We start from the raw sequence: 56,774 nt of genomic DNA, 5'->3' as shown, positions 1-56,774 counted from the left end.
GAAGGTCAGGACGACCACCCCGATGAGCACCGGGACGAGCTGGAGCAGCCGTCCGAGGAGGAACCGGAGGATGCGCACGGACTACCCGGCGACGCTCAGGTGGCGCAGCCGGGCCAGGCCGTCCATCGGCTGGACCCAGCCCGCCACCGCCTCCCTGACGGGGAGGTTGAAGTCGGGCTGGCAGACGACGACCCAGGGCACGTCCCCGGCCAGGATCTCCTGCACGCGCAGCCAGAGCTTGGCGCGCTCGGCCTCGTCGACGACGGTGTGGGAGTCCTCGAAGATCTTCTCGATCTCGTCGTTGACGTAGTTGGAGTAGTTGAGGCCGGCGCCCTTGGTGAAGCTGGTCCCGAGCATGTACTCCACGTCGTTGACCCAGAGCTGGCCCACGGTGATCTGCAGCGGGATGTTCTTCTTCTCCCGGCGCCCGGCGAGCGTGGCGGGGTCCAGCGGGGTGAGCTTGAGCTCGATGCCCGCCTTCCTGGCCTCGCTCTGCACCAGGACGGCGATCTGCTGCTGTTCCTCGCTGTCGGTCTGGAAGACCAGCTCGGAGGCGACCGAGGTCCTGCCCGCCCCGGCCAGCGTCTCCTTGGCCCTGGCGACGTCGTGGGTGTAGGGATAGCCGGTCTCGGAGTAGCCGGGCATGTCCAGCGGGACGACGCTCCTGGCGGGCCGCGCGTCGCCGCCGTAGACGTTGGCGATGATCTGCTCGTACGGGACGGCGTGGGCGAGCGCCTTGCGGACGGCGGGGTCGTCGAAGGGCACGGTGGTCACCGACATCTGGATGGCGACCTGGCTGTTGCTCGGCGCGGAGATGACCTTGATGCCCGGGGTGGTCCTGAGGTCCTTGATGTCGCGCCGGCCGATCCCGAAGGCGATGTCGATGTCGCCGTTCTGCAGCTGGAGGCGCTGGTTGGCGGCGGCGGGCACCACGGTGAGCCTGACCTCGGGGCTCTTGGCGCCGTCGGGGCCGGGGTAGCCGGTGTTGGCGGTGAGCAGGATCTCCTGGCCCTGGACCGCCTTGGCGACGTTGAAGTAGCCGCCGCTCGGGGGGTTCTTGGCGAACCACTCCTTGGCCCAGGGATCGTCGTCGGTGGCGTGCTTCCTGGCCTCCTCGGAGTCGAAGACGTACAGCGAGATGGCCTGGATCTGCCGGGTGAGGGCGCTGGGGAACGCCTGGGTGAACGTCACGGTGTGGTCGTCGACCACCTGGACCTGGTCGGCCTCGGTGAGCCCGATCAGCCGGTAGATCCCGGCGACGTTGGCCTTCGCGGCGAAGGCGCGGTCCTTGGACCACTTGACGTCCCTGGCGGTCATCTCGTTGCCGCTGGCGAACTTCACGCCCTTGCGCAGCCTGAGGGTCCAGACCTTGTTGTCGGCGTCGGGCTCGAAGGACTCGGCGAAGGCCGGGACGACGGCCTCGGTGTCGAGGATCCGGCCGCCGCCGACCGAGGTGACCCCGTAGTCGACCATGTAGGGGAAGACGTTCTTGTAGAGCATCAGCGCGGTCAGGTCGAACCCGACGAAGTCCTGGTCCCAGCTGCTCAGGTAGCTGCCCACCGCGATCCGCAGCGCCGAGGCGGCCGGGGCGCCGCTCCCGCCGGGGGCCGCGCTCGCCGCCGGGGTGTCCGAGCCACCCGCCTTGGTGCCCGCGGCGCACCCGGCCGCGAAGAGGAGGGCGGCCCCGCCCCCGAGTCGCAGGATCGAGCGACGGGGCAGCGCGGGGGACACCGGGCCGTGGGGGTGAGGCAAACCGGGCATCGCAGTCCTCCAGGGGCCATGGGGGATAGGCCGCGAGGTGGGCGGATCGCGGCACTGACGGCCCACCCGACCTACATGTGCCGTTTGTTCTATCAGACCTGAGTTTAGTGAACAAAGGTACCGGTTTATGTTCACAAACAAAACCAATGCTCAGCACGGGAATTACGAATATAAGAGATCGCGCCAAATGATCGTGTTCACTGAATTTCACACGAACGACACCCGGATGTGACCAGCGCCTCCCGCCCCTTCGGCAGGGCCGGGCGCACCGGCGCCCCGCCCCGTCCCGCCCCGGACGGCCGGACGGCGAACCGCGCGGGTGGCGGGTGAAACGGGTACCGAGCCGACCGTGCGCGGACGGGCAAGCATCGTGCGCTGACGGGCAACCGCGGCCCATACCCGTCTGCCATAGTTTCGGCAAAAGCACCGTGCAGTTTCGGTAAAAGAACCACGCGCTTTCGCGCCGGCTCCGCCCCTCGGGCGGGAGAGGAAGAAACGGAAAGGGAAGCCGAGGCGGGGAACCCATCTTTCCGAGTCCGTTCGTCGGTGCTCCTCCACCCAGGGGGTGGGTGAGGAGCGGGGCCGTCTGCGGACACCGGGCCGGACGGGGTGCCGGACACCGGGTCATGGGCGGACTCGCCGGAGGGCCGGCCGGTGTTCGAGGACCGGGATCTCCGGGGGGATGCGGGCCCGACGCCGGTCCGTGAACGGGCCGGGCGGGGCGGGGCGGGCGTCGGCGGGTGGCGAGGAAACGGTTGACAGGGGATTTCATGATCCGTCACGACCGTGCGGTCCCGGACCGCACGATGTCGGCGGCTCATGAGGAACACCGCGTCCAGGCTCCATCCGCCGCTCTCCGCGGACCGATCGAGTCCGTTCCCCCGCCCCGCCCGGCCGCCGGTCGCGGCACGCCCGGTTCGTGCTCACCACGCCCAGGACCGGCGGGACGCGCCGGGGCCGTCGGGACGATTACCGGCTCGCCCGGTTCGTACTCACCGCGCCCAGGATGGGCCCGGACGTATCAGGACGAGTACGGATCCGATCGATTCATGATTACCGCGCTCAGGATGGGCAGGACATACCGGGGTGAGTACCGGTTCGACCCGAACCGGTACTCGACCACAGTGCCGCCGGAACCCCGGCGACGCCCCCTGCGGGAGTGAGCCGATGTTCTCCGTACCTGTACTGCTCGTCGTCGCCGCCACAGCGGTGATCGCGACACTGGCCTGCGCGCTCGCCCTGGTGGCCGGGTCTCCCTGGCCGCTCTCCCTGCTCAGCGGCGTCGCGGCGGGCGCGGCCACCCTCAGCGTGCTCTCCCGCCTGCTGGACGACGGCCACCGGATCCGCCCGTAGCGCTCCGGCGTGCACGCCGGCACCGCCCTTCCCGCCGCGTGCCTGCCCGCCGTGCGCGACGAGCCACGTACGGCAGGCCACGCACGACGAGCCGTGCACGGCGAACCGCGTACGGCGGGCCCTGCTACGACACGTCCTCCGGCGCCCCTCCGAGCGGCAGGGCATTGGAGACCGGCGGGAACGGACGGCGGACGGGCGTGGTCCGGCGGATCAGAAACCGCGCGCCAGGTGGTAGTAGGCCTGGTTCCAGCGGATCTCCTTGGCGAACTGGCGGGCGGTGGTGTCCGCGTCGATGACCAGGAGCTCGACACCGAGCATCTCGGAGAGGTCGGTGAGCTCCTCGGCGGTCAGGGCCGACGACAGGACGGTGTGGTGCGGGCCTCCGGCGGTCAGCCACGCCTCGGCGGAGGTGCTCAGGTTCGGGCGGGGCCTCCACACCGCGCGGGCGACGGGCAGGCTGGGCAGCGGCTCGGCGGGGGCGACCACGTCGATCTCGTTGGCCACCAGCCTGAACCGGTCCCCCATGTCGGACAGGCCGACCACCACGGCGGGGCCCGGCTCCGCGTCGAAGACCAGCCGGACGGGGTCCTCGCGCCCGCCGATGCTCAGCGGGTGGATCTCGCACGAGGGCACCCCGGCGGAGATCGTCGGGCAGACCTCCAGCATGTGCGCGCCCAGGATGACCTCCTGGCCGGGGGTGAGGTGGTAGGTGTAGTCCTCCATGAAGGAGGTGCCGCCCTCCAGCCCCTGCGACATCACCTTCAGGGTGCGCACCAGCACCGAGGTCTTCCAGTCCCCCTCGCCGCCGAAGCCGTAGCCGTCGGCCATCAGCCGCTGCACCGCCAACCCCGGCAGCTGCCGCAGCCCGCCGAGGTCCTCGAAGTTGGTGGTGAACGCGCCGAAGCCGCCCTCGGTGAGGAAGTGGCGCAGCCCCAGCTCGATGCGGGCGGCGTAGCGCAGCGAGTCGTGGCGCTCGCCTCCGGCGCGCAGCTCGGGGGCGACCTTGTAGGTGTCCTCGTACTCGGAGATCAGACCGTCCACGTCGGCGTCGGCCGCGGCGTCGACGGCGGCGACCAGGTCGTTGACGCCGTAGGTGTTGACCGAGACACCGAAGCGCAGCTGCGCCTCCACCTTGTCGCCCTCGGTGACCGCCACGTCGCGCATGTTGTCGCCGAAACGGGCCAGCCGCAGCGAGCCCAGCTCGGCGCGCCCGGCCGCGGCCCGCGCCCAGGCGCCGATGCGCGCCGCCACCGCCGGGTCGCTCACGTGCCCGGCGACGGTCTTGCGGGCCACGCCCAGCCGGGACTGGATGTAACCGAACTCGCGGTCGCCGTGCGCGGCCTGGTTGAGGTTCATGAAGTCCATGTCGATGGAGCTCCACGGCAGCGCCACGTTGGCCTGGGTGTGCAGGTGCAGCAGCGGCGTGCGCAGCGCGTCCAGCCCGGCGATCCACATCTTGGCCGGGGAGAAGGTGTGCATCCAGGCGATCACCCCGACGCAGGCGTCCGAGGCGTTGGCCTCCAGGCAGACCCGGCGGATCGACGCGGCGTCGGTGAGCACGGGCTTCCACACCACCCGGAACGCCAGCGCCTCGTCGAGCCGCTCCGCGATCTCCCGGGACTGCTCCGCCACCTGGGCCAGCGTGTCCTCTCCGTACAGGCCCTGGCTTCCGGTGAGGAACCAGATCTCTCGCTCGTGGAGGGTCACCGCGGACTCCTTTGCCCGTAGACGTTCTGGTAGCGGTCGTACAAACTGTCGATGTCGGGCTGCGCGATGGGCAGCGGCTCGCCCAGCTGGCGGGCCACGTGCACGGTGCGGGCGACGTCCTCGCACATCACCGCCGCCTTGACGGCGGCGCGGGCGTCCGCGCCGATGGTGAAGACGCCGTGGTTGCGCATCAGGACCGCCGGGGAGCGGTGGCCCTCCAGGGTGGCGACGATCCCCTTGCCGATGTCGTCCCCGCCGATCAGCGCGAACGGCCCCACCGGGATCTCGCCGCCGAACTCGTCGGCCATCGCCGTCAGCACGCACGGGATGGCCTCGCCCCGCGCCGCCCAGGCCGAGGCGTACGTGGAGTGGGTGTGCACCACCCCGCCCACCCGCGGCATCGTCCGGTAGACGTACGCGTGCGCGGCGGTGTCGCTGGACGGCGCCAGCTCGCCCTCGACCAGCTCGCCGTCCAGGTCGCACACCACGATCGACTCCGGGGTGAGGTTCTCGTACATCACCCCCGACGGCTTGATGACGAAGAGGTCCTCGCCGGGGACCCGGCCGGAGACGTTCCCGGCCGTCCAGGCGACGAGGTTGTAGCGGACCAGTTCCTGGTGGAGCGCGGACACCGTCTCCCGCAGCTTCCTGACGACGGCGCTCATCCGGCCGCCCCCGTTCGGTGCGAGCCCGGGTGCCCGGTCACGCGCGGTGCCGGATGCCCGGCCACGCGTGGGGGCGGGGGCAGCGCCCGCCCGCTCAGATGTTCCTCGCGCCCGGTCACGCGTCCTCCTCGTTCGTCGACATGCTCTTCTCGTTCTCGCCGGCCGGTGTGCTCGCCTCGTTGCGCAGGGCGCGCAGGCCGTGCAGCATCTCCCCACCGGCGAAGTGGTCGTGCAGGCGGCGGTACTCGGCGTACAGCCGGTCATAGGTGTCCGCGCGCCCGGCGTCGGGGACGTAGACCGCCTCGCCGCGCCCGCCCATCGCGGCCGAGGCGGAGGTGATGTCGGGGTAGGCCCCGGCCGCGACCGCGGCGTGGATGGCCGACCCCAGGGCGCACCCCTGCTCGGAGCCGATCACCGAGATCGGGCGGCGCAGCACGTCGGCGTAGACCTGCATCAGGAAGTGGTTCTTGATCAGGCCTCCCGCGGCGACGAACTCGGTCACCGGCACCCCGGAGTTCTCGAAGGTCTCCACGATCGTGCGGGCGCCGAACGCGGTGGCCTCGATCAGCGCCCGGTAGGTGTCCTCGGGCTTCGTCGCGAGCGTCTGGCCGACGACCACGGCGGAGAGGTTGTGGTCGACCAGCACCGAGCGGTTGCCGTTGTGCCAGTCGAGCGCCACCAGGCCGTGCTGCCCGACCCGCTGCGCGGCGGCGCGCTCGGTGAGGAGGTCGTGCACGGTGATCCCGCGCTCCTTCGCCTCGCGCTCGTAGGAGCCCGGGACCGAGGTCTCGACGAACCAGCCGAAGATGTCGCCGACGCCCGACTGGCCCGCCTCGTACCCCCACAGGCCGGGCACGATGCCGTCACGCACCACGCCGCACATGCCGGGCACCTCGGCCAGGGCGTCGGAGGACATGACGTGGCAGGTGGAGGTGCCCATGATGGCGACCATCTGGCCGGGCCGCACGGCGTCGGCGGCGGCGGCCGTGACGTGGGCGTCGACGTTGCCGATCGAGATCGCGATGCCCTCGGGCAGCTTCGTCCACGCGGCGGCGCGGGCGTCCAGCCGTCCGGCGAGGCCGCCCAGGGGGGACGGCTCCCCGCCGAGCTTGTCGGTGAAACCGGTGAAGGCGGGGTTGAGCTCGGCGAGGAACTCCGCGGAGGGGTAGCGGCCCTCCTGGCGGATGGCCTTGTACCCGGCCGTGCACACGTTGCGCGTCTCCACGCCGGTGAGCTGCCAGACGATCCAGTCGGCGGCCTCGATCCAGCGCTCAGCGCGGCCGTAGACCTCCGGGTCCTCCTCCAGCACCTGCAGGCCCTTGGCGAACGCCCACTCCGAGGAGATCTTCCCGCCGTAGCGGGGCAGCCACGCCTCCCCCCTGCGGGCGGCGACGGCGTTGATCCGGTCGGCGTGCGGCTGCGCCGCGTGGTGCTTCCACAGCTTCGGCCACGCGTGCGGGCGGTCGGCGAGCCCGTCGACCTCGCACAGCGGGACGCCGTCGGCGGTGGCGGGCAGCACGGTGCAGGCGGTGAAGTCGGTCCCCAGGCCGATGACCTGCGACGGGGAGATCCCGGCCGCGGCCACCGCCTTGGGCACCGCCTGGCGCAGCACCTCCCGCCAGTCCTCCGGCGACTGCAGCGCCCAGTCGGGGCCCAGGCGCACGGCGGCGCCCGGCAGCCGGTCCTCGATCACGCGGTGGGCGTACTCGTGCACGGCGGCGCCCACCTCGGCGCCGTCGCTCACCCTCACCACCACGGCGCGGCCCGACAGCGTACCGAAGTCGACACCGACCACGTAACGATCGTTGTTAGCGTTCACATCATCTCCAGGACATCGGGACGTTGGGACCTCGGTACGGGGGTCCGGCACGGGCGACCGCGCCGGATCCGCGGGGTTCAGGCGCGGCGCGGCACGCCGGGACGGCGCGGACCCGAGCCGGGAAAGGCGCCGGAACCCGGCCGCGACCTCGGGCACGGCACCACCACGGTACGCGGACTCAGGCGCGGAACGGCGCGGTGCTGGCCCTGGCCACGAACCGCGGCGGGACGACGTGTCGCTCGTGGGACCATTCCGCTCCCGCCTCCATCTGCCTGAGCAGGACCTCGATGCTGTGCTTCCCGACCGCCCCGAAGTCCTGCCTGATCGTGGTGAGCGGCGGGGTGAAGAACTCGGACTCGGGGATGTCGTCGAACCCCACGAGGCTGATCTGCTCGGGCACCCGCACGCCCAGCTCGGCGAAGGCCCTCAGCGCCCCGAGCGCCATCTGGTCGTTGGCGACGAAGACCGCGGTGACGCCCGGCGTCGCCGCCAGGCGCAGCCCGGCCTCGTAGCCGGAGCGCGGGCTCCAGTCGCCGGACAGCGGCTCGGGGACCGGACGGCCCTCGGCGGTCAGCACCTCGCTCCAGCCCTCGATCCGCCCGTCGGCCTCCAGCCAGTCCGACGGGCCGGCGACGTGCCACACGGTCTCGTGGCCGAGGCCGAGCAGGTGCCGGGTGGCCAGGCGGGCGCCCTCGATCTGGTCGACGCTGACCACCGACACGTCGCCCGCGTGGCTGCCCTCGACGGCCACGACGGGGATGTCGGTGGGCACGTCGGCCAGCGCGGGGGCGGCCGAGCGCTGCGGCGCGACCACCACTATGCCGTCGACGGACTGCTCGGCCAGGTAGCCGAGCGCGTCGCGCACGCCCGCGGTGTCGATGGTCTTGAGGCTGACCATGCTGACGAAGTATCCTGCGGCCCTGGCCGCCTGCTCGATCCCGTAGACCGTGCTCGCGGGCCCGTACAGGGTCGTGTCGAAGCTGACCACCCCGAGGGTGCGCGTGTGTCTCGTGACCAGGGCGCGGGCGACCATGTTGCGCCGGTAGCCGAGCTCGTTGATCGCCTCCAGCACCCGGGCCCGGGTCTCGGCGCGGACGTTGGGATGATCGTTCAGCACGCGCGAGACCGTCTGGTGTGACACGCCGGCCCTCGTGGCGACGTCCGCCATCACAGGCGGACGTCGTTCGAGACTCGGGCTCAAGGGTTCGGCTCCTTCAGGATGGCTTGGGACAGACTGTGAGCGCTAACAATGCCTCTCGTCAAGCACCCCCGAGATTACGTTCTTATTACTCAGAGATCATCCGTTAACGCCTACTTGACGTTGCCGTCATCACGCCCTTAACTGGCGCGTACTCTCTTGTTAGCGTTCACATCTCCTGCGAGAAGGTCTCCATGGTGCGAGAACTCCTGACCGCCCGGGGGTTGACAGTCGGCCGACCCGGGCATTTGATAGCTCGTCACACAGCCGGACGGACCACCGCGCGGCCTGACGCCGCTGATGTGAGCGCGCGCAACGACGCTCTCGACGACGTCCGCGAAGACGCTCACGGACCCGTTCACCATCACGCTCACGAGCACCGGAGCGAGCCGCGCTCCGGCCCGCTCCGGTCTCGCCGTGGGCGCGGCTCGGACAGGACGCGCCCCGGCTGTGGCACGCCGGAGGCCGGGACGCGCCGCCACGGCACCCGCTACTCCCGGGACGCACCGCGTCCCACCGCTGTCCCGGCCTACCCCTGGGCCGGGACGGGCTCCCACACTGGAGGTATTCGATGAAGTTCGCGAAGCTGGCCACCGCCGCGGTGGGCCTGGCTCTCGCCATGGGAGTGACGGCCTGTGGCTCCAGCGTCAAGACCGTCGACCAGGGCGCGGCGGGGACGTCCTCCGCGGCGCCCGCCGAGACGCTCGTCGGCGTCACCATGCCCACCAAGTCCTCCGAGCGCTGGATCCACGACGGCAACAACGTCAAGAGCGCCCTGGAGAAGCTGGGCTACAAGGTCGACCTGCAGTACGCGGAGAACGACATCCCCACCCAGGTCAACCAGATCGAGAACCAGATCACCAGTGGCGCCAAGCTGCTGATCATCGCCTCGATCGACGGCACCGCCATCACCACGCAGCTCCAGGAGGCGGCCGACAAGAAGATCCCGGTCATCGCCTACGACCGGCTCATCCGCAACTCGCCGAACGTCGACTACTACGCCACCTTCGACAACTACAAGGTGGGCGTGCAGCAGGCGACCTCGCTGCTGGTCGGCCTGGGGCTGAAGAAGGAGGACGGCTCCGACGGCGACGCCAAGGGCCCGTTCAACATCGAGATCTTCGCCGGCTCCCCGGACGACAACAACGCCACCTTCTTCTACAACGGCGCGATGGACACCCTGAAGCCGTACATCGACAAGAAGACCCTGGTCGTCAAGAGCGGCGAGACCGACTTCAAGACCGTCGCGATCCTGCGCTGGGACCCCGCCACCGCGCAGAAGCGCATGGAGGACCTGATCACCAAGGCCTACTCCGGCGACACCAAGGTCCAGGGCGTTCTCTCCCCGTACGACGGCCTGTCCATCGGCATCCTGTCGGCGCTGAAGAGCAGCGGCTACGGCACCTCCGACCAGCCGTACCCGGTCGTGACCGGCCAGGACGCCGAGGCCGCCTCGGTCAAGTCGATCATCGCGGGCGAGCAGTACGCGACGATCTACAAGGACACCCGCGAGCTGGCCGCCGTCACCGTCGAGATGGCCGACGCCGTGCTCAAGGGCGGCAAGCCCGAGGTGAACAACACCAAGGACTACGACAACGGCGAGAAGGTCGTCCCGTCGAACCTGCTCGACCCCGTGATCGTCTACAAGGACAACTACAAGAAGGTCCTCGTCGACTCCGGCTACTACACCGAGGACCAGCTCAAGTAGCGGTACCGGTGTCATGACGGATGGCATCCGGCCGGCGGCGCCCCACCCGCCGCCGGCCGGGTGCTCGCGGAGCGGAAAGGCATTGCGGAGGCGGACGGCATGACCGACGACATACTTCAGATGCGTGGCATCACCAAGACATTCCCGGGCGTCAAAGCCCTGCAGGACGTCAACCTGGTGGTACGGCGCGGCGAGATACACGCGATCTGCGGGGAGAACGGCGCCGGCAAGTCGACGCTGATGAAGGTCCTGTCCGGCGTGTACCCGCACGGCTCGTACGACGGTGAGATCCTCTTCGACGGCGAACCGTGCCGCTTCTCCGACATCAGGGACAGCGAGAAGCGCGGCATCGTGATCATTCACCAGGAGCTGGCGCTCAGCCCGTACCTGTCGATCGCCGAGAACATCTTCCTGGGCAACGAGCGGACCAGCCGCGGCCTGATCGACTGGAACCGGACGAACGCCGAGGCCGCCGAACTGCTGGAGCGGGTCGGGCTGCGGGAGAACCCGGTGACGGCCTCGATGGACATCGGGGTGGGCAAGCAGCAGCTGGTGGAGATCGCCAAGGCGCTCTCCAAGAAGGTCAGGCTGCTCATCCTCGACGAGCCGACCGCGTCGCTCAACGACGAGGACTCCGCGCACCTGCTCAACCTGCTGCGCGGGCTGCGCGAGGAGGGCATCACCTCGGTGATCATCTCCCACAAGCTGAACGAGATCCGGGCCATCGCCGACTCGACCACGATCCTGCGCGACGGCCGGACGATCGAGACCCTGGACATGAGCAACGACCAGGTCAGCGAGGACCGCATCATCTCGGGCATGGTCGGCCGCGACCTCGAGAACCGCTACCCGCCGCACGAGCCGAAGATCGGCGAGGAGGCGCTGCGGATCGAGGACTGGACCGTGCACAGCCCGAGCCAGCACGGCCGCGTCGTCGTCTCCGGCGCCAACCTGACACTGCGCCGCGGCGAGATCGTCGGCCTGGCCGGCCTGATGGGCGCCGGGCGCACCGAGCTGGCGATGAGCGTGTTCGGCCGCAGCTACGGGGTCGGCATCTCCGGCCGCGTCTACAAGGACGGGCGGGAGATCCAGCTCCGCACGGTCGGCGAGGCGATCGGCCACGGGCTCGCGTACGCCACCGAGGACCGCAAGCGGTACGGGCTCAACCTGATCGAGGACATCAAGCGGAACGTCTCGGCCGCGGCGCTGGGGAAGCTGGCGAAGCGCGGCTGGGTCGACGACAACAAGGAGTACCAGGTCGCCGACGGCTTCCGCGAGAGCATGAACATCAAGGCTCCCAGCGTGCTGTCGGTCACCGGGAAGCTCAGCGGCGGCAACCAGCAGAAGGTGGTGCTGTCGAAGTGGATCTTCACCGACGCGGACGTGCTGATCCTCGACGAGCCCACCCGAGGCATCGACGTGGGCGCCAAGTACGAGATCTACTCGATCATCAACCAGCTTGCCGACCAGGGCAAGGCCATCTTGGTCATCTCCTCGGAGCTTCCCGAGCTGCTCGGCGTCTGTGACCGCATCTACGCCATGTCGGCCGGTCGCATCACCGGTGAGGTCCCCCGGGCGGAGGCCACCCCGGAGCGGCTCATGCAGTTCATGACCAAGGAAAAGGAGTAGGGAGCACGATGAGCAGCGGCCAGATCCCGGCGCGTGAAGTCGCCGGACCCGCAGGAAAGACCGGAGCACCGCCACCGGGCGGCGGCGACCTCCTGGCGGTGCCCGCGAAGGCACCGGGAGGCCGTTTCTCCTTCAACCTGCGGCAGAGCGGCATCTACATCGCCTTCGCGCTGGTCATCGTGCTGTTCTCCGTCCTGACCGACGGCAGGCTGCTCAGCCCGCAGAACATCTCCAACATCATGGTGCAGAACTCCTACATCCTGATCTTGGCGATCGGCATGATCCTGATCATCATCGCCGGGCACATCGACCTGTCGGTGGGTTCGGTGGTCGCGGTCACGGGCGCGATAGCGGCCGTACTGATGGTCGACATGGACGTGGCCTGGCCGCTGGCCCTCCTCATCACGCTGATCGTCGGCGCGTTGATCGGGGCCTGGCAGGGCTACTGGATCGCCTACTTCGGCATCCCGGCGTTCATCGTGACGCTGGCCGGAATGCTGATCTTCAGGGCGCTCACCCTGACCGTGCTCGGCAACCAGGGCATCGGCCCCTTCCCCGACGAGGTACGGACCATCGCCAACGGCTTCGTGCCCGGCTTCTTCGGCAACATCGGCCTCGGCCCGCTCGGCGGCGCCGACGTGCTGACGCTGCTCATCGGCCTGGCCGCGGTGGCCGGGATCGCCGGCACCCAGTGGCGGGCCCGCCAGGCGCGGCTGGGCTACCGGCAGAAGGTCGACGCGCTGCCGCTGTTCTTCCTGAAGATCGCCGCCGCCGCCGCGGTGGTGATGGTCATCATCGTGCAGCTGGCCAGGTTCAAGAACCTGCCCTGGGTGCTGGTGCTCCTCGCGATCCTCGTCCTGGGCTACACGCTCATGACCAACCGCGCCGTCTTCGGCCGCCACATCTACGCCATCGGCGGCAACCTGCACGCGGCGAGCCTGTCGGGCATCAAGGTCAAGTCCGTCACGTTCTGGCTCTTCGTCAACATGGGCGTGCTCGCCGCGGTCGCCGGGATCATCTTCGCCGGACGGCTGAACCAGGCGGGGCCGACGGCGGGCAACAGCTTCGAGCTGGACGCCATCGCGGCCGCGTTCATCGGCGGCGCCGCCGTCCAGGGCGGCGTGGGCAAGGTGGTCGGCGCGCTCACCGGCGGTCTCATCATGGCCGTGATCAACAACGGCATGTCCCTGATCGGCGCGCCCAGCGAGCAGGTCCTGCTCTTCAAGGGCCTGGTCCTGCTCGCCGCCGTCGCCCTCGACGTGTGGACCAAGCGCCGCGCGGGCGCGGCCCGCTGACCCGTCTCGTCCACTTCGTCCCATCCGCCCCCTGCCCGCCGGACACCCCGGCGGGCAGGGGGCGGACCCGTCGGTGGCCATGGGACCCCTTCGACGGCCGTGGGATCCCTTCGGTGGTCAGCTGGTGTGGAGGTCCTCGCCCCGGGTAAAGCGAGTGATCTCGACCGGTGAGAGAGGACGCGGATGGCGATCGACTCGGTGGGCATGTGGATCGCGGTCATCGCGCTGGTGGTGGTGCTGCTCGCCCTCGACTTCGTGGTGGCGGCGCGCCGGCCGCACGCCGTGGGCATGCGCGAGGCCACCGCCTGGACGGTCTTCTACATCGGCGTGGCCATCGCCTTCGGCCTGGTCCTGTGGTGGCTGGCCGGATCGGGACTGGCGACGGAGTACTTCGCCGGATGGATGGTGGAGAAGAGCCTCTCCGTCGACAACCTCTTCGTCTTCGTCATCATCATGGCGCGGTTCTCGGTACCCGAGGAGCACCAGCAGAAGGTGCTGCTCTTCGGCATCGCCACCGCCCTGGTGCTGCGCGCCGTCCTCATCGCGGTCGGCGCGGCGGCCATCGCCCTCTTCTCCTTCACGTTCCTGATCTTCGGCCTGCTGCTGATCTGGACGGCGGTCCAGCTCGTCCGCCACCGGAACCAGGACCCCGACGTCGAGAACAACCCGCTGATCCGGCGCGCGGGCAAGGTGCTCCCGGTCAGCGACGACATGCACGGCGGCAAGCTCGTCGCCCGCGAGGACGGCAGAAGGGTGGTCACCCCGCTGTTCGTGGTCTTCCTCGCCATCGGGAGCACCGACCTGCTGTTCGCCCTCGACTCCATTCCCGCCGTCTTCGGCGTCACCAAGCATCCGCTCATCGTCTTCGCCGCCAACGCCTTCGCGCTGCTGGGGCTGCGGGCCCTGTACTTCCTGATCGAGGGCCTGCTCGAACGCCTGGTCTACCTGTCGATCGGCCTGGCGGTCATCCTCGGCTTCATCGGCCTCAAGCTCATCCTGTCGTTCCTGCACGAGGACGTCTCGAAGTCCTTCCCCGAGGTCCCGACCCCGGTCTCCCTCGGAGTGATCTTCCTGGTGCTGCTGGTCACCGTCATCGCCAGCCTGCGGAGGGTGCGCAGCCACCCGGAGGAGCGCGCGCACGCGGGCACCCTGCACCGGATGCGCCGCAAGGACGGGAAGAAGGGCCGAGGCGGGGGCGAGGACGGCGGTCAGGGCCGGGGCGAGAGCGGCGGTCAGGGCCAGGAGGGCCGTTCCGGCGGGCGGGGATCCTCCGGCGACTGAGCGAGAGGGCGGCGGGCAGCCGCCCCGGGCACGAACACGGCGGGCAGCCGCCCCGGCACGAGCACGCCCCGGGCACGAGCACGGCGGAGCGGGCACGATCACGGCGGAGAGCCGCCCCGGACGGGCGGCTCCGCTCAGACCAGGCAGCGCAGGGCGTCAGGCCAGGCAGCGCAGGGCGGCCCTGAGCCTGCGGTCGAGGGGATGGTCGTCGGGCAGGCGGCCGACCGTCGCCTCCACGAACACCGGGGCCGGCAACAGCTCGCTCGCCCCGTACGCGTGCACCCAGACCCCGTCGGCGGTCAGCTCGACCTCGGCCTTCGAGTCCTGCTCGGCGAGCACGAACGCCCCCACCCGGGCCCGCCACCATGCCCGCTCCTCCGCCTCGTCCTCCGTGACCGGCGCGCCGACGTCGTCGGCGTGGGTGGCGTACTCGGAGGCGTAGTGGAAGGTCTGCGATCCCACCGGGTACGGCCCGGCGAAGGTCGGCAGCAGCGCCTCGCGGCCGAGGGCGCGCATCCGCTCGCGCGTGTCCCCGTTCTCACGCCGCCACTCCTGGAGCACCTCCTCGACCGGAACGCCTCGGCGTCTCTCCACGCACCACTCGTTGAAGCCGTCGAAGCCACCGCCCACCCCCTCGCGCCGGAGCATCGCGGTGAAACCGTCGATGTCGTCGTCCAGGCAGGCGTGGTTGTACAGCTCCTCCCCCGCCAGGTGCCCGAGCACGTCCCGGACCGACCAGCCGGCCGCCCGTGAGGGACGGTCCCAGCCCCGCGCGTCGAGTCCCCGGAAGAAGTGGTCGAGACGTTCCGCCTCGGCGTCGAAAAGGTCGAACGGGTCGAGACCCGCCAGTGGATCCTTCGATTCTGCGGTCATGCCTCAGCAGTACCCCGAGAACGGCGGGCATCCCCCGGCGGGCCGCCGGCCCCTCCCGCCGGACCGGCCGCGGCCATGACACGAACGGTTCGCGTTTCGGCTAGTCGTCGCCGTCACCGTCCTCCTCGTCTCCCTCGGAGTGGTGACGGCGGGGCCCCCGATCCCGGTCGTCCTGCTGGAAGACGAAGCCGGAGTCGCGCAGGAAGGCGATGAGCGGACCGTCGGAGGCGAGCCTGCCCCTCCGCCGCGCCTCGGACAGGTCCCGGCCGAGCTTGCGCAGCTCGTCGCGCGCCTTCTCGCTCTCGCCCTTCTGGAGGGCCCGGGCCACTTTGACGATCCTCTCGCGGATCTCGCGGGCCGCCCTGTGGTCGATCTTCCCTTCCCGCTCCTGGTCGGTGACCGCCCGGTGGAAGGCCGGCAGGAGTTCCGGCCATCCCCGCGCCGCAGGTGGCGACCGCACCGGCACCGGGGGCGGCGCCGCGGACGCGCTCCGCGACATGGCCGGTGTGGGTGGCGGTGCCGAGGACGCCGTCCCGGAGGACGGCGCCACCGCGGCGATCGCGGACGGTGCCGCCGTGCCGGTCTGCCGCGCCGGATCCGACGGCACCAGCGCCCAGAGAGCCGTCGCCACCAGCACGGCCACCACGCCCAGCGCGATCGAGGCGGACCGTCCGGGCGAGCGCCCCCGCGTGAGCGCGGAGAGGACGCCGGACACGGACGCCGACGCCGACGTGGGTACCGGCCCGGCCGCCGGCGGCACGGTGTCGTACACGGACGTCGGCATCGGCGGCGGTGGCGGGGGCGCGAGGTCGCGGGCGGGCGGCGCGTGGCGGGCCGTCGCGGTGAGCCGGCGGACCACCTCTCCCCCGGCCGGCCGCGCGGCGGGGTCCTTCTCCAGCAGGGCCAGGACGAGCCGCTCCAGCTCCACCGGAACATCGGGCCGGTACCGCCTGAGCGGGTCCGGCCGGTCGTGGACGTGCCGGGAGATCACCTCCGTGGCCGGTCCGGCGAACGGGGGCCGCCCGCACAGCAGCTCGTAGCAGACGCAGCCGAGCGCGTACAGGTCGGAGGCCGCGTCTCCCGGCTCGCCGAGGATCTGCTCGGGAGACAGGTAGGCGGCCGTGCCGATGACGCTTCCCGCCGAGGTCAGCCGCGTCGCGGCCTCGGTCGCGACCCTGGCCGTACCGAAGTCGAGGACCTTGAGCACGCCGCCCGCGCCCAGGTGCAGGTTGGCGGGCTTGACGTCGCGGTGCACGATCCCGGCCCGGTGCGCGGCGTCCAGCCCGAACGCCGCCTGCCCGACCAGGTGGCACGTCTCGGACACGCCCAGCGGCCCCCGCCCGGCCAGCTCGGCGGCGAGGTCCCGGCCGGTCAGCAACTCCATCACCAGGTACGGCCGGCCCTCGTGCTCGCCCATGTCGAGCACCGTCACCACGTTGGGATGGACGACGCGCGCGACGGTCCTGGCCTCCCGGGCGAACCTCTCACGCGTCGCGGCGTCGGCCACCGCCGGTGACAGGATCTTGACCGCCACCGCCCAGCCCGGCCGCAGGTCGTAACCGCGCCAGACCTCGCCGGTACCGCCGCGGCCGATCAGCTCGTCCAGCCGGTACCGGCCGGCGAGCACGGTCGCCGCCCCCTCCCGATCCCCCACGATCCCCCACGATCCCGAGCCCGACAATTGGCACCCAACTATAGGAGGGGACTCTCCGCCCCGCGGAAACGCGATCGGCGACGGGCCGGCGAACGAGAAGCGCCACGGCCCCGCTGCCCGGAGAGCGCCTCGCCGGTGAACGACCACCGTTATCCTGCGGCGGTGCCTGGTTCCGCGGAGCGCCCGTTGCTGTTCCTGGATGTCGACGGCCCCCTCATTCCGTTCGGACATCCCGGTGGATATCCGGGAGACCGGGCGGTGTCCCCGTCACCTGCGGGATCGAACCCGCTGCTGACCAGGATCGATCCCCGTCACGGGCCGCGGTTGTCGGCGTTGCCGTGCGACCTGGTGTGGGCGACGACCTGGATGTCCGACGCGAACGACGTGATCGGCCCGCTGCTCGGCCTGCCCGAGCTGCCCGTGGTCGGCTGGCCGGACCCCGAGGAGGACGACGAGGGCCCGCTGCACTGGAAAACCCGTGGCCTGGTCGGCTGGGCCGCCGGACGTTCGTTCGTCTGGGTCGACGACGAGATCGCTCACGCCGATCGCGTCTGGGTTTCCGCGCACCATCGCGGACGGGCTCTCCTCCATCGCGTCGACCCCCGCCGTGGCCTCACACAGGCCGACTTCCGTGTCATCGACGACTGGCTGGCGCGCCCGTAGACGGCTGGCCGGACGGACTCGCGGTCCGAGGAACGCGGCACCGGCGTGACCCGCCTGCCCCCGAGCCCGAGCCCGGTCCCTTCGCCCCGGCCTCCGATGACCTGGAGGACACCGGGAACGACCTGGAGAGCGCCGGGAAACCCGGAAGTCCCGGAGGCGGCGTGCGCCTCCGGGACCCCGGCCGTGTCGCTCAGCCGGCGTTCGCCCGGTCCCCCGCCGCGTTCACCGGACGGTAGCCGAGGGCGACGAGGCCGGTGCCGAACGTCGTGTTGTCCACGAGCTCCAGGGTCGCCTTGACGTTCTCCCCGCGGAACAGCCGCTGCCCCTCGCCGAGGATGACCGGGGAGACCATGAGCCGGTACTCGTCGAGCAGGCCGTTCTCCATGAGCTCGTCGGTGAGCCGGCCACAGCCCCAGATCATGATGTTCCCGCCTGGCCGCTTCTTCAGCTCGGTCACCGTGGTGACGAGGTCGTCACCGTGGATGATGGTCGAGTTCTCCCACTCGGCCTTCTCCAGGGTCGAGGAGACCACGTACTTCTCGATGCGGTTCACGTGGTCGGCGTAGGGGTTGCTCATGCCGGGCCACGCCTGGGCCATGCCCACGTAGGTGACCCGCCCCAGCAGCAGGGCGTCGCAGCCGAGCGTGAGGTCCATGGCGTACGCTCCCGACTCCTCGTTCGAGTACGGCATGGACCACAGGTGGGGGTTGTCGATGAAGCCGTCGAGCGTGGTGTGGGTCATGGCGATGATCTTGCGCATGGTTTCCTCCGTGTCGTTCAGGTTGGGTAAGGGAAGGCACTCAGGTGACGTACGGGCTCCTGGCACGGGCGTCGCGCAGGGCGCGGGCCCACCAGGCCAGCCGGTCGAGCGTGGTCCGCGCCGCGGTGTTGCACTCCGCGGTGGCCTTGGGCCAGCTCCCGTCGGGGGCGAAGAGCTCCCAGTAGCGGGGAAGGGTGACGCCGTCGCGGATGGCCACGGCGTGCAGTTCGGTGAAGATCTGGCGGAGCTGGTCGACCGCGTGCAAACCGCCGGAGTCCCTGCCGTAGGCGACGAAGGCGACGGGCTTGGCCTGCCACTCCTCGTAGTACCAGTCGATGGCGGTCTTCAGCGGAGCCGGGAAGCTCCGGTTGTACTCGGGGGTGACCACGACGAAGGCGTCGGCGGCCGCCAGTCTCGGTGCCAGGGCGGCCACCTCGGCGGGGGCGGGCTCGTCCTGGTCGCCGAGGGTCTGCGGCAGGCCGGTCTCGGCCAGGTCGATCAGGTCGACGTCCAGGTCGCCGCGCCTGCGGGCCCGGGCGGTGAACCAGCCCGCCACGGTGGGCCCGAACCGGCCGTCGCGGGTGCTCCCGATGATGACCGCCAGCCGCAGCCGGTCGTCCTGCGACATCTCCGTACCTCCCTCGCGTCCGTCCCCGGTCCGACGTGTTCCACGATGCCGCACCCCTCTTACGGAAAAGCTCCCGTCGTTTTACGGCCGGGCCGGGCAGCGCGAGAATCCGCGGTAAGACGACGAGCTCGCGGCGTTATCGTGGCCTTCATGCGTTTCGGGGTGCTTGGGCCACTGGCCGTGTGGACGACCTCCGGCGAGCCGGTGGCGATCCCCGGGTTGAAGGTCCGCACTCTGCTGGCCGACCTCCTGGTTCACGAGGGGCGCCCGGTGCCCGCCGACCGGCTGATCGACGACCTTTGGGGCGACGACCCGCCGGGCAACCCGGCCGCCGCCCTGTCGGCCAAGGTCTCGCAGCTTCGCAGGGTGCTGGAGGACGCCGAACCCGGCTGCAGGGACCTGGTGGTCCGCCATCCCGCGGGCTACGTGATGCGGGCCGACACCGACGTCGCCGGTTTCCTGCGCCTGCTCGACGAGGCGGCCCTGGCCGGGGACCCGTCGGCCAGGGCGACGCTGCTGGCCGACGCGCTGGCGTCGTGGCGCGGTCCCGCGTTCGCCGACTTCGGTGACGAGCCGTTCGCGCGGCCCGCGATCGCGCGGCTGGAGGAGCGGCGGCTGACCGCGCAGGAGGACCGCGCGGAGGTACGGCTGGAGCTGGGCGATCATGTCCGGCTCGCGGGGGAACTCGGCGGCCTGCTCGCGGCGCATCCCCTCAGGGAGCGGCTGCGCGCCGCCCACATGCGCGCCCTGTACCGGTCGGGGCGGCAGAGCGAGGCGCTGGACAGCTACGAGGAACTGCGCGTGCTGCTCGCCGACGAGCTGGGCCTGGACCCGGGCGCCGACCTGGTCGCCCTGCACCGGGCCGTCCTCGCCCAGGATCCGGCGCTGGCCGCGCCCGGCGTTCTCCCGAACAGGCCCGACAGGCCCGACAGGCCCGACAGGCCCGGCGGCAACCTCCCGGTGCCCCTCACCGGCCTGATCGGCAGGGAGGAGGCCGTCACCGGGATCCGCGCCCTGGTGGAGGCCGAGCGGCTGGTGACGCTCACCGGTCCCGGCGGCGTGGGCAAGACCCGCCTGGCGATCGAGATCGCCAGGCACCTGACCGGCCCGGAGGCGGCCCCCTCGGACGCCGCGCCCTTCCCTTCCGCCGGCGCCTCCTCCTCCTCCGGCGGTGTCGCCTCAAGCAGTGGCTTCTCGGGCGGTGTCCCCTCAGGCGGTGTCCCCTCGAGCAACGTCCCCTCGGGCGGCGTACGTGACGGGGTCTGGCTGGTCGAGCTGGCCGCGCTCGACCGCCCCGGCGACGAGGACGCGGTCCACCGGCTGGCTGAGACGATCATGACGGTGCTGGACGTCCAGGACACCGTGGGCGCCGCGGGACCGGTGACCGCCGCCGACCGCCTCACCGAGGCGCTGCGCCCCCGGCGGCTGCTGCTGGTGCTGGACAACTGCGAGCACGTCGTCGAGCCGGTCGCCGAGCTGGCCGGGCGGCTGCTGCGCGCCGCCCCGGGGCTGCGGATCCTGGCGACCAGCCAGGAGCCGCTCGCCCTGCCCGGCGAGGTGGTCTGGAGCGTCCCGCCGCTGGAGGTCCCCGGCCGGGCCGCCGACGACATCCCCGCGCTGGAGCGGACGGGTTCCGTACGGCTGTTCGTGGCACGCGCGTCCGCAGCGTCCCGGGGATTCACCCTCGACGCGGACACCGCCCCGGCGGTCGCGGCGCTGTGCCGCAGGCTGGACGGCATCCCGCTGGCGCTGGAACTGGCCGCGACGAGGGTGCCCGCCCTCGGGGTGCACGGCCTCGTCGCCCGCCTGGACGACCGGTTCCGGCTGCTGGCCACCGGGCACCGGGGCGTCCCGCCGCGCCAGCAGACCCTGACCGCGATGATCGACTGGAGCTGGGAGCTGCTGACCGGCGCCGAGCGCGCCGTCCTGCGCCGCCTCGCCGTGCACGCCGACGGCTGCACCATGGAGGCCGCCGAGGCTGTCTGCGCGCAGGACGACGTTCCGGCCGCGGACGTGCTCGACCTGGTGGCACGGCTGGTGAACCGGTCGCTGGTGGTCATGGTGGACGGTGCCGACGGGCCGAGATACCGGTTGCTGGAATCGGTGGCGGCGTACTGCGTCGAGCGTCTCCAGCGGTCCGGGGAGTACGAACGGGTGCGGCGGCGGCACCTGCGCCACTACACCGGCCTCGCCGAGCGAGCCGCGCCGCGCCTCTACGAGGCGGACCAGCGGCGGTGGCTGCGGTGTCTCGACGCCGACGCCGCCAACCTCCGCGCCGCGCTGAACGCGGCCGTCAGGGACGGCGACGCGGACGGCGCGCTGCGCCTCGCCGGCGCGATGGCCTGGTACTGGTTCCTGCGCGGCCGGCTGGCCGAGGCCCGCCGCTCCCTGGCGGCGGCACTGGCCGTCCCCTCCCCCACCGCGGAACCGCCCACCGCGGAACCGGCCGTCCCCTCCCCCGCCGCGGAACCGGCCGTCCCCGGCGGCTCCGGAGGCGTATCGTTCGCCGCGCTCCGGGCCAGGGCCCTCACCTGGAAGGCCGCGGTCGAGTTCCTCCAGGGCGAGGTGGACGTCGCCGGCCGGGAGGAGCTCCGCCGGGCGGCCCTGGAGGCGTACGAGGACGCGGACGACCCCGGCGGGCGTGCCAGGGCGTGGTGGATCCTCGCCTACGCGGGGCTCGACCTCGGCGACCTGTCCGCCGCCTCGGACCTGCTGGACCGGGCGCTCCCCTCCTTCGAGGCGCTCGGCGACCGGTGGGGGACGGCCGCGGCCCTCGCCCTGCGGGCCAAGCTCGCGCACGTACGCGGCGACGTGGAAGGGCTCGAGCGCGACGGCGAGCGCAGCGCGCGGATCTTCGGCGAGCTCGGGGAGCGCTGGGGGCAGCTGGAGGCCGGTGGCTGGCTCGGCGCGCTGGCCGAGATGACCGGTGACCTCGACCGGGCCGAACGGCTGCAGCGCGACGGCATGCGCCTGGCCGAGGAACTCGGGATGTGGACGGAGTTCGCCGGGCGGCTGGGCTGGCTGGGCTGGATCGCGCTGCAGCGCGGCGACTACGCGCGGGCGGCGGAGTCGAGCGAGAGGTCGCTGCGGCTCTCCGTGGAGCAGGGCCACCAGGCGGGGCAGGTCTTCGCCCGGATGGGACTGGCCTTCGCCGCGCGCAGGGCCGGCCACCTCGACGTCGCGGAGACTCATCTGCGCGACGTGCTGGACCGCACGCCGCCCGGCGGCGAGGAGCCGCCACCGTACCTCCCGATGATCGTGGCCGAGCTCGGCTTCGTCGCCGAGCAGCGTGGTGACGCGGCGACGGCCGTCACCCTGCACCTCTCGGCCCTGGACCTCGCGGCCAGGCTCGGCGGGGCCCGGGAGATGACGGTCGCCGTGTACGGCCTGGCCGGGGCCATGGCCGTCGCCGGACACCACGACCGCGCCGCCCGGCTCCTGGGCGCGGGCGCCGCGGCCCGCGCGTCGGACTCCGTGCCCCCGAGCCCGTTGGAGGGCGGCGACGTCGACCGGATCACCGCGCGGATCCGTGACGCGCTGGGCGAGGAGCGCTTCGCCGCCGAACACGGGCTCGGCACCGCCCTCACACCCGATCAGATCAGGTCCATGGCTGCCATACCGGACACCGCCGTGTCCGTCCCGGACTGACCACGCGTCCCCGCCGGGCCGGGAGGAGGGGGCGCCGAGCCGGCGGTCACCGGCCCCGGGCGGGCGGCCCCCGGAGCACGCCGTCCTCTTCGGTCCGGTGGTCGTCCAGCGCAGGTAAATCAACTTCCTGATGGATTATCAGAACCGGCGATCCTGGCAGACTGTCCGGCATGAGGAAGAACGAGGAGGGCGGGGAAGACGTCCCCGCACCCCGGCCGCGCCGCAGGGGCCGCCCGCCCAGGGACCGTTCCGCGCCGTCCGCGCCGTCGACGCCCGACCGCATCCTCGCCGAGGCGACGGTCCTGTTCGCCCGGCACGGGGCCGGCGGTGTCTCCATGCGCGACATCGCCGCCCGGGTCGGGATCGACGTCTCCAGCGTGCACCACCACTTCCCGTCGAAGGCGTCGCTGTACGACGCCTGCTTCGCGCGCGTCTTCGAACTGGAGCAGGCGACGCTCACGCCGCCGGTGCGCGCCTTCCTCGCCGCCGTGCGCTCCGACCCCCCGGGCGACGTCGTGGGCGCGATGCACGACCTGGTGGACGCGTTCGTCGACTTCCTCGACGAGCATCCCCAGACCACCTTCCTGTGGCTGCGGCGGTGGCTGGACCCCACTCTCCACCTGTCCCTGGACGAGGCGTACTCGCTGCCGATCTACGGCGAGATCGAGCGTGCCCTGCTGGAGGCGGCCACCCGCGGCCTCGTCGTCGAGCCGACGCCGCACATCACCGTGCGCAGCCTGGTCTGGGCGGCCCACGGCCACGTGACCGCGCTGAGCGCCCGCGGCGGCGACACGGTGACCGCCGACCGCGAGAGGCGCGAGTTCCGCGCCTACGCCCACCGCTTCGTCGACCGGCTCTACGCGACCCCTGGCGCGGGCGCCTCCGACGGCTAATATTCCATCATCCGATGGAATATGGGAGGCAACGGATGGGCGTGAGCGAAGCGGGCCGGGAATCGGCCGCCGGCGGCGGCACCGTGGCGGGCCCGGGGGCAGCCGCCGACCGCGAGGGCCCAGCGGGCCGGAGCGCGTCCGACGCCGCCGGCCGCACGCCGGACCGTAACGCGTCCGAGGCCGCCGGCGGTGCGCCGGGTCGTGGTGGCGTGACCGCCGTCGTCGGCGGCGGTGCGGCGGGCATCGCCGCGGTCAAGGCCCTCGTCGAGGCCGGTCTGCCCGTCCTCGGCGTCGAGCGCGCCGCCTCCCTCGGCGGCCTGTGGCGGCTGGACGCCGACACCGCGTCCTACGAGGGCCTCCGCCTCAACACGAGCAAGCCGCGCACGGAGTTCTCCGACTTCCCGATGCCCGCCGAGTGGCCCGACTACCCGGATCGCGGCCAGATGCTCGAATACCTGCGCTCCTACGCCGACCGCTTCGGGGTCGGCGAGCACTTCCGGTTCGGCACGACGCTCGAATCGGCCCGGCGCACCGGCGACGGCTGGGAACTGGAGCTGACCGGCCCCGAAGGGCCCTACCGCGAGACCGTGGAGCACCTGGTGGTGGCCAACGGTCACAACCACGAGCCCCGCCTCCCCGAGCCGCCGTACCCGGGGACGTTCACCGGCACCGAGTCGCACGCGCACGACTACGTCACCCCCGCCGAGCTGGCCGGCAGGCGCGTGCTCGTCGTGGGCACCGGCAACTCCGCGATGGACATCGCCGCCGAGCTCGCCGGCCACGCGTCGGCCGTGCTGCTGTCGGCCAGGCGAGGTGTCTGGGTGCTGCCCAAGCGGCTGCTGGGCCGCCCCTCCGACCAGCTCAACGGCGCCCTCGCGGCCCTGCTGCCCTGGCGGGTGCGGCAGGTGGTCTCCCAGGCGGTGCTCAGGGTCGCCGACCGGAGACCCGCCGGGCCGCGCCTGCCCGCCCCCCGCGAGGGCGTGCTCCAGGACCACCCCACCCTGAGCGACTCCGTCCCCCGCCTGATCGCGGAGGGAAGGGTGCTCGCCCGCCAGGGCATCGCGCGCCTGGACGGCCCGCGGGTCCATTTCGCCGACGGCCGGGTGGACGAGGTCGACCACATCGTCTGGTGCACCGGTTACCGGGCCGTGACACCGTTCCTGGACACCGCCACGATGCCCGACCCGGCGAGCACCCTGCTCTACCGCCACGTCTTCCCCGTCGGCGACGACTCGATCAGCTACGTCGGGCTGATGCAGTCGACCGGCTCGGCGCTGCCCGTCGTCGAGGCGCAGAGCCGCCTCGTGGCCGCCGTACGCGCGGGAACCCACCGGCTGCCCGATCCCGAGACCGCGCGGCGGATCGCCACCGCCGAACTCGACGCCGCCCGCGACCGCTGGGGGCACCGCAGGCCCCACATGCGGATCGACGTCGACCAGTACCTCCGGGTCATGGACCGCGAGCTGCGCGCCGGCCCGTCCCACGCGCTGGCCGGGCGCCGGATCCTGGTCACCGGCGCGGCGGGCACCTTCGGCAGGGCGATGAGCGCGCGGTTCGCCGCCCAGGGCGCGCACGTGGTCGGCCTGGACATCGTGGACACAGCCCGTCCCGGCGACTCCGGCATCCCGATCATCGCGTGCGACATCACCTCCCAGGAGTCCGTCGACGCCGCGGTGGCCGAGGCCGCGGCCCTGCTCGGCGGCATCGACCTGCTGGTCAACAACGCGGGGCGCGGCGGGCCCGCCCCGGCCGAGCTCGCTCCCGGCGAGGAGGTCGAGGCGCAGCTGCGGCTGAACCTCCTCGGCGCCTGGCGCGTGACGGCGACGGTCATGCCCCACCTGGTCCGCGCCCGCGGGCGGGTGGTCTTCATCGCCTCGCGGATGGCGCTCCTGCCACTGCCGCTGGCGGCGGCGTACGGCGTCTCCAAGCGCGCGCTCGCGGCCTACGCCGACGCGCTCCGGCTGGAGGTCGGCACGCACGTCGGCGTGACGACGGTCTACCCGAGCATGGTCCGCAGCCCGATCCACGACAGTACGCGGCAGGCGGGGCTGTCCCTGGACGCGGTGTCCAGGCCGGAACCCGTCGAGGGCGTGGTCGACGCGATCGTCCGCGCCGTCACCGCCCGCCGCGCCCCGCGCGACGTGGCGACCACCGTCCGGGGACGCGTCGAGATGATGGTCGGCAGGCACGCCCCCTCCCTGGCCGACCGCCTCGTCCGCCGCACCGTCGCGGCCCGCGTGGCGGCCGGCGACTTCGCGAACGCCCCCCTCGCGGCGGGGATGGTGAGCAGGCACCGCAAGTAGGGGACCGGCGCCCTCCGGGCACGTTCGCGGGCGCCCCGCCCGCGCCGCCGCGCCGCCGCCTCCACCCGGCCGGCGCGTCGGAACGGGCACGTTCGAGGGCGCCCCGCCCGCGCCGGCCGCTCCCGCCCGGCCGGTGCGTCAGAAACCGGTGAGCGCGGGCATCCGGTCGGACGATCCCCCGTGGAAAACCCCGCTGAGAGCGGTCCGCAGCTGCTCCGTCTCGGCGGGCGTCAGGTTCAGGTCGACGGTGAGGACGGTCTCGGTCTCCATGTCGTCCGCCGCCCTGGGAGTGAGGTGCAGGACGAGGCGCCGCTCGTCGAGCACGCAGGCGGTGATGCCGCCCCCGGTGCCCCGCATGCTCCCGCGGGCCACCCAGTAAGGCTGCTCTCTCCCATCTCTCCTGCCGAAGAAGAGGAGGTGGTCACCACCGCCACCGGCCTTCTCGTGCAGGAAGGCGGTGGGCCCTTCGCGCTCCTCGCCGAATCCGGAACCGCGAACGACCATGTGCTCGATCGGCGTGTAGGCCAGCTCCCCGGAGACGATCGGCTCGGGATCCGGTGATCTGTCTGACCCGCCGAAGTGACGCCGGAGGTCCTCGGGTTCGCGGATCCCCATCGGGACCACCGTCGGGAGGGCGTCCAGCAGCCAGCCGGGGACGGTGCGGCGGGGAAACACCGTCGGCTCCTCCAACAGCGCGAGGCCGGGGATGTCGGTGCCGCCGGGAAAGGGAAACCCGTCGGCGTCCACGTGTCCCCGGTACGACCTGCTCCCCGGCGTGAAGCGCAGCTCGCAGGAGAACCACGTGCCCTCGCCGTCGCGATAGGCCAGCTCGCGGAGCCGCCGGACCTGCTCCTCCAGCCCCTGAACGCCGACCTCCACCCCGTCGCAGTCCACGACGACGCGGGTGAATCCCCCGACCTGGCCGCAGCGGACCGTGGCGTCGCTCCAGCCGGGAGGCGCGGCGGCGCGGACCAGGTCGCCGATCGCCAGCCGCAGGCGGCGCTCCTCGTCATACTTCGAGCGCATGGTCATCCTTCCTTCGCCGTCAACAGCCCGTGCAGGCGGCGCGCCTCACGGAGCAGGCCGCTCGATCCCCGGCGCGCCGCCATGGTCTCGATCTCGGGGATCGCCCCGCGGGCGCGGCACCACGCCGCCGTGGTGGCGGCCAGCTCCACGAACCCGGTCAGCCCGTGGCGCGGCCGTTCACCGGCCCGGGGCAGGAGCGCCGGCAACGCCGCGGCGACCGCCGTCCACACCTCCTCGTGGGCGCCCTGGCGGGCCGCCGACTCCAGGGCCGCCGTCAGGTGGACGAGCTTGATCTGGTCGTATTCGACAAGCACCGCCGCCTGCCTGCCGAGTTCGGCGGCCGGCAGGTCGCCGCGACCCGCCATCGTCAGCAGGACGTCGACGGCTTCCGGCGTGTCCGGGTTTCCCAGCAGGCGGGCGAGGACGAGCGCCACCGCGGTTCCCGGCGGCCCGTCGAGCCGGGCGAGCTCGCGCAGGTGGCCCGGTCGTACCGCCATGTGGTGCCACTGGTCATGCCCGAGCTGGCGTGACAGGTAGGCGGCGGCCACCTCGCGGTGGGACGGGAACATCGACGGCCACCAGCTCGGCTGGACTCCGTCGCCATGCCGCGGGGAGTCGACGAACATCCGGTCGACGAGGGGCAGCCCGGTGGCCGGCGCGCGCAGCGACGGGACGGGCCTCACCTCCCCGTACCCGTGTTCCGGGTGGGCCCAGCCCATCTCCACCACCGGGTCGGCGAGCCGGGCGCCGGACAGCCATCGGGCGACCAGGCGACCGGCCGCCGAGGAGAGCCGGCCCGCGCGTTCGGCCGCCTCCCCGTCCCGCTCTCTCGGCAGCCGCAGAAGCGCCTGCTGCAGGTCCGCGGCGAGTGGCTTCATCCCGGCGGCCTCGATGACCTCCAGCCTCGTCACCAGCTCGGCCGCCTCCACGTGCCCGGTCGTGAGGGTGGGCGTGGCCAGCAGCAGGGGCGGGACGACGTCCTCCTCCACGGCCCTCTGGATCTCGGCGGCCCGGTGCAGCAGGAACAGGCGCGGCGGAGGGAGGCGGCGGGTGTCGGGGAGCCTTCTCCTCCAGGAGCCGCGCTCCGGCGCGACGCCGGTGAGGGAACACGCGGCGCCGATCAACCACTGGTGGACCCGGTTCCAGGGATGGACCCCGTACAGGTGCCCGTGCCCGCCCGGCAGGTCGGCGGCCATGCCCTCCCGGTTCCAGTGACGGACTTCGTACAGGTGCTCGTACCTGCCGTTCAGGTGGGGCTTGAACGCGGCGGCCGTGCCCTCCCGGTCCCGGTGCACGAGTGCGACGAAACCGGCGAGCAGCCGCTCCCACGCCTGCCAGTCGTCGGAGTCGTCCAGCAGGGGCACCATCTCGGCCACGGAACCGATCGGTTCCGGCATCCGCCGCGGGGCGTCGGGCCGAGGGAGCGCGGGCGGGTCCCACCCGTCCCGCGGTCCGGTCCCGGCCGGTTCCTCACCGCCGAAGACCGCGAAGGCACGCCGTCCGAGGTCGGGCGGGAGCGCGCCGAGCGCGCCGCGGACGGCGGCACGGCCCTCGTCGTCCATCAGGTCCGCGTGCTTGATCGCGAGCGTCAGTGCCTTGTCCTGCAGCTCGGCGGAGTCCGCGGCGAGCGCGAGCGCCAGCGGTCCGGCGATCGAGGTCGCGAGGCCGGGCGAGAGCCGTACCCGCTGGTCCAGCCAGGTGAGCCCGGCGCGGACGAGCTTGCGCTCGGGCCGGAAGAGCACCGACTCCCAGCCCTCCAGCAGGTCGAGGGGGTCGAGCCCGTCGAGCCCGCGCAGGTGCCGCAGCGCCAGCTCGGCGACCGGCCCCGGGGCCGCGGGCAGCAGCCGCAGGTAGTCGCGGGCCTGCGGCTCGATCTCGTGCGGCGCGGGGTCCAGGGCCTCGTGCAGGCGGACGAAGAACCGCAGCTCCGTCACCGAGCCCCCCAGCAGGAAACGCCCGACGCATCCCTGGAGCAGCTCCCGCCGTCTCGTCCCGTCCTGGGCGGCCAGGGTGCGCAGGGCACCCAGCAGCGACCTGGTCGGATCGCTCTCCCACTGCAGGACCCGCCCCACCCCCTGGGCCTCGAAGAGGCGGGGAAGCATGACGTCGAAGAGCGGATCCTCGTGCGGAGCGGGCAGGGCCGCGACCGCGCTCGCCCATCCGGCGACCACCGGATCGTGGACCGGCACCTCGATCCCGGTCGCGCGGAGCAGGGCGAGTGCCAGCTCCATGCCGCGGTCCTCCCACGTACGGAGCCTCAGCACGAGCCGTCCCGCCAGGTCGGCCCTCCACTCCGCCGGCCGGGTCGCGAGAATCGTCATGATCCGCTCGGTGTCCCCGTACGGCGGGCTCCAGCGGGAGGTGAGGTCCCGGCGGTTCAGCCAGGTCGCCACGGCGGCCGCCCCGGGGATGACACCGGCCCCGGCCGCGCGGAGTGCCTCGGCGTGATCGTCGAGCCCCTCCCAGGATTCGCGCCGGCCGCGCAGCGTCTTCAGGTGCCCGGGGAGACGGCGGGCGACCTCCTTGCGCGCCTCCTCGTCCAGCCCGGCGAGCCGGGCCGCGACGGCGTCGGCGTCCCGGCGGTCGATGAGTCCGCGGATCTCCTCCCAGGCGGTCATGCGCCGGCCTCTTCACGGCGGCGGGCCTCTGCACGGTGGGAGGCCTCTTCACGGCGGAAGGTGGGAGGGAGTTCGCCGGGAGCGGGGACCTTCGTCCCGGCCGGCGAGGCGGCGTGCTGGTGGGGGGTGGGCATGCCGCGAACATTAGTGATCCACTCCGACAGTTCGGCCGCGGACCCGTCACAGGGCCGGGACCCGTGACGGGTCCGCGGCCCTGTCGCAGGACCGCGGACTCGTCACGGGGTCACGGGGTCACGGGGTCACGAGGTCACGAGGTCACGAGGTCACGAGGTCACGAGGTCACGAGGTCACGGGGTCACGGGGTGGAACCGGCCTGCAGCCGGTTGCCCGTACGCCGCCAGCGGGCGAGCCCGCCGTCCAGCGGGCGCGCGTGAAAACCCCGCTCGCGCAGCAGCCGCACGGCCTCCGGGGAGACCGCGCAGTAGGGTCCGCCGCAGTAGGCCACGATCTCGGCGTCCCGGGGGAGCTCGTCGAGACGATCGCGCAGCTCGGCCAGGGGCACCGACAGCGCCCCCGGCACATGGCCGCGCGCGTGGTCGGCCGCGGAACGGACGTCGACGATCACGACGCCGGATTCGGGGTCGGCGAGACGCGCGGCGAGCTCGCCGGCGGTCACCGGCTCCAGCGCCGCGGGGTCGCCGAGGTGTTCGGACACCGCCTCCCGCAGGTCGGCGAGCCTTTCCCCGGCGAAGTCCTGCAGCTCGCCCAGGAACCGGGAGACCCGCTCGTCGGCCAGCCGGTAGTAGACCCGCGTACCGTTCCTGCGGCTCGTCACCAGGTGGGCGGCGCGGAGCTGCTGCAGCTGGGCCGAGGTGTTCTTCAGCGGGACGCCGGCCGCCTCGGACAGCTGCTCGACGGTGCGTTCCCGCTGGTCGAGCACGTCGAGCAGCCTGAGCCGCACGGGACTGGCCAGCGTCTTCCCGATCCGCGCCAGCTGCCGGTAGATCGGTTCCTCCCGAAACTCCGTCACGACCGTCAGACCATGTACTGGTCGTGGCGAAGATAGAGGTCCGTCCACTCCTCGTCGCTGAGCTGCCGTCCCTCGGCCACGATCGCGCCGAGCTCCTCGAAGTACGCCTCACGCGGCGCGCCGGGGGCGAAGAGCAGGAGCATCGAGGCCGGTTCGCCGGACTCGTTGCGGAAGCTGTGCACCCCGCCCGCCGGGACGTGCAGGAAGTCCCCCTCCGTCGCGTCGACCCAGCTCCGCCCGTCGAACAGCCGCACCGTCCCGGACAGGACGAAGAAGGACTCGGAGATCGTCCGGTGGAAGTGGGGCGACGGGCCGGAGGGCTTCGGTCCCATCTCCCAGCGGTACAGGCCGAACTGCCCGCCCGTCGAGGCGCCGGTGCCCAGGTAGTGCACCGCCGTCCCGCCGATCGTCAGATCCGGGCCCGCGCTCGCCGGCCGGAAGATCCCGCTGCTCTCGCCCGCCTCGCCCAGGTGAAGCGCCTCCGGATACGACATCGCACTCCCCGTCCCATGAGAAAATATTCTAAAGAACTATAGAACACACGAATAGCGGAACGAAAGGTTCCACCCGAGGCGGCGGGAGCCGGTGAGAACGGTCCTGTCGCCCCCGGCCGGCACGCCTTCCGGGGAACGTCCGGGCACGTGCTTCCGGCGTGTCATGACGGGTGGCCCGCCGGCACGGATCTGTGCCGTCGCCGACATGCGGGCGCTCCAGGGTGCGTGGGGTGAAGACACCACTGGGGAGAACATCATGACCCTCGCCTTCGAGGCACGAGGACTGGTCAAACGCTTCGGGAAGACGACCGCGCTCGCCGGGGTCGACCTCGCCGCCCGGGAGGGCACGGTTCTCGGGGTACTCGGACCGAACGGCGCGGGAAAGACCACGGCCGTGCGCGTACTGGCCACACTGCTCAGACCCGACGGAGGACACGCCACGGTCGGCGGGCTCGACGTCGTACGGCACGCCGCCCGGGTGCGCCGCCTGATCGGCCTGACCGGGCAGTACGCGTCGGTCGACGACGACCTCACCGGCATGGAGAACCTCGTGCTGATCGGGGAACTGCTCGACCTGCGCCGCGGGGAGGCCAAGGCCAGGGCCGCGGAGCTGCTGAAGGACTTCGGGCTCGCCGAGTCAGGGGGGCGGGCGGCCAAGACCTACTCGGGTGGCATGCGGCGCCGCCTCGACCTGGCCGCCGGTCTCGTCGGCCGTCCTTCCGTCGTCTATCTCGACGAGCCGACGACCGGCCTGGACCCGGCCAAACGGGACGACATGTGGAGCATCATCCGCTCACTGGCCGGCGACGGGGTCACCGTGCTGCTGACCACGCAGTATCTGGAGGAGGCCGACGCCCTGGCCGACGACATCTCGGTCATCGACCACGGACGGGTCATCGCGCACGGCACCCCGGCCGAGCTCAAGCACGTCGTGGGCGGGCAGACGATCCTCGTCCGGCCCGCGGACCCGGCCCGGCTGGCGGACGCCGCCGCGCTCGTCGGCGCGGTGGTCGGCCGCACCCCGGAATCGCCCGGCCGGGGCGTGATCACCGTTCCGGTCGAGAGCGACATCGCGTTCACCGAGATCGTACGGCGGCTCGACCGGGAGCGGATCTCGGTCACCGAGCTCAGCCTCCGGCTGCCCAGCCTGGACGAGGTCTTCTTCACGCTCACCGGACGTCACACCGAAGAGGAGGACGCGGCATGACCCTCACCGTGGAACGCGCGCGGGCGTCGGCCCCTCTCGGCAAGCGGCCCTTCGGGCTGGTACGACACAGCCTCGCGCTCGGCAGGAGAAGCCTGACCAAGACACTGCGCACCCCCGAGCAACTGCTCGACGTGACGCTGCAACCGATCGTCTTCGTGCTGATCTACGTCTATCTGCTCGGCGGGGCGGTGGCCGGTTCCACCCACGACTACCTGCAGTTCCTGCTTCCCGCCATCATGGTGCAGACGGTGATGTTCGCCGGGATGGCCACCGGGGTGAACCTCAACACCGACATCGGCAAGGGGGTCTTCGACCGGTTCCGCAGCCTGCCGATCGGCCGGTCCGCACCGCTGATCGGCTCGGTGCTCGGCGACCTGGTGCGCTATCTGGTGGCCGTCGTCTCCCTGTTCGGCTGCGGCCTCCTGATGGGGTTCAGGATCCAGACCGACCCGCTCTCCGCCCTGGCCGCGTGCCTGCTCACCGTCTTCTTCGCGTTCAGCCTGAGCTGGGCGTTCGTCCTGATCGGGATGCTCATGCGCAGTCCGGGCGGGGTACAGGGGACGGCCTTCCTGGTGCTGTTCCCGCTCACCTTCGGCACCAGCATGATCACGCCGGAGGAGACCCTTCCCGGCTGGCTGCGGACCTGGGTGGAGGTGAACCCGGTCGCGCACGCGATGGACGCCTCGCGCGCCCTGATGCTGGGCGGGCCGGCGGCGGGCCCGGTGATGTGGACGCTGCTGTCCTCGGCGCTCTTCCTCGCGGTGTTCGCGCCGCTGGCGGTGCGCGCCTACCGCCGCCGTACCTGATCGAGCGCGGCGGCGCGGTCGAGGGCCATGCCCCGCGCGTGGGCGGCGTCGTAGGCGGCGTCGCCCAGCGCGTCCCTGAGCCGCCGGGTCAGCTCGGCGATCTCGCGGTTGAACCGGTCGGGGGCGCCGCGGAGCCGCTCGGCGGCGCCGAGGGTCTCCGCGGCGCCCGCCAGGTCGCCCCTGTGGGCGCGCAGGGCCGCCGCGGCGACGCCGACGCGGGCCAGGACCGGCATGTCCTTCCCCTTGACCGCCCAGTCGGTCGCCTCCGTGAGCCACCGTTCCGCGGCCACCGGGTCACGGCGGTCCACCGCCAGATGCGCCATCGCCTGCAGGATCAACGCGCGGAACTGCGGGGCGACGAACCCGATGCCCTCTATGCCGGTCGCCGCCGCCTCGTAGTGCCGCTGTGCCCCCTCCAGGTCGTCCGCACGACGGGCGAGGTCCCCCAGCGCGAGCCAGGCGAACGCGATGTTCCGCCGTGACCACCGCCTCTCGCCGGACCGCGTCATCGCCAGGAGTTCGGCGCGTGCCCTGTCCACGTCGCCCTGCTGCGCCCGCGCGTCGGCGAGCATGATCCGCTGATGCGCGGCGGGGTCGTCGGGGTTGAGCTCGCCCAGCAACCGGATGGCCTCCTCCATCGCCTCGACGGCCTCGTCGAAGTCACCGAAGACCAGGTGTGCCTCCGCCAGCGAGCTCAGCACCTGGGCGAGCCCCCAGCGGTCCCCCAGGTCGCGGAATCCCGCGGTGGCGGCGAGCAGGTCGCGGCGCCTTCCCGCCTGCTCCCCCTCGTTCTCCAGGAGTGCCGACCTGATCATGAAGAGCATCGCGCGGGTCCACGGGTCAGGGTGCGACATCCGCCGCTCGACGGCGGCCACGCCCCGGACGACGTCGTCGGTGAAGATCGTGAAGATGGGTTCGACCAGAGCGAGGAACGGATCCTCGGTGTCGGGATCAATGGTCCCGGCCAGCGACCGGAACCGCTCGACGATGTCCTCCAGGCCCTCGTGCTCACCGGAGAGCATCCTGTTGATCATATGGAAGGCGGTGGCGGCCGACCGGCGCTCCGAGGACACCTCCCCTGGAACGTCGAGTGCGAGACGGAGCCGGACCACGGCCTCGGCGTAGTTCTCGCGCATCATCCAGAAGGTGCTCAGCGCCGCGGCCAGCCGTACCGCCGTGTCCGCGTCACCCGCGTCGGCGGCGAAGTGCAGGGCGGCGAGCAGGTTGTCGTGCTCGGCCTCCAGCACGGCCATCCAGACCAGCTGCCGCTCCTCGCGCAGAAAGGGTTCGGCCGTCTCGGCGAGGTCCAGGAAGTACGCCGCGTGCGCGGCCCTGACCCGGGCGATCTCCCCGTTCTCCGCGAGGCGCTCCAGCCCGTACTCCCGGATCGTCTCCAGCATGCGGAAGCGCGGCTGCGGCGCCTCGACCACCTGCAGCAGCGACCTGTCCACCAGCGCGCCGAGCAGGTCCAGGGCCGTGCCCGGCTCCGCGCACACCCGCTCGGCCGCCTCCACCGAGATCCCGCCGGGAAACACCGCGAGCCGCTCGGCGAACCGGCGTTCGCCGCCGAGCAGGTCCCAGCTCCAGTCGACGACCGCGCGCAACGTCCGATGGCGGGGCAGGGCGGTACGGCTGCCGCCGGTCAGCAGCCGGAACCTGTCGCCGAGACGCTCGGCCACCTGCGGCGCGGTCAGGGAACGCATCCGTGCCGCGGCCAGCTCGATCGCGAGCGGCAACCCGTCCAGCCGCCGGCAGATCTCCACCACGGCCGCGACGTTCTCCTCGGTGACCACGAAGCCGGGCCGTACGGCGGCGGCCCGCTCGGCGAGAAGCCGTACCGCCGGGCTGGTCACGGCCTGCCGCGCCGAGGCGTCCGGCTCGGGCAGTCCGAGCGGGGCGACCGGGCACAGGACCTCGCCGAGTATCCCGAGGGGCTCCCTGCTGGTGGCGAGGACCCGCAGCTCGGGGCAGCGCCCCAGGAGGTCTTCCGCCAGGTGGGCCACGGCCTCGACCAGATGCTCGCAGTTGTCCAGCATGATCAGGGTCTCGGCGCGCGAGAGCGCCTCGGCCAGGCGGCTCGTCGTGTCCCTGGGCGCGCCCTGGGCGTCGAGGAAGCCCACCTCCCGGGTACCGAGCGCGCCCAACACCGCCTGGGGCACGTCGGCCGTGTCGGTCACCGCCGCGAGTTCCACGAGCCAGGCACCGCCCGGCCACCGCTCGGCGAGCTCTCCGGCGACGGTGGTCGCGAGCCGGGTCTTTCCCGCCCCGCCGGGACCGACCAGCGTGACCAGCCGCCCCTCCGCCAGCGACGCGCCGACCCGCCGCACCTCGGCCGTGCGCCCGACGAAGCTGGTCAGCGCGGTCCGCAGGTTGCCCTTCTGCGGGCGGGCGGGCTCCGCCCGGCCCTCCTGGAGCAGCGCCCGGTGAATCTCCCGCAGTTCAGGCCCCGGGTCGGCCCCCAGCTCCTCCGCCAGACGGAACCGGATCTTCTCGTAGCCGGCCAGCGCCTCGGCCTGACGCCCCTGGGCGTGCAGCGCCCGCAGCAGCAGTCCCTGCAGCCGCTCTCTCAGCGGGTGACGGATCGCGGCCTCGGAGAGCTCGGCCACCAGGTGGGCGTGGCGCCCGGACGCCAGGTCCGCCTCGGCCCGGTCCTCGATCGCGGCCAGGCGCGCCTCCTCCAGACCGGCCGCGTACGCCGTGGCGAAAGGGGCTCCGACGGCGTCCGCCAGCGCGGGACCTCTCCAGAGCGCGAGCGCCTCACCGAGCAGGGGTCCGGCGACCTCCGGATCCCCGCCGTTCAGCGCACGTCTCCCCGCCCGCGCCAACCGCTCGAACCGGTGCGCGTCGACGGCGTCCGGTGGCAGGTCGAGCCGGTAGCCACCGCGATCCGACCGCAGCACCGAAGCGTCCGGCAGGCTGCGGCGCAGCCTGGCGACGAGCGACCGTACCGCGTTGGCGCGGTCGGCGGGCTGCTCCTCCGGCCAGAGCGCGTCCGACAGCTCGTCGGCCGTGACGACCCGCCCCGTTCCCAGTGCCAGCCGGATCAGGAGCACGCGGAGCCGGACACCCCCGATCTCGACGCTCTCACCGGCCGCTGTCACCTCCAGCGGGCCCAGGATGCCCACACGCATGGAGCCAACTGTGCCACGCCTGCGGACGACACGGCTCCGGCGTTCCGGCGGCGCCGCGTACGCCCGCCGCCCCCTTTCACTCTCCGTACCATCAAGACTCCGGCCTGTCGGCGATAATGGCATGATCGACGGCACGGAGCCGCCGGTTCGGTCCCCTCAGGGCCGGGAGTCCGGCGGCAACGGGAGGAGGGGGTCCACGGTGCGAACGCTTTTCGATCCGGAGGCGGTCGAGGAGTTCGAGTCGGCGAAGGACCTGCTGATCCGCCGCTGCCTCGCCTGGGCGGGTGAGCACGGCGCGCGGGCCGACGAGGCGATGCTGGCGGCGGCCCTGAACGCGCGGCACCACAGCCGGGACGGGCGGCTGGCCTGCTGGGACGCGCGGCAGGTGCGGCGTTTCCTCCTGGAATGGATTCCCCGGCACCTCGCGGCCGAGCGCGAGGTCCTCGCCACCGCGCCGGAAAGCCTGCTGACGCTCCTGCGCTACCTCACCGCGTCCGGCCTGCGCGACCCCCGGGGCGCCTCCCTCGTGGAGCTGGAGGCGGCCGTGGCCGAGGCCGCGGCGGAGTATCCGGCGGCGCTGGCCGACCCGGCCCGGCAGGGCGTCGGGAAGTTCTGGACGCAGATCGCCCTCGACAACGGCGTCGTCCTCGACGACGAAAGGGCCGTGGCCAGATTCCGGCGCGACATCGACGCGGGCCGGATACGGTTCGACGCCGACGTGCTCGACAGGCTTCTCGAGGCCGAGTTCGCCGGCGCGGGACCCGACGACGAGCGGGCCTTCCCCCAGTGTCCCGTGGCCCTCCCTCCCGCAGCCGAACTCGCCGCCGAGGCCGCCCGGAGCGAGATCGTACGGCAGCTGGCCGCCGTGTCCGGCTGGGTGGGGAAGGACGGGCGGCCCCTCACCAAGACCGGGAACCTGCGGCTGGCCGACGCCCGCGAGCTGGCGGAGCTGCTGGGCACCGGGGAGCGGGACCTGCGGGTGCGCGGCTCCGCCGAGATGCCCCGGGTGAGCCTCCTGCTGGCGTGGGCGAAGAAGACGGGCCTGGTGCGGGTGCGCAAGGAGCGCCTGGTCCCGGTGGCCAAGGCCGCTCCGCTCCTGCGTGACCCGGAGGCGCTGTGGCGTCGCGCGTTCGAGGCGGCCTTCGAGCTGGGCACCGCGATCTGCGCGCCCACCTCCGGGTGGTCCGGCTCCTCGATGCTCGTCACGGCGTTCGACGAGCTGCTGCCCGACGTGCTGAACACGCTGTACAGCCTGCCGGCCCCGATCCCCGTGGCCCGGCTGCAGGAGACCGTATGGCTGGCCTGCCAGGCGTACTTCCTCCTCGACCCCGAGGAGAACGGCGTCCGTCAGGACGTCTGGCGCCGCCAGGTCGACGAGGACCTGCTCGCGGTGTTCGACGCCCTCTCCCGCCTCGGTGCCGTCGAGACGAGCCACGGCATGGCCGACGAGCTGTACTCCAGCGACCTGCGTCCCGGCGTCGTCGAGGGGATCGGCGAGCTCACCGAGGACGACCTGCCGCTGCCGCCCGAGGCGTGCGCCCGGCTCCTGTCGCGCCTGGCGGAGCCGGGCCCGCTGGTACGGCTGACGCCCCTGGGCACCCGAGCCGTACGGGAGCGGCTGCTCGCCGACGGGCGGGACGCCCCGCTGCTCGGGGAGCTGGCGGACGCCGAGCCGGGCGAACTGCTGGGGGTGCTCGCCCAGCACTACACCCAGGAGACGGCCGCGGCCGAGCTCGAGGGCTGGCTGGCGGCGCACGGAGGTGACGTCGAGCCGTTTCTGGACGCCGTACGCGCCTGCCCCTTCCGTACCCGCGCCTCCGCCATGCTCTCCACCCTGGTGGAGGCGTTCCCCGACGGCCGGTCGACGCAGGCGAGGCTCCGGCGCGACCCGGTGCTGGGGCCCCTCGTCCTGACCGCCCTCCTGGAGACGGGAGAACTGGGCCCCGAGAATCTCACCGCCGACGAGCACCCGCTGCTCCTCGCCGAGAGTTTGATCATCCTGCTGGAGCTGGGCGGTCCCGAGGCCGTCGTGGAGCAGCTCCGCGAGTCGGCGGGCAGGAACGCGTCCGAGCTCGTCGCGGAGGTACTGGACTCGGGGCATCCCGCGAGAGCGGCCCTGGAGGAGCTGCGCGTGCTGGTGTACGAGCCGATGCTCGCCACGAGCGCCCGGCTCCGCCTCGTGCCCAGCCCGGCGCCGGGCTCGCGCGGCCGTCCCAGCGGCCGCGGCAGGAAGCGCAGACACTGACGCGGCCTCGCCGGTGCCACCGTCCGCCGGGACGTTCGGCCCCCGGTGTCCCCGGTCCCCCGGTCCACCGGTCCGCCGGTCCACGGGACGTTCCTCGACGGCGGTCGTCACGCCACGATGGCGGTCGTCACGCCGTCGAGGGAACCAGCGGGAGCCCGTGGTAGGCCGCACGGCGCGCGATCTCGAACCCGGCACGGGTGTAGATGCCGAGGGCCCCGGTCGGGTTGTCCGCGTCCACCCCCAGCCCCGCCGTGTCGTACCCCTGCGCGCGGAACTCGCCCAGCGCGTGCGCGAGCAGCGCGCTCGCCACCCCGCGCCCCCGCCACTCGCGCGGGGTGCCGATGATCTGGATCCACGCCTCGCGGATCCCGGTCGCCTCGGTGTCGGCCTCGAAGTAGTGGGTGAGCAGGATGCCCACGCACTCCCCCGACGCGTCCAGCGCGACGAAGGACCCCTCCGGCCGGAACGCCCGCACCCCGACGATGGTGCTCCGCCAGGACTCCGGGGTGTGCTGGACACTCCCCCAGTGGTCGGCGAACGAGCGGTTGCGCACCTCCCTGGCGGCATCCTCCAGGTCGTCCCGGTAGGCGATGATCTCCAGCCCCTCCGGCGGCGAGACCTCCGGCAGCTCGGCGCCCAGGTCGAGGGTCATCCCGTAGAACCACCGGACCGGCTTCATCCCCGCCCTGGCGACCAGCGCCCGCAGGCCCTCGTTGCGGCTGTCCACCTCGACGTGGAGTTCGAGCGGCTGCCCGGGAAAGCGGCGCTCGTGCAGCACCGGGGTGTTGCCGATCGCCCACTCCAGCAGACGGCCCCCCAGCCCCCTGCGCCGGTACTCCGGATGCACCCCGCCCCACAGGCTCATCCGATGGACCGGCTCGGCCGCGGACCGGGCCATGGTCATCCCGTACGCGACCAGCCGGCCGGACTCCCACGCTCCCAGCGTGCCCTCGACGGGGTCGAGCAGCGGGTTGGCGAGATCCTCGGCGAGGGCCTCCGCGGACTCCCTCCCCCCGATCCGGTCCACCTCGTCGATCGCCGCCAGCAACTCCGCCCACGCCCCGACGTCGTCCTTGGTCAGCGGAGCCCACTCGAAGGTCATGGTCATCGAGCGTAGAAGCACGCCACTTTCGCCGGCCACCCGTTTTCCCGCCTGCGGGTAGGGTGCCGCCGTGGATCTGGACGTCATCCGGCGCGGCATCGACGCGCTCCGCGAGTACGACACGGACCTCGACCTCTTCGGATACCGCTCCCACCTGGTCGTCAACGGCTCCGCCGCGGGCCAGGTCTGGGGCGACTGGACATGCGTCGGCGAGGCGCTCGCCCCGCAGGCCGAGTCGTTCGGCGCGTGGTACCACACCTGGGCTGACATCAAAGGATGCCGCGATATCCGATGGTTCGTTCATATCCCGACATGTCACTGTATGACGATGTCCGAGAAGGTGAACGCCCGCGAAGTCGTCCGAGCGGCACCATGAGCTTCGGCGCCTACGCGCGCCGGGTCCGGAATCAGGAGCTGCCGTACGGCCTGCGCTACGTCATGGCCGAACTCACGGCACACGAAACGCTGCCCCTCGTACGCCGGGCATGGCACGGCGACGCGGAGCGGATCGCGGACATCTTCCTGGCCGCGCGTGGCCAGATGAGTTGTCCGGAGCGTCCAGCAACTGTGGCCATCCACTGGTGAGACTCAGGTCCAGCGCCGCAAGGCTACGAGCCGATCGCCGAAGAGCAGGCGCCACTCGACCAGGCTCGGGGCCGGCTCGCCGCCGCCGGAAGGCTCCTTCGACGCCACCTTCCAAGGCCGCATGACTAGACCCGACGAGCGGTCCGGTGCACGCTTCGCACGGCGGCGGCCTCCGGATGCGGCCGAAGATCCGGTATGACCGCCGCCAGGCGGCCCAGCTCACGCTTGACCCGGGATGCGATGCCTCCGCTCAGCGTGAACCGAGTCGGGGACGGCGCTCGCAGTGCTCCGTCGAGCAGGTGGAGCGCACCCCTGCTACCGATTCCCGTATGCCCGAGGTCCAGATGGGCCAGCCGATGCGGGGAGGTGGCCAGCGCTCGGGCGATGGACGCCGCCCCCTCATCACCGAGACGGTTGTCCTCGGCACCGAGAACCCCTGCGGACCGGACCCGTCCCAGGTCGAGCACCTCGACCCCGGCCGCCACAGCGGCGGCGACCAGTTCGGCTGCGGCCACGGACCCGATGCCGTTGCTCGCCACCGACATCCGGCGCAGCCGCCCGGCCCGTACGGCTCCCGCCAGCGTTCTGGCCCCTTGATCTCCCAGCCCCGCGGCCGAAACGTAGAGTTCCTCCACCCCGTCCGCCGAGACCAGCCTCGCCAGTTTCTCGGCGCCCACCGGTCCAAGGGGATTGCCGCTCACGTACATCCGCCCGATACCCCCGGTGGACAGCACCCGGTCCACGAGCATCGCGAGCCCGTCCGCGTCCAGACGGGTCTGGACCAGGTCGACCGTGCTCAACCCGGTACCGATGGCCTCACCGACGAGGCGACCGCCATCGGGTCCGAGCGGGTTGCGCTTGAGCCAGAGCCCTCGCACGACACCGGGTGAGGCGATCAGACGGTCGGCGATCCGACATGCCCCGGCTGCGGTGATCCCGTTGCAGCCCAGGTAGAGCGTCTCGGCCCCGGAGGCCGTCGCCGCCTCGGCACCCGTGTCCGCGCCCGCGTCGCCCAGCTCGTCGGTGCCCAGCAGCAGATGCCGGGTCGGTCCGCCCTGCGGCAACGCCTCGGCGACCAGCTCGGCGCCGCGCGGCCCCAGTGCCTGCTTGCACAGGTCGAGGCGACCGCCGGGCATCGCCGTACCCACCGCGAAATCGGTGCGGCGGGTCACCGGCCGCCCGGTACGCAGCCACGCGAGCAAACCGTCAAGATCGCGCGACTCAGCGTGGTCCTTGCCTGAATGCTCGGTTACCACGACACCTCCACACGATCCCAGCGATAAAGCCCAGCTGTCACCATGCCCGTGTGATCCCTGTGGGCGACGTCGTTCTGGTCAGGCCGCTCACCCACCATGCCGCCCGTACGATCCCCGCCGAACGATCCGCCTACCACGGCGCCTCCGCGTAGTCCTTGAGGAAGACGCCGTGCACCGGGTGGCCCGCCTCGCCGCGCACGATCGGGTCGTAGACCCGAGCCGCACCGTCGATGACGTCCAGCGGCGTCCGGCGATCGAGCCGGTCCCGCAGCGGCACCGGGTTCTCATCGGTGATCCAGCCGGTGTCCACACTGCACATGTACACACCCTCCCGCGCCAGATCGGCGGCGCTGGTACGGGTCAGCATGTTCAGCCCCGCCTTGGCCATGTTGGTGTGCGGGTGACGGCCGGTCTTGTTCGGCACCGCGAACTGCCCCTCCACCGCCGACACGTTCACGATGTACCGGCGAGGAAAGGGCGCCTCGCGCAGCAACGGCAGCAGCCTGTCGACCAGCAGGAACGGCGCGACCGCGTTGACCAGCTGGACCTCCAGCAGCTCGGCCGGGTCCACCTCCCCGATCCGCGCCGACCACGAGTTCCGCGCCGACAGATCGGGCAGCAGACCGGACACATCCGGCAGGCCCGGTGCCACGTCACCGGAACACGGCGCGGGGAGATCCGGCAGCCCCAAGACTGCGTTACCGGGGGACGGCACCGGAAGACCCAGCGCCGCGTCACCGGAAGCCGTGACCGGAAGACCCAGCAGGCCCCAGGCCCCGTCACCAGGAAGCGACATCGGAAGACTCGGCACGAATCCTGCCACCGCCGACGCTCCTGGCGGCAACTCGGCCCGCTCCCCCTCGACCAGGGCGGCATAGGCCGACGGCGGTCGGCGCAGGGTCTGGGCGGCATTGTTGACCAGGATGTCCAGCCCGTCTCCGGTACTCAGAAACCGGTTGCAGAACGCGATGACCTGCCGGGGATCGCGCAGGTCGATCCCAACGACCTCCAGCCGACCTGCCCAGTCACCGGTTTCCGCGAACCTCTTGACGGCGTCGACCGGAAAGCGGGTGGTCACCGTGACATGGGCGCCGTCGCGCAGCATCTTCAGCGCGAGCTGGTGCCCTATCTTCGTCCGTCCCCCGGTGATGAGCGCCCGTCGCCCCGACAGATCGGTACGGGCCGTACGGCGCGCGGCGTTGGAGGCCGCGCACGAGGGACAGAGCAGGTGATACAACCCGCCCACCCGGTTGAACCGCCCTTTGCAGACATAGCAACTCCGCGCCCTGCGCAGTTCCCCCGCCTCCCCCTGGGGCGACCTTCCCGTCTCTCCTCCTGGCCTCCCTTGGGGCTCTCTCCTCGTCCCACCCGATACTTCCCGTGCCTGTTCCCCTGGTGGTTCCTCGATAACAGGAGCGTCGATCACCCGGTCCGTCCCGCCCATCGCGGTGGCCGCCAGCACCGCGGCATCGACCTCCGCCGAAGCCCGGCCACGTTCCCGCTTGCGGCGCCGCTGTCCGTCACGGACCAGCGCCAGCGCCACGTGCTCGATGCGGAGACGGTCCGGATCATCCAGCGGGAGCCGACGCACCTCGCCGAGCACACGCAGCACCGTCGAGGCGCTCTCGGGATCCACGGCATCCTCCCTGAAGGGTGGGGCCCGGCCGGATTCGAACCAGCGTCCTCTTCCACTGCCAGAGAAAGCGCGACGGCCAACTGCGCTACGGGCCCCGACGAGGGGTGGGGTCCGGCCGGATTCGAACCGACGTCCTTCGCCTTGAGAGGGCGACGCGACGACCAACTGCGCTACAGACCCCACACGGAACCGGCTCAGGCTCGAACCGACACCTGTGCTCACCCTATCGACGAGATCAACTCAATTTTGGGCATTCACCGCAATACGGAGAATCAGCTTGTCCCAAGTCGGGTGGCCACCGGTTTTGGTCGGCGGTCGGTCACCTCGGCCACTGGAAGTGGCACTCATCCATCCAGCGCGGTGACAGCCGATGTGATCAACGCACGAGCATCTCATCCGGGTTGATCCGGTGACCTGCCTGCCAGGCATGGTAGCCAGGGTCGTCGAGCATGTAACCGTCGCGCATCTCCAGGTGCAGGGCGGAGTGAGCGCACACGCGTGGCCATTGTTCAAGCGTCCGTCCGCCACCGTTCACCTCCGGGAAAAACTGCATCATGCGCTCGGGGAACCGGATCACCGTCTCCTCCTCAGCGATTCACCGGAGAACGGAGACCGCAGGTCACACCGATTATCCTCATGCCTCAAGATTAATCCGCCCGAGGAACGCACCCCGCTCGGCGCGTTTGGCCTCGGCGACCTTCTCGATGTCCGCCCACCCGTACCCGTGGACATGGGCGACGGCCCGCAGGACTTCGAGCACGTCGGCGACCTCCTCCGCCACCTCGGCCGCCGGAGCCTCGCGCAGTTCCGCCGCCTCCTCGAACAGCTTCTCCAGCAGAGCCTCGCGATACTCGGCGTCCCCGAGAACGGTCACCACCGGTTCCCCGCCACCCTCACGAATGATCTCCGGAATCCTGTCCCGCACGAGTTTCCCCACCTCGGACCGCCCCTTCGCGCACGTACGGCTTCCTTCGGAAAGCCCAGAGACTACCGGCCTCCTCCTCCGTGCGCGCTTCCCTACACGAGCGGTGAAAATAGCGTGTATTTCGGCAAATACACTCCAAGGGCGGCGGCGTATGGATTTCTCTCACTGGGAGCGGAGCCCACGCTCCTCGTGGCGCATGGCCGTGCTGATGGGGGCGAACAGCCGTACCTACAAGTTCGCCCTCGGTGCCGCCCTCCTGGACGCCGCAGCCGAAGGCCGGTCGGAGATCCTGCTCCGGGATCTGGCGGCGCCGTACGCGATGGGGCTGGTACGGCATCTCGGCCAGGCACCACAGGTATCCCAGAAGGGCGAACGGGGAGAGAAGGACTTCCTCTCGGTGGCCGAGCGAGAGGCCGCGGAGTCACTCAGGCTCGGGAGCCCCACCGAAGAACTGCTGGCGGCGGCTGTCGACTCCATGCCCAGGATGGTGATGCGGAAGTTCCACAACCTGCGTGGCGAAGGAGCGGAGGTGCCGCACCGCTTCTACGAGGTGACGGGCCGTTCCCACGAAAAGGTCGTCCGGCTGAGCAAGGAACTCAGCGATATCGCCCGGTCAGAGCAGGCTCCGACCCTGCGGGGCGAGCTGTCAGCCCGCTGGAGCATCGTGGAGACGTCCTTCGCCGCCGGGATCGGCCGCAGCCTGATCGATGAGGGTGTCGCCGTGGACATGACCACCCTGCAGATCACCGACAGGCGGCGCCGCCGACCGGTCACCGGCGTCACGGACGCGGTCATCGGCTTCCAGCATGGTCTCTGCATGATCTGCGCGGAACTCATCACTCCGGGCATCGACGTCATCGCCGTCGACCACGTGTTCCCTTATTCGTTCATGAGGCTTCTCCGCCCCGGAGGCGGGGGCACGGCACCGGACCTGGACGCGGTCTGGAACCTGGCCCCCACACACGCATGGTGCAACGGCCAGAAGAGCAATCGACCACCTGTTCCAGCGGAAATGATCAGGCTGGCTCAGCGAAACGAAGCCATCATGCGGTCACCGCACCCACTCAAGAAGACCCTGAAGTTGACCTTGGAGCACAACGGGCACAAAGGAACCCGGCCGGGCCAGTGGTTCACGTTCGTCCAGCACGTACGCGACCTCCTCTGACGCGCCCGTCCACGGTGAGGGGCCGGCTGTCGAGGGCTTCCCCGGCTGGAGCCCTTCTCGCGGGTAGCACGCCGGATCGCGGGCAACGACCGGTCACGTTCGAGGACGTCGGAGTTCCCCGCGTTCGATGCCTTCGGTGAAGGCGTCGTACTCGGCGTCGGTGAACAGGTGCGGAGCCTTCTCCGGATTCTTTGAGTCGCGCAGGGCCACGATGCCCCGGTCCAGGAAGGCGATCTGGACGCAGTTGGTGCCGCCACTGCTGAGGCTGCTGGTGTGCCAGCGGGCGTCGTGGAGCTGGGCCTTGATCCAGTCGGGGTCGAGGGCGTTCTTGTTCATGAGGGGTCCTTGGCGATCGTGGCGAGGAGCGGTATCGATGCCTTCGGGGAGAGTGCGTCGGACTTCAGCAGGTCGCTGGTGGTGCGGTAGAGCTCGACGGTCTCGGGTTCGTTCAGATGCAGGGAGGCGCGCAGGGACTCGATGCACACGAGGTCGCGACCAGTGGGAAACGACATGAGCATGAACGGGCCGTCCATTCCTGCGTGGGCTCCGGCGGAGAACGGCAGGACCTGGATCGTGACGGCGGGGTTGGTGCGGGCGAGGTGGATCAGGTGCTCGATCTGGGCGCGCATGCAGGCCCGTCCGCCGACTTCCTGACGCAGCAGGCCCTCCGGAAGTACGACCCAGATCTTCAGCGGAGGTCGGCGCTCCAGCATGGTGCGCTGATGCTCCAGCCGCAGTGCCACGAAGCGGTCGATGTCCTCCGGCGTCTTCCAGACTCTGCTGCCCTCGGTCACCGCGCGGGCGTAGTCCGGGGTCTGGAGAAGGCCGTGGACGGCGAGGGGGTTGAAGACGAACAGGGCGTCGGCGTTCTCCACCTGGGAGAGATAGTCGCCGAGCGGGTCGTCGACCACACCTTCGTAGCGCTGCCACCAGTCGGCTTCACCGGCTCTGCGTACGAGGTCGCGAAATTCTTCCCTCAGGGCTGTGTCGGTGATGCCGAAGACCTCGAAGAAGTGCGGAAGCTGCTGGATCCTGAGCCCCTGCAGTCCATTTTCGATCTTGCTGACCGTCGAGAGGGACTGGTAGCCGAGGTGGCCTGCCGCCTCCTCCTGGGTCCAGCCGAGGGCCTCACGGATGCGTCTGAGTTCCGCGCCCAGGCGTCGGCGTCGCGGCGTGGGTTCGACGGGCATGGTCACCTCCTTCCTCGTGGGGAGCGTAGTGCTCAGGCCGAGGCAAGGAAATGCCATCCTCCCTGGAGGAAAGTCTTTCTTGTAGGAATGACTTGCCTGAAGGGTGGCCTGCACTGCATCATCGAGGCGTGAAAGCGATGAGTGTTCACACAGTCACACAAAGACATGATCGTCGGCTTTGCCGGCATGTCTTCGCGGAGACGTCCCCGGTGCGCCGCCGATCCCGAAGGCACCGTTGACCTCAGGCTTCCTCACCGGGGTGAAACCCAAGCGAGCCCGCAGAGCATCTGCCGACCTGATCGCAGGGCTGCCCCCAGTCCCATCCGTTAGGAGCAACGATGCTCATCGAGCACGTCCCGGATCCCGGCGAGTACGAAAGACCACACAAACGCTTCCGGATGATCGCCTGGTGCCTGCCTCCCGGCAGCGCGGCCCGGCGGGCCCGGGAACTGTTCCGCGACCGGCTGGCCAAATTGCCCCTGGACTCAGATGTGCTCGACGAGCTGGAGATCGTGGTCTCCGAGCTGGTCACCAACGCCACCCGCTACGCCCCCGGCCCCTACGAGCTCCGCCTCCTGCACGATCACGGCCTGCCCGTCCGAGCCGAGGTCGTCGACGCCGGAGCCGGAACCACCCTCATCGGCCACCTGTTGAACCGCCCTCTGCCCGTCCCCGAGCGGATCGACGATCTCGAACTCGGCGGCCGGGGCCTGCGCATCGTCGCCGAACTCACCCACGGACGCTGCGGCACCCAATGGACCCGCCTGTGCGGCACCGGCCGGCTCGGCACCGCCGTCTGGTTCGACCTCCCCACCCAGCGGCACCGGCCCTGACCTCCCCGACCTCCGAGCAGACGGGATCGTCCCCCGATCTCCCTGACCTCGGAGCCGGTTCACGCCAACGGCTCCCCCGTACCGGGCGTGGACCGTACAAAAGGCCGGCGTCCACGGACCCCATCCCACTCCCGTCCGGGACGCCGGCCTCCCACCCCTTATGAAGCGGCAACGCCCAACCTGCACGTAGAAAGCTTCGATGGCCCGCGCCACGCGGCCGGTGTCAATGACAGCTCGGGCAAGTTCATGACGTACGCGCGCGGCATGCGGAAGTATGACGCCGGACGACTGGACGTACGGTGAACTTCGGAGAACCACGCATGTCGCAACATGGCTACTGGCGCGTGTCTGACGGCACTCCCGTGACGGCGGCGGAGGCCCGGGAGATCTGGGCCCGTGAGGCCTATCCCCTGCTCGTCGATGTGGCGCGCACGTATCACGCGGTCATCACCTACAAGGAGCTCGCCGAGAGGATCCAGGAGAGCACGGGCATCCGCACCAGGACCCTGCTCCACAACTGGATCGGAACCGTTCTGAGCAAGGTGGTCCGGGAAGCTCATCGCCGCGGCGACCCGCAGCTCACCGCCCTGGTGGTGCGCACCGACGACGGCATGGTGGGCGAGGGCTACAAGGAGGTTCTCGAGGTCGCCGGAGAGCCACCGGCGGACAGCGTTCCGGATCGCGAGCAGCACGCCGCTCGCGCCCGGCTGGAGTGCTACCGGCGCTTCGGTGCGGCCCTGCCCGCCGATGGCGGCGTTCCCGCACTCGCCCCGCTGTATCAGGCCTCCGTCGAGCGTCGACGCGCACGCCCGGAGAGGCCTCCCCAGATCTGTCCCCGCTGCTCCATGCAGCTTCCCTCGACCGGCGCCTGCGACTCGTGCGACTAGCGGCGGCCGAGCCGGGAAGAGCCGACCCGGGAAGAGCCGACCCCCTCAGTCGTTCGCACAGGACAGAGCCCCCGCCAACTTCCTCAGGATGTTCCAACCAGAGCGGCGCGAACCGGTGAGTCGTGGGTGCCTGTCGCCTCCGGCTCGGCGCGGAAAGGAAGAACCCGGGCTCAGCTCTGCTTGGCGATGACCTGCCGGTGGTAGTCGAGGTGATCCTGGCTGATCCCGTGGTCCTGGATGACTCGGAGACGACCGAGCGGGACACCGGATGCCATGTCCGTCGTCGTGAGGTCGGCCTGGATGGTGATCATCCCCCGGTCGAGCAGGACGTGGTGGTTGGGGCAGAGGCAGAGCAGGTTGCCGGGCTCGTCGGGGCCGTTGTGCGGCTTTCCGAGCGGGCGGATGTGGGCCCCCTCGGCGTAGAAGCCCCGGTGGAGAGCGAGACGGTCGCCGCAGATCTGGCAGTGGAAGTCGTGCGCGCGCTTGATCTGCTCGGCGAGCAGGGAGTCGCGGATGACGCGCTCCACGACGGCCTCGCGACGGCCGGGTGAAGAGGACACCGCGTCCAGTCCGACTCTGGCGAGAAGCCTGTCGTGGTCGACGCCGTGGAAGTACGCGCCGAGCAGCCTCACGACGATCCGGGCCCGGATGTCCTCCCGGTCGGTGATGATCCCATGCGCCCACGGCCGCAGGCCGCTGTCCGGCTGGTGCTCTTTCATCCACTTCTGCGCGTGCCGGCCACTGGCGGCCGGTACGTCGGTGTGGCCGGGCAGATCCCAGAGGCCGTGATGGTGAAGCCACAGCACGGGAAACTCCGGGTTGGGCCGATCCTCCTCGAGGCCGAACTCCTCGATGAGCCGCCCGAGTTCGCGGTAGGTGCTCTCCCACCGCCGCAGGCGTGGCTTGCCCTGGGCCGCGCGGCCGATCACCCAGAGCAGGGTCAACGGCTGATGCCTTTTCTGCGCACCGGTCGCGGGAGACACGGCGGGCTTGAGCGACTCGACCTTCCGCAGGAGGTCTTCGACGGAGTCCACCTTGGCAGCCTGCCCCGGTTTCGTCACCTCGAAGCCCAGGCCGCCGAGCACCCGGGCGACGGTGGTGTTCCCGCCGGAGAACTCGTCAGGGCGCAGAGGCCTGCCCCCGACTCCGCGGTGAGCGACTCCGGCGATCGCCTTGGGGTCGTACCGCCTGCCGTCGTGAAGGAGGAAGTAGCCGAGGGCTGGCCGGTAGCCGTACTCCTCGAGAAAAGCGTCGCGGCCCAGCCTGTCGAACTCATCGATGGCGGCGAGCACCATCTCACGTCGAAGATCGGAAAGCGCCACCCCACGAGCTTATGCAGGGATCGACGGAACTGCCGCTGATTTCGTGTGAAATCGGACTTCAAGTCGGCAGGAACACTGCCTGTAATCCTTCGGCGGGTACCATCCGTTCCTTGAGAGGTGCGCTTCGCTAACAGCAATGTTCGCCATGTTCGCCAAGGACCCGGGATCGTCCCCACCGGCAGAGTCGAATCCGGTAGCTCGCGTGGAGCGCGTTTGACGAGTCGGCAAACGCCGACGAAGAGGCAGTGACTTTATGGAATCACTCACACGCTTTGAGTGACACAGTTTAACCTTTACTCATGATGGTTAAGGTAAAGGTTATGGAGCACGGCGAGAGGACGCGCGCCAGACGTACGGGCCCGGCGCGCATCTCCAGCAAGAACCAGGTGACCCTGCCGGTGGCGGTGCTGCGCAAGCTCGGTCTTCACGCGGGAGACCCGGTCGACATCGCCGAAGAGGGCGGCCAGATCATCATCCGGCGGCACCGCAGCCGTCTCGACGGGGTGGTCGGCACCATCCCAGGCTTCACCGAAGCCGTGGACGTCGAGGCGAGCCGCGAGAGCTGGGGATGACGGGTGCCGACCGTGATGCTCGACACCAACGTCATCGTCGGCCTGCTCGATCCCGACGACGCGCTGCACAGCCAGGCCCGCGACGCCGTTCGCCGCTGGGAGGACAAGATGGCCTCGTTCGCCATCTCTGTGATCACCTGGGGCGAGCTGCGGGTGGGTGCGATCCGCAAGGGTGTCGCGGCCGAGAGGATGCTCGAGGCGTTCCGTGCCGCCGTCATCGATCGGATCGTCGGGGTGGACGAGGCGACGGCCGAGAGCGCTGCCCTGCTCAGGGCCGCGGATTTGACGATTCGGGTACCGGACGCCCTCATCATCGCGACCGCCCGTGAGGCGAAGGCCGACGTGCTGCTCACCGCAGACCGGAAATTCCCGGCCATCGCCCCGGAACTCGTCAAACTGCTACGGCCGGGCTGATTCGGTGGAACATCCGCCATCCCCCGGTCACTGACCTGGTCCAGACCGCTCCGGTGATACAGGCTCTTCGACGTCGAGCGAGGTTGAGGCACCAGCCGACTCGTCCAATCGGGACGAGGGTCTCTTCGGCGATCTCGCCATCTCGGGGGGTGTACCTGGCCACACCCGAGGTGTGCACGTAGTCGGATTCCGGCGGTGAGCCGGATTTTCTACCGTCGTCCTCATGAAGGTCATCGAGGCGGCAGGCGTTCGCGAGCGCTCCTCGGGCCGGATGACGGCGCCCACCATGCCGTCCGCCATCGACGGAAGGAAGCGGTCGGCATGATGAAAAACGCAGACTTCAGGCATCGGCGCGAGGTATCGCCGGGCGTTTACCGCATCGACCCGGACGCGACGACGGTCCGCTTCACGACACGTGCGGTGTTCGGCCTGCTGCCCGTACGAGGATCCTTCACGGTCGACCACGGCCGGATCCTGGTCACCGACGATGCCGGCGACTCCACCGTGGACGTGGTGATCCGGACGGCCAGCTTCGAAAGCGGCAACTCGCAGCGCGACGGGCACGTCCGGTCCCCGGACTACCTCGACGCCGCCGCGCACCCCGAGATCGTCTTCCGCGCCCACGGCGTCGGACGATCCGCCGAAGGCGCCGAGGTGCGGGGATCGCTGACCGTGCGGGGCGTGACCCGGCCGACGGTCCTGACACTCGGCCCGGTCGTCACCGACGATCGGTGCCTGAGAGTCCGGGCCACGACCGGCGTCGACAGGTACGCCTTCGGCCTGACCAGGGCGAAGGGCATGACAGGCCGCCACCTCGGTATCACTCTCGAAGTCGTCGCCTTCCCGACCGGGACATAGAGGGCTCTTCGACGTCACACGAGGTGGACGTCACGCGAGGTGAAGGTGCCCCCGGTTGTTTCGGCCGCCGAGCGTGCCGGCCACCACGTCCGGGCGGCCCTGCTCGGCCGCGCCGACGGCCACCGGGAACGCCACCGTGACCCGCTCGGTGTCCTCGAGCCCCGTGGTCGAACTCACGACAGCCTTTCCGGCCATGAACGGAACCACCGCCTCCGGCCGCGAGGGCGCCGGCGCGCGACCGCGTGGTCGTCGGGGAGGCGGACGTACTGCTCGTCGGGGACTCCTCACGGAACGAGGATGATCTTTCCGCGCGTACGGCCGGACTCGGCGTCGCGGTGTACCGAGGCCAGGTCGGTGAGCGGGCGGGACGCGGAGACGTCGACGTGGACGGTTCCGGCGTCGACGAGCTTGACCAGGGCGGCGAGGTGGCTCGTGTCGTTGCGGGCCACGAAGTGCGTCGCGGTCACCCGGGAATCGGCCGGCGCCTCGACCGGGACGGTGATGGACACGACGACGCCGCCCGGCCGGACCAGCGATACCAGGGGGGCGACCTGCCCCGCGTCCACCGCGACGAGGTTGAGGACCGCGTCGACCGGTTCGCCCAGCGCGCCGGCGACGGGCGTGGCCGTGTAGTCGACGATCTGGTCGGCGCCGAACCGGCGGACCGCCTCGGTACTGCGCGGGCCGGCCGTGGCGATGACGTGCGCACCGGCGTACTTGGCGAGCTGGACGGCGAACCCGCCGACGCCGCCGCCCGCGCCGCTGACGAGTACCCGCTGCCCGGACGTGATGCCCGCGTGCTCGAACACCGCCTGCCACGCGGTGAGGCCGGCGATGGGAATGGCGGCGGCGTGGGCGAGAGGGACGGCGGTGGGCGCCGCGACGAGGGTGTCGGCGGCGGCGACGGCGTACTCGGCCGCGGCACCGCCGCCGTCGAGCCGGCCGATGACCCGGTCGCCGACGGCGAGGGTGTGCACGCCGTCGCCGACCTCGACGACCGTGCCCGCGGCTTCCCCGCCGAGCGTGTACGGCAGGGCGATCGGGAAGACGGAGCGCAGCATCCCTCGGCGCAGCCCGATGTCGGATGGATTGAACGAGGTCGCGGCGACGCCGATCAGGACCTCACCCGGGCCGGGAACCGGCCGGGGGATGTCGTCGTGGCGAATGACGGACGCATCACCGTACCGGTGGATTCGGATGGCTTTCACAGGTTGAACCTATGGCGACCTCGGAAGAGGAACCATGCTTGAAAAGCCTTGATTCATACTTGATCGTCTCTTCGAGGATACCCTGGCCGAATGGACGTACTCAGTGACGTGATCGCGTTCATGCGAACCGGGCAACCGAGCTCGGCGCTGGTGGCGTGGCACGCCCCGTGGGCGCAGGAGTTCGCGTCCATGCCCGGGGCCGCCGGCCTGCAGATAGTCCTGCGGGGGCCGTGCTGGCTCATCCGGCCGGGTGACGCCCCGGTGCCACTGGCCGCCGGGGACGTGGTGTTCCGGCCCCACGGGCACGGGCACACGCTGGCCGACAGCCCGTCTCCCCCGGCGATCGCGCCCGCCTGCGGCCCGGACGACCCGCGGTTCTCGCAGCGCCACGTCAGTGTCCCCGCCCGCGGCGACGCTCCGGCCACCGTGACGCTCTGCGGCGGTTACCGGCTCGATCGGGCTCTCACCCATCCGCTACTGAACGATCTGCCCGAGCTCATCCACCTTCCCGCGCACCTCGGGCGGCACCCGGAGCTGCGTTCCACCGTGGAACTGCTCGCCACCGAGCTGGAACACCCCCGTCTCGGCACGGACGCCATCGTTCCCGCGTTGCTCGACACGCTGCTGCTGCACATCCTGCGCGCCTGGCTCGACCGGCGGCCGGCCGCCGGGGCCACGGGCTGGGCGGCGGCGCTCAACGACCCGGCCACCACCGCCGCGTTGCAGGCCATGCACCGCGACCCGGCACGGCCGTGGACCGTCGCGATGCTCGCCGCCGAGGCGGGGCTGTCCCGGGCACCGTTCGCCCGCCGCTTCACCGCCCTGCTCGGCCGGCCGCCGCTGACCTACCTGACCTGGTGGCGGATGACCACCGCCGCCCGGCTCCTACGGGAATCCGACGCTCCGCTGCACACCATCGCGACCAGGGTCGGCTACACCTCGGAGTTCGCCTTCGCCGGCGCGTTCAAACGCCGGTACGGCACCGCCCCCGGCAGATACCGCCGTACCGGGTGACGCCGATACGCGGTGCCCGGAAAGCGCCACTCCGGATTCCCTATGGCCGGCCGGCCTTACGGCAGGGGCGATGTGCGCGCCGTGGCCCTCTCAGGTTCCGGGCAGGTCCAGTTCAGGCTCCGGGCAGGTCCAGCTCGCCGACGACCTCCTCGCCGCTCCTTTCCCCGGTCGGGCGAAACCCGAGAGAACATGCCGACACCCTACAGATCCACTTCTGCCCGGTCTCCGCCCGCGTTCTCATTAGTCGATGCCGCCTCGGCCTGGCGCGCCGGGAGTCCTATGCTGTCCAACCATGCGCCTCCACGCCGCCCACGTGGTCACCCGATGGGCTCTCCTCGCGACCGTGTGTCTCACCGTCCTGCCGTCCGGGGTCGCGCAGGCCGCCTCGCCCAAGAGCCCGCTCCTGAGGACCGGGAAGCTGGCGGCCACCTCCTGCCAGGAACCGCCGATCATCGACAGGGGCGTGCCGGTGATGCGTGAGTATCTGACGGCGGCCGTGAGATGCCTGAACACATCGTGGTCCGCCCACTTCGCCCGAGCCGGGCTGAGGTTCCGCAAGCCCACGGTCCGCTTCTACGAGGAACCGGCGCAGCGCGTGTGCGGGGTGCGCTGGCCCGCCAACGCGGCGGCCTTCTACTGCACCGAACGGGCCACGCTGGTGTTCCCGCTCACCGGCCACTGGATCGAGGGCCGGACCGACCTGTACCCCCTCAAGGTGGCGGCCCACGAATACGGCCACCACCTGCAGAGCCTCACCGGCGTCAGGGACCACTACGAGGCCCGCGTCCGCTCCGACCGCACCCATCAGGCCGAACTCGGCCGCCGCTACGAGCTCCAGGCCGACTGCCTGGCGGGCGTGTTCCTCGGCAGCGTACGAGGCTCGCTGCCCCGCACCGGACAGGACTGGGAGGCGCTGTCCGGCGCGCTCCGTGCCGGTGGCGACGAAGACGGCCACCGCACCCACGGCACCGGCGCCAACCGGCTCCGCTGGTTCGAACGCGGCCACCGGGCGGTCTCCCCCGTCGCCTGCGACACGTGGGCGGCCCCCGCGTCCCGGGTGTCCTGACCCGCATGGGGAGATGCGTTCGCGGGCCCGTGTCCCGGCGGCACGTCCGGCCGCCGGAGCGCCGGACCGGCCGGCGGGACCGGGCATCCTGGTGTGCCGTCGGAGAACATGTCATCAGCCCCGAACGCGAAGCCGGGGAGACGAGGAGACGGAGAAATGCGCGGGTCACCACACGACCGGGCTCTGGCGCCCCCATCGCCCCCGATCCGTCCCGCTCACCTCGGGAGGGCCTGATGGAGGCCCGGGACCACGAGCTTCTGCAGGCCGCCAAGCACATCGCCACCGCGCTTGACCTCACCCCCGCCGAGGTCATGCGGCGCGTCGTGGAGCTGGGCCGCGGCGAACGCGCCGACTGGTCCAGCGGCGCGCTCCTGCTGTTCGCCCTCGCCCAGCTGGCGGCCGAGCGGCCGCCCCCTCCCAGAGCGGGCGGGTGCACCGAGACGGTCGAGGACGTCGAGGCGCCGAGCCTCGGTGTCCTGCCGGGTGGCCGGCGAGGCGGCGCGCCCCGGCCAGGTCGCGGCCGTGCCGGACGGCCCTCACCCGGCGAGTGACCGCCGGACCCGCCGGACGTGCGCGCTCAGAGGGATCTGTACATGATGTGCAGCCCGACGTAGCCCTTGACCGGGTGGTCGAAGCCCTCCGGCAGGGTCGCCAGCACCTCGAAACCGAGTGAGCGCCACAGTCCCACCGCCCGGGTGTTGGTCTCCACGACGGCGTTGAACTGCATCGCCCGGTAGCCCTCGGCGCGCGCCCAGTCCAGGGCGTGCTCGCCCAGGGCCCGCCCAACACCGCGTCCGGCGTGATCGGGGTGGACCATGAAGCTCGCACTGGAGATGTGCGCGGCGGGTCCCATGTGATTGGGGTTCATCTTGGCCGTGCCCAGAACGGTCCCGTCGTTGTCGACGGCGACGACCGTGCGTCCCGGGTGCTCGAGAAGCCACATCGCCTGGGCCCGCTCCTCGCTGACGTCGCGGTCCCAGGTGAAGGTCTCACCGGCGGCCACGATCTCACGCAGGAAAGGCCAGATCAACGGCCAGTCGGCGGACGTCGCGTCTCTGATCAGCATGACGACCAGCATGCTGGTCAGGGTGACGGGCCGCAAACCCTTTTCACAGGGATCGTCACGGGCGTCCCCGCGGGGATCTTCGCGGGAAAGGGGACGCGGGAGCTCGGAAGGTCGGTGACGTTCGCGCGGCAGGCGCGCCACGAACCGGACATCGGAATGTTGCTCCAGCCGGTGGCCTCCTCGAGGTGGCCCGGCACCCGGGCCGGCGCCGCCTGACTGCACGGAATCGGTAAAGCGCGCCAGGAAGATCTTGAAGGAGCGCGGCGTCACCGTACGGAGTGACGGCGGGGTGATCGGGCATCTTCCAGGTCGGGGAGCCCGGCCACGCAGCTCCGGCCCGGCAGCGATGGCCTTGCGCCATGGCGTCCCCGAAACCGTCCAGTGAACGACGTTCCCAGGAGAAGCCGATGGCTCCCAAACCCAGCCAGCCCGTCACCGATGACAGCATCGTCGTCCGCCAGCTCAGCCACTACCAGTTCAGCTGGGTCGCCGGCGAGCCGGGCCGGCCCGGCAGCTACACCTTGCAACTCGTCCTGGACCAGGGGGCGTGGGAGGAGGTGCTGACGCTGGATCCCGATGACGCCGACAATCTTCAAGAACTGTTGTCCAGCGCCGGGACCGTCTTCTATGACGTCCGGCGGCGCACCCTGATGTTCGGTACCACCCCTGTCGGCCGCAGCTGACCTCCCGGACTGCGCGCGAGCGCGGGCTCTCATTTCCCCGATACCGAAAATCTGTAGTGGCTGAAGTAGACATCCGCGGGTGCTGGGGATAGAGTTCCTGACATCGCAAGGAACGGATCCACGAGGGCAGAGCAGGACGTAGGCATCACGACGAACTGCCCGGACGAGCGTGGACAGCTGGACGACAAAGACGACGCAGTAAAGAGGGGCAGAAGGTCGGACGTGCCAGGACCGGCAGCAGGTGAAAGGGTCCCGGCCGTGGACGCGCTGCCACAGCGGTAACGAAGTACGACGTCGGACGTGCCAGGGCCGAGCGGTTGAAGGGTCCCGGCCGTGGACGCGCAGCCGCGGCGAACAGTGAACGGGCAGAAGGTCGGACGTGCCAGGACCGGCAGCAGGTGAAAGGGTCCCGGCCGTGGACGCGCTGCCACAGCGGTAACGAAGTACGACGTCGGACGTGCCAGGGCCGAGCGGTTGAAGGGTCCCGGCCGTGGACGCGCAGCCGCGGCGAACAGTGATGCACGAGGTCGAAGAAGCAGAGATAGCGAAGGGAGTGTTGAACGCCATCAGGATCGCCCGTTGACGGCTGATTCTCCGCCGCGCGGGTGCCGCAGTCCCACGGATTGGAAGGTGGTC

The 56,774-nt window shown here is 71.4% G+C and carries 50 protein-coding genes and 2 tRNA genes (1 of these 52 running past the window's edge); 24 read left to right on the top strand and 28 right to left on the bottom strand.

Features of this window, described 5'->3' with window-relative positions; translation table 11 throughout:
• Positions 1-78, bottom strand: partial view of an ABC transporter permease gene (locus AB0G15_RS06560; RefSeq protein ID WP_362836033.1) — the beginning only. The gene continues 933 nt to the left of window position 1, outside the view; 78 of the gene's 1,011 nt are visible here — the first part of the coding sequence; the start codon lies at positions 76-78; the stop codon falls past the left edge of the window.
• Positions 79-81: 3 nt separating this feature from the next.
• On the bottom strand, positions 82-1,761 hold the full coding sequence (locus tag AB0G15_RS06555) for an ABC transporter substrate-binding protein (protein WP_362836031.1): 1,680 nt from the start codon (positions 1,759-1,761) through the stop codon (positions 82-84).
• 1,167 nt (positions 1,762-2,928) lie between these two features.
• Here AB0G15_RS06555 and AB0G15_RS06550 point away from each other — a divergent pair.
• Positions 2,929-3,114 carry a hypothetical protein gene (locus AB0G15_RS06550; protein WP_362676976.1) on the top strand — a complete coding sequence of 62 codons (186 nt, stop codon included), beginning with the start codon at positions 2,929-2,931 and terminating at the stop codon, positions 3,112-3,114.
• A gap of 210 nt (positions 3,115-3,324) precedes the next feature.
• On the opposite strand, the gene araA is transcribed toward AB0G15_RS06550, so the two are convergent.
• From araA to AB0G15_RS06530, 4 genes are all read right to left on the bottom strand, one after another.
• On the bottom strand, positions 3,325-4,821 hold the full coding sequence (gene araA / locus AB0G15_RS06545; RefSeq protein ID WP_362836029.1) for an L-arabinose isomerase: 1,497 nt from the start codon (positions 4,819-4,821) through the stop codon (positions 3,325-3,327).
• A complete protein-coding gene (locus tag AB0G15_RS06540; protein ID WP_362676980.1) occupies positions 4,818-5,486 on the bottom strand; it encodes an L-ribulose-5-phosphate 4-epimerase in 669 nt (222 codons plus the stop codon). Before AB0G15_RS06540 ends, araA begins: the two co-directional genes overlap by 4 nt.
• A 115-nt stretch (positions 5,487-5,601) precedes the next feature.
• Positions 5,602-7,305 carry a ribulokinase gene (araB, locus tag AB0G15_RS06535; RefSeq protein WP_362836027.1) on the bottom strand — a complete coding sequence of 568 codons (1,704 nt, stop codon included), beginning with the start codon at positions 7,303-7,305 and terminating at the stop codon, positions 5,602-5,604.
• 178 nt (positions 7,306-7,483) lie between these two features.
• Complete coding sequence (locus AB0G15_RS06530; protein WP_362836342.1) at positions 7,484-8,473, bottom strand: LacI family DNA-binding transcriptional regulator; 990 nt, start codon at positions 8,471-8,473, stop codon at positions 7,484-7,486.
• A 601-nt stretch (positions 8,474-9,074) separates the two neighbouring features.
• Between AB0G15_RS06530 and chvE the strand changes: the two genes are divergently transcribed.
• From chvE to AB0G15_RS06510, 4 genes are all read left to right on the top strand, one after another.
• Positions 9,075-10,211, top strand: a complete 1,137-nt coding sequence (chvE, locus tag AB0G15_RS06525; RefSeq protein WP_362836025.1) for a multiple monosaccharide ABC transporter substrate-binding protein — start codon at positions 9,075-9,077, stop codon at positions 10,209-10,211.
• A gap of 99 nt (positions 10,212-10,310) precedes the next feature.
• On the top strand, positions 10,311-11,840 hold the full coding sequence (mmsA, locus tag AB0G15_RS06520) for a multiple monosaccharide ABC transporter ATP-binding protein (RefSeq protein ID WP_362836023.1): 1,530 nt from the start codon (positions 10,311-10,313) through the stop codon (positions 11,838-11,840).
• Between the two features lie 8 nt (positions 11,841-11,848).
• Positions 11,849-13,135, top strand: a complete 1,287-nt coding sequence (gene mmsB / locus AB0G15_RS06515; RefSeq protein ID WP_362836021.1) for a multiple monosaccharide ABC transporter permease — start codon at positions 11,849-11,851, stop codon at positions 13,133-13,135.
• 183 nt (positions 13,136-13,318) lie between these two features.
• Positions 13,319-14,416, top strand: a complete 1,098-nt coding sequence (locus tag AB0G15_RS06510) for a TerC family protein (RefSeq protein ID WP_362836019.1) — start codon at positions 13,319-13,321, stop codon at positions 14,414-14,416.
• Between the two features lie 156 nt (positions 14,417-14,572).
• Here AB0G15_RS06510 and AB0G15_RS06505 read toward each other — a convergent pair whose 3' ends face one another.
• Together AB0G15_RS06505 and AB0G15_RS06500 are read right to left on the bottom strand one after the other, a co-directional pair.
• Positions 14,573-15,289, bottom strand: a complete 717-nt coding sequence (locus tag AB0G15_RS06505) for a maleylpyruvate isomerase family mycothiol-dependent enzyme (RefSeq protein ID WP_362836017.1) — start codon at positions 15,287-15,289, stop codon at positions 14,573-14,575.
• 100 nt (positions 15,290-15,389) lie between these two features.
• Positions 15,390-16,943, bottom strand: coding sequence for a protein kinase (locus tag AB0G15_RS06500; protein WP_362836015.1), 1,554 nt, complete (start codon positions 16,941-16,943; stop codon positions 15,390-15,392).
• Positions 16,944-17,105: 162 nt separating this feature from the next.
• Here AB0G15_RS06500 and AB0G15_RS06495 point away from each other — a divergent pair, with 162 nt between their 5' ends.
• Positions 17,106-17,606, top strand: a complete 501-nt coding sequence (locus AB0G15_RS06495) for an HAD domain-containing protein (protein WP_362836013.1) — start codon at positions 17,106-17,108, stop codon at positions 17,604-17,606.
• Positions 17,607-17,796: 190 nt separating this feature from the next.
• Here AB0G15_RS06495 and AB0G15_RS06490 read toward each other — a convergent pair whose 3' ends face one another.
• Entirely contained in the window at positions 17,797-18,366 is a 570-nt protein-coding gene (locus AB0G15_RS06490; protein WP_362836011.1) for a dihydrofolate reductase family protein, read from the bottom strand.
• A gap of 40 nt (positions 18,367-18,406) precedes the next feature.
• A complete protein-coding gene (locus AB0G15_RS06485) occupies positions 18,407-18,994 on the bottom strand; it encodes an NAD(P)H-dependent oxidoreductase (RefSeq protein WP_362836009.1) in 588 nt (195 codons plus the stop codon).
• 150 nt (positions 18,995-19,144) lie between these two features.
• Here AB0G15_RS06485 and AB0G15_RS06480 point away from each other — a divergent pair, with 150 nt between their 5' ends.
• The 3 genes from AB0G15_RS06480 to AB0G15_RS06470 all read left to right on the top strand — a co-directional run bounded on the left by AB0G15_RS06480 (position 19,145) and on the right by AB0G15_RS06470 (position 25,838).
• On the top strand, positions 19,145-22,642 hold the full coding sequence (locus tag AB0G15_RS06480; protein WP_362836007.1) for a BTAD domain-containing putative transcriptional regulator: 3,498 nt from the start codon (positions 19,145-19,147) through the stop codon (positions 22,640-22,642).
• 170 nt (positions 22,643-22,812) lie between these two features.
• Positions 22,813-23,535 (top strand): TetR/AcrR family transcriptional regulator, encoded by a 723-nt coding sequence (locus AB0G15_RS06475; RefSeq protein WP_362836005.1) that lies wholly within the window; start codon positions 22,813-22,815, stop codon positions 23,533-23,535.
• Between the two features lie 209 nt (positions 23,536-23,744).
• Positions 23,745-25,838, top strand: coding sequence for an SDR family NAD(P)-dependent oxidoreductase (locus tag AB0G15_RS06470; RefSeq protein WP_362836003.1), 2,094 nt, complete (start codon positions 23,745-23,747; stop codon positions 25,836-25,838).
• 138 nt (positions 25,839-25,976) lie between these two features.
• Here AB0G15_RS06470 and AB0G15_RS06465 read toward each other — a convergent pair whose 3' ends face one another.
• The 4 genes from AB0G15_RS06465 to AB0G15_RS06450 all read right to left on the bottom strand — a co-directional run bounded on the left by AB0G15_RS06465 (position 25,977) and on the right by AB0G15_RS06450 (position 30,967).
• Entirely contained in the window at positions 25,977-26,864 is an 888-nt protein-coding gene (locus tag AB0G15_RS06465) for a hypothetical protein (protein ID WP_362836001.1), read from the bottom strand.
• A gap of 2 nt (positions 26,865-26,866) precedes the next feature.
• On the bottom strand, positions 26,867-29,482 hold the full coding sequence (locus AB0G15_RS06460) for a DUF6493 family protein (RefSeq protein ID WP_362835999.1): 2,616 nt from the start codon (positions 29,480-29,482) through the stop codon (positions 26,867-26,869).
• 316 nt (positions 29,483-29,798) lie between these two features.
• Complete coding sequence (locus AB0G15_RS06455) at positions 29,799-30,473, bottom strand: metalloregulator ArsR/SmtB family transcription factor (protein ID WP_362835997.1); 675 nt, start codon at positions 30,471-30,473, stop codon at positions 29,799-29,801.
• Between the two features lie 5 nt (positions 30,474-30,478).
• Complete coding sequence (locus tag AB0G15_RS06450) at positions 30,479-30,967, bottom strand: cupin domain-containing protein (RefSeq protein ID WP_362835995.1); 489 nt, start codon at positions 30,965-30,967, stop codon at positions 30,479-30,481.
• Positions 30,968-31,223: 256 nt separating this feature from the next.
• Here AB0G15_RS06450 and AB0G15_RS06445 point away from each other — a divergent pair, with 256 nt between their 5' ends.
• Entirely contained in the window at positions 31,224-32,174 is a 951-nt protein-coding gene (locus AB0G15_RS06445) for an ATP-binding cassette domain-containing protein (protein WP_362835993.1), read from the top strand.
• Complete coding sequence (locus AB0G15_RS06440; protein WP_362835991.1) at positions 32,171-32,980, top strand: ABC transporter permease; 810 nt, start codon at positions 32,171-32,173, stop codon at positions 32,978-32,980. Before AB0G15_RS06445 ends, AB0G15_RS06440 begins: the two co-directional genes overlap by 4 nt.
• Here the strand turns inward: AB0G15_RS06440 and AB0G15_RS06435 are convergent.
• Positions 32,962-36,111 carry a BTAD domain-containing putative transcriptional regulator gene (locus AB0G15_RS06435; protein ID WP_362835989.1) on the bottom strand — a complete coding sequence of 1,050 codons (3,150 nt, stop codon included), beginning with the start codon at positions 36,109-36,111 and terminating at the stop codon, positions 32,962-32,964. The genes AB0G15_RS06440 and AB0G15_RS06435 overlap by 19 nt on opposite strands.
• Before the next feature lie 199 nt (positions 36,112-36,310).
• Between AB0G15_RS06435 and AB0G15_RS06430 the strand changes: the two genes are divergently transcribed.
• Complete coding sequence (locus AB0G15_RS06430) at positions 36,311-38,356, top strand: hypothetical protein (RefSeq protein ID WP_362835987.1); 2,046 nt, start codon at positions 36,311-36,313, stop codon at positions 38,354-38,356.
• A 127-nt stretch (positions 38,357-38,483) separates the two neighbouring features.
• On the opposite strand, the gene AB0G15_RS06425 is transcribed toward AB0G15_RS06430, so the two are convergent.
• Positions 38,484-39,458, bottom strand: coding sequence for a GNAT family N-acetyltransferase (locus tag AB0G15_RS06425; RefSeq protein WP_362835985.1), 975 nt, complete (start codon positions 39,456-39,458; stop codon positions 38,484-38,486).
• A 70-nt stretch (positions 39,459-39,528) separates the two neighbouring features.
• Between AB0G15_RS06425 and AB0G15_RS06420 the strand changes: the two genes are divergently transcribed.
• Together AB0G15_RS06420 and AB0G15_RS06415 are read left to right on the top strand one after the other, a co-directional pair.
• Positions 39,529-39,834 (top strand): hypothetical protein, encoded by a 306-nt coding sequence (locus AB0G15_RS06420; RefSeq protein WP_362835983.1) that lies wholly within the window; start codon positions 39,529-39,531, stop codon positions 39,832-39,834.
• On the top strand, positions 39,831-40,043 hold the full coding sequence (locus AB0G15_RS06415; RefSeq protein ID WP_362835981.1) for a hypothetical protein: 213 nt from the start codon (positions 39,831-39,833) through the stop codon (positions 40,041-40,043). The genes AB0G15_RS06420 and AB0G15_RS06415 overlap by 4 nt, the downstream gene beginning before the upstream one ends.
• A 125-nt stretch (positions 40,044-40,168) precedes the next feature.
• Here the strand turns inward: AB0G15_RS06415 and AB0G15_RS06410 are convergent, their stop codons facing one another.
• From AB0G15_RS06410 to AB0G15_RS06385, 6 genes are all read right to left on the bottom strand, one after another.
• Entirely contained in the window at positions 40,169-41,299 is a 1,131-nt protein-coding gene (locus tag AB0G15_RS06410; protein WP_362835979.1) for a ribonuclease inhibitor, read from the bottom strand.
• Between the two features lie 130 nt (positions 41,300-41,429).
• Positions 41,430-42,935 carry an SDR family NAD(P)-dependent oxidoreductase gene (locus AB0G15_RS06405; protein WP_362835977.1) on the bottom strand — a complete coding sequence of 502 codons (1,506 nt, stop codon included), beginning with the start codon at positions 42,933-42,935 and terminating at the stop codon, positions 41,430-41,432.
• A 19-nt stretch (positions 42,936-42,954) separates the two neighbouring features.
• Positions 42,955-43,030, bottom strand: a tRNA-Ala gene (locus AB0G15_RS06400).
• Between the two features lie 11 nt (positions 43,031-43,041).
• A tRNA-Glu gene (locus AB0G15_RS06395) sits at positions 43,042-43,115 on the bottom strand.
• Between the two features lie 196 nt (positions 43,116-43,311).
• Positions 43,312-43,512 (bottom strand): hypothetical protein, encoded by a 201-nt coding sequence (locus AB0G15_RS06390; protein ID WP_362835975.1) that lies wholly within the window; start codon positions 43,510-43,512, stop codon positions 43,312-43,314.
• 57 nt (positions 43,513-43,569) lie between these two features.
• Positions 43,570-43,809 carry a nucleoside triphosphate pyrophosphohydrolase gene (locus AB0G15_RS06385; protein WP_362835973.1) on the bottom strand — a complete coding sequence of 80 codons (240 nt, stop codon included), beginning with the start codon at positions 43,807-43,809 and terminating at the stop codon, positions 43,570-43,572.
• A gap of 202 nt (positions 43,810-44,011) precedes the next feature.
• On the opposite strand from AB0G15_RS06385, the gene AB0G15_RS06380 reads away from it, so the two are divergent.
• On the top strand, positions 44,012-45,025 hold the full coding sequence (locus AB0G15_RS06380; protein WP_362835971.1) for a hypothetical protein: 1,014 nt from the start codon (positions 44,012-44,014) through the stop codon (positions 45,023-45,025).
• Between the two features lie 93 nt (positions 45,026-45,118).
• On the opposite strand, the gene AB0G15_RS06375 is transcribed toward AB0G15_RS06380, so the two are convergent.
• Both AB0G15_RS06375 and AB0G15_RS06370 read right to left on the bottom strand, forming a co-directional pair.
• The gene (locus tag AB0G15_RS06375; protein ID WP_362835969.1) at positions 45,119-45,361 is read right to left on the bottom strand and encodes a DUF397 domain-containing protein; all 243 of its coding nucleotides are present in this window, start codon (positions 45,359-45,361) and stop codon (positions 45,119-45,121) included.
• Positions 45,358-46,215: a helix-turn-helix transcriptional regulator gene (locus tag AB0G15_RS06370; protein ID WP_362835967.1), complete on the bottom strand. Its 858-nt coding sequence runs from the start codon at positions 46,213-46,215 to the stop codon at positions 45,358-45,360. The genes AB0G15_RS06375 and AB0G15_RS06370 overlap by 4 nt, the downstream gene beginning before the upstream one ends.
• A gap of 338 nt (positions 46,216-46,553) precedes the next feature.
• Here AB0G15_RS06370 and AB0G15_RS06365 point away from each other — a divergent pair, with 338 nt between their 5' ends.
• Entirely contained in the window at positions 46,554-47,048 is a 495-nt protein-coding gene (locus tag AB0G15_RS06365; protein WP_362835965.1) for an ATP-binding protein, read from the top strand.
• 320 nt (positions 47,049-47,368) lie between these two features.
• Complete coding sequence (locus AB0G15_RS06360; protein WP_362835963.1) at positions 47,369-47,935, top strand: hypothetical protein; 567 nt, start codon at positions 47,369-47,371, stop codon at positions 47,933-47,935.
• A gap of 170 nt (positions 47,936-48,105) precedes the next feature.
• Here the strand turns inward: AB0G15_RS06360 and AB0G15_RS06355 are convergent, their stop codons facing one another.
• Entirely contained in the window at positions 48,106-49,257 is a 1,152-nt protein-coding gene (locus AB0G15_RS06355; RefSeq protein ID WP_362835961.1) for an HNH endonuclease, read from the bottom strand.
• A gap of 320 nt (positions 49,258-49,577) precedes the next feature.
• On the opposite strand from AB0G15_RS06355, the gene AB0G15_RS06350 reads away from it, so the two are divergent.
• The 3 genes from AB0G15_RS06350 (at position 49,578) to AB0G15_RS06340 (ending at position 51,101) form a co-directional block, all read left to right on the top strand.
• The gene (locus AB0G15_RS06350; protein WP_362835959.1) at positions 49,578-49,829 is read left to right on the top strand and encodes an AbrB/MazE/SpoVT family DNA-binding domain-containing protein; all 252 of its coding nucleotides are present in this window, start codon (positions 49,578-49,580) and stop codon (positions 49,827-49,829) included.
• Between the two features lie 3 nt (positions 49,830-49,832).
• A complete protein-coding gene (locus AB0G15_RS06345; RefSeq protein ID WP_362835957.1) occupies positions 49,833-50,243 on the top strand; it encodes a PIN domain-containing protein in 411 nt (136 codons plus the stop codon).
• Between the two features lie 321 nt (positions 50,244-50,564).
• Positions 50,565-51,101: a YceI family protein gene (locus AB0G15_RS06340; protein ID WP_362835955.1), complete on the top strand. Its 537-nt coding sequence runs from the start codon at positions 50,565-50,567 to the stop codon at positions 51,099-51,101.
• Positions 51,102-51,131: 30 nt separating this feature from the next.
• Here AB0G15_RS06340 and AB0G15_RS06335 read toward each other — a convergent pair whose 3' ends face one another.
• Together AB0G15_RS06335 and AB0G15_RS06330 are read right to left on the bottom strand one after the other, a co-directional pair.
• On the bottom strand, positions 51,132-51,278 hold the full coding sequence (locus AB0G15_RS06335; RefSeq protein WP_362835953.1) for a hypothetical protein: 147 nt from the start codon (positions 51,276-51,278) through the stop codon (positions 51,132-51,134).
• Between the two features lie 107 nt (positions 51,279-51,385).
• Positions 51,386-52,309 carry an NADP-dependent oxidoreductase gene (locus tag AB0G15_RS06330; protein ID WP_362835951.1) on the bottom strand — a complete coding sequence of 308 codons (924 nt, stop codon included), beginning with the start codon at positions 52,307-52,309 and terminating at the stop codon, positions 51,386-51,388.
• 90 nt (positions 52,310-52,399) lie between these two features.
• On the opposite strand from AB0G15_RS06330, the gene AB0G15_RS06325 reads away from it, so the two are divergent.
• The 3 genes from AB0G15_RS06325 to AB0G15_RS06315 all read left to right on the top strand — a co-directional run bounded on the left by AB0G15_RS06325 (position 52,400) and on the right by AB0G15_RS06315 (position 54,940).
• The gene (locus AB0G15_RS06325; protein WP_362835949.1) at positions 52,400-53,323 is read left to right on the top strand and encodes an AraC family transcriptional regulator; all 924 of its coding nucleotides are present in this window, start codon (positions 52,400-52,402) and stop codon (positions 53,321-53,323) included.
• Positions 53,324-53,615: 292 nt separating this feature from the next.
• Complete coding sequence (locus AB0G15_RS06320) at positions 53,616-54,389, top strand: neutral zinc metallopeptidase (protein WP_362835947.1); 774 nt, start codon at positions 53,616-53,618, stop codon at positions 54,387-54,389.
• Between the two features lie 233 nt (positions 54,390-54,622).
• Positions 54,623-54,940 (top strand): hypothetical protein, encoded by a 318-nt coding sequence (locus AB0G15_RS06315; RefSeq protein WP_362835945.1) that lies wholly within the window; start codon positions 54,623-54,625, stop codon positions 54,938-54,940.
• A gap of 26 nt (positions 54,941-54,966) precedes the next feature.
• Here AB0G15_RS06315 and AB0G15_RS06310 read toward each other — a convergent pair whose 3' ends face one another.
• Positions 54,967-55,455, bottom strand: coding sequence for a GNAT family N-acetyltransferase (locus AB0G15_RS06310; protein ID WP_362835943.1), 489 nt, complete (start codon positions 55,453-55,455; stop codon positions 54,967-54,969).
• Positions 55,456-55,862: 407 nt separating this feature from the next.
• On the opposite strand from AB0G15_RS06310, the gene AB0G15_RS06305 reads away from it, so the two are divergent.
• Complete coding sequence (locus tag AB0G15_RS06305) at positions 55,863-56,138, top strand: hypothetical protein (protein ID WP_362677074.1); 276 nt, start codon at positions 55,863-55,865, stop codon at positions 56,136-56,138.
• The last annotated feature ends 636 nt before the right edge of the window (positions 56,139-56,774 follow it).

Origin of the sequence: Streptosporangium sp. NPDC023825 (assembly GCF_040639575.1) — a bacterium.
Lineage (GTDB): Bacteria > Actinomycetota > Actinomycetes > Streptosporangiales > Streptosporangiaceae > Streptosporangium.
This window is presented reverse-complemented; position numbering and strand designations above follow the sequence as displayed.

Excerpts from the sequence above, each read along its gene's own strand:
- AB0G15_RS06555 (WP_362836031.1), bottom strand. The coding sequence starts at position 1,761 with ATGCCCGGTTTGCCTCACCCCCACGGCCCGGTGTCCCCCGCGCTGCCC.
- AB0G15_RS06550 (WP_362676976.1), top strand. The coding sequence starts at position 2,929 with ATGTTCTCCGTACCTGTACTGCTCGTCGTCGCCGCCACAGCGGTGATC.
- AB0G15_RS06540 (WP_362676980.1), bottom strand. The coding sequence starts at position 5,486 with ATGAGCGCCGTCGTCAGGAAGCTGCGGGAGACGGTGTCCGCGCTCCAC.
- AB0G15_RS06530 (WP_362836342.1), bottom strand. The coding sequence starts at position 8,473 with ATGGCGGACGTCGCCACGAGGGCCGGCGTGTCACACCAGACGGTCTCG.
- chvE (WP_362836025.1), top strand. The coding sequence starts at position 9,075 with ATGAAGTTCGCGAAGCTGGCCACCGCCGCGGTGGGCCTGGCTCTCGCC.
- mmsA (WP_362836023.1), top strand. The coding sequence starts at position 10,311 with ATGACCGACGACATACTTCAGATGCGTGGCATCACCAAGACATTCCCG.
- mmsB (WP_362836021.1), top strand. The coding sequence starts at position 11,849 with ATGAGCAGCGGCCAGATCCCGGCGCGTGAAGTCGCCGGACCCGCAGGA.
- AB0G15_RS06510 (WP_362836019.1), top strand. The coding sequence starts at position 13,319 with ATGGCGATCGACTCGGTGGGCATGTGGATCGCGGTCATCGCGCTGGTG.
- AB0G15_RS06505 (WP_362836017.1), bottom strand. The coding sequence starts at position 15,289 with ATGACCGCAGAATCGAAGGATCCACTGGCGGGTCTCGACCCGTTCGAC.
- AB0G15_RS06490 (WP_362836011.1), bottom strand. The coding sequence starts at position 18,366 with ATGCGCAAGATCATCGCCATGACCCACACCACGCTCGACGGCTTCATC.
- AB0G15_RS06485 (WP_362836009.1), bottom strand. The coding sequence starts at position 18,994 with ATGTCGCAGGACGACCGGCTGCGGCTGGCGGTCATCATCGGGAGCACC.
- AB0G15_RS06480 (WP_362836007.1), top strand. The coding sequence starts at position 19,145 with ATGCGTTTCGGGGTGCTTGGGCCACTGGCCGTGTGGACGACCTCCGGC.
- AB0G15_RS06475 (WP_362836005.1), top strand. The coding sequence starts at position 22,813 with ATGAGGAAGAACGAGGAGGGCGGGGAAGACGTCCCCGCACCCCGGCCG.
- AB0G15_RS06465 (WP_362836001.1), bottom strand. The coding sequence starts at position 26,864 with ATGCGCTCGAAGTATGACGAGGAGCGCCGCCTGCGGCTGGCGATCGGC.
- AB0G15_RS06460 (WP_362835999.1), bottom strand. The coding sequence starts at position 29,482 with ATGACCGCCTGGGAGGAGATCCGCGGACTCATCGACCGCCGGGACGCC.
- AB0G15_RS06450 (WP_362835995.1), bottom strand. The coding sequence starts at position 30,967 with ATGTCGTATCCGGAGGCGCTTCACCTGGGCGAGGCGGGCGAGAGCAGC.
- AB0G15_RS06445 (WP_362835993.1), top strand. The coding sequence starts at position 31,224 with ATGACCCTCGCCTTCGAGGCACGAGGACTGGTCAAACGCTTCGGGAAG.
- AB0G15_RS06440 (WP_362835991.1), top strand. The coding sequence starts at position 32,171 with ATGACCCTCACCGTGGAACGCGCGCGGGCGTCGGCCCCTCTCGGCAAG.
- AB0G15_RS06435 (WP_362835989.1), bottom strand. The coding sequence starts at position 36,111 with ATGCGTGTGGGCATCCTGGGCCCGCTGGAGGTGACAGCGGCCGGTGAG.
- AB0G15_RS06425 (WP_362835985.1), bottom strand. The coding sequence starts at position 39,458 with ATGACCTTCGAGTGGGCTCCGCTGACCAAGGACGACGTCGGGGCGTGG.
- AB0G15_RS06415 (WP_362835981.1), top strand. The coding sequence starts at position 39,831 with ATGAGCTTCGGCGCCTACGCGCGCCGGGTCCGGAATCAGGAGCTGCCG.
- AB0G15_RS06380 (WP_362835971.1), top strand. The coding sequence starts at position 44,012 with ATGGATTTCTCTCACTGGGAGCGGAGCCCACGCTCCTCGTGGCGCATG.
- AB0G15_RS06375 (WP_362835969.1), bottom strand. The coding sequence starts at position 45,361 with ATGAACAAGAACGCCCTCGACCCCGACTGGATCAAGGCCCAGCTCCAC.
- AB0G15_RS06370 (WP_362835967.1), bottom strand. The coding sequence starts at position 46,215 with ATGCCCGTCGAACCCACGCCGCGACGCCGACGCCTGGGCGCGGAACTC.
- AB0G15_RS06365 (WP_362835965.1), top strand. The coding sequence starts at position 46,554 with ATGCTCATCGAGCACGTCCCGGATCCCGGCGAGTACGAAAGACCACAC.
- AB0G15_RS06360 (WP_362835963.1), top strand. The coding sequence starts at position 47,369 with ATGTCGCAACATGGCTACTGGCGCGTGTCTGACGGCACTCCCGTGACG.
- AB0G15_RS06350 (WP_362835959.1), top strand. The coding sequence starts at position 49,578 with ATGGAGCACGGCGAGAGGACGCGCGCCAGACGTACGGGCCCGGCGCGC.
- AB0G15_RS06340 (WP_362835955.1), top strand. The coding sequence starts at position 50,565 with ATGATGAAAAACGCAGACTTCAGGCATCGGCGCGAGGTATCGCCGGGC.
- AB0G15_RS06325 (WP_362835949.1), top strand. The coding sequence starts at position 52,400 with ATGGACGTACTCAGTGACGTGATCGCGTTCATGCGAACCGGGCAACCG.
- AB0G15_RS06320 (WP_362835947.1), top strand. The coding sequence starts at position 53,616 with ATGCGCCTCCACGCCGCCCACGTGGTCACCCGATGGGCTCTCCTCGCG.
- AB0G15_RS06315 (WP_362835945.1), top strand. The coding sequence starts at position 54,623 with ATGGAGGCCCGGGACCACGAGCTTCTGCAGGCCGCCAAGCACATCGCC.
- AB0G15_RS06310 (WP_362835943.1), bottom strand. The coding sequence starts at position 55,455 with ATGCTGATCAGAGACGCGACGTCCGCCGACTGGCCGTTGATCTGGCCT.
- AB0G15_RS06305 (WP_362677074.1), top strand. The coding sequence starts at position 55,863 with ATGGCTCCCAAACCCAGCCAGCCCGTCACCGATGACAGCATCGTCGTC.